This is a genomic window from Pusillimonas sp. (genome assembly GCF_044464525.1).
Classification (GTDB): Bacteria; Pseudomonadota; Gammaproteobacteria; order Burkholderiales; family Burkholderiaceae_B; genus Pusillimonas.
In genome coordinates, this window is sequence record NZ_JBIQLE010000002.1 from 56,506 (window position 1) to 113,685 (window position 57,180).

General features: G+C 59.5%; 49 protein-coding genes and 1 tRNA gene (2 of these 50 cut by a window edge). 25 read left to right on the forward strand and 25 right to left on the reverse strand.

All coding sequences use genetic code 11. From position 1 onward, the window contains the following. From ACIY1O_RS01500 to ACIY1O_RS01535, 8 genes are all read left to right on the forward strand, one after another. Positions 1 to 310, forward strand: partial view of an SUF system Fe-S cluster assembly regulator gene (locus tag ACIY1O_RS01500; RefSeq protein WP_397473300.1) — the 3' portion only. It extends 158 nt beyond the left edge of the window; only the last 310 of its 468 coding nucleotides appear in the window; its start codon lies off the left edge, out of view; it ends in the stop codon at positions 308 to 310. Positions 311 to 355: 45 nt separating this feature from the next. After that, complete coding sequence (sufB, locus tag ACIY1O_RS01505; RefSeq protein ID WP_397473301.1) at positions 356 to 1,804, forward strand: Fe-S cluster assembly protein SufB; 1,449 nt, start codon at positions 356 to 358, stop codon at positions 1,802 to 1,804. Between the two features lie 13 nt (positions 1,805 to 1,817). Then, a complete protein-coding gene (sufC, locus tag ACIY1O_RS01510; RefSeq protein ID WP_397473302.1) occupies positions 1,818 to 2,588 on the forward strand; it encodes a Fe-S cluster assembly ATPase SufC in 771 nt (256 codons plus the stop codon). Further along, positions 2,585 to 3,889: a Fe-S cluster assembly protein SufD gene (gene sufD / locus ACIY1O_RS01515; protein WP_397473303.1), complete on the forward strand. Its 1,305-nt coding sequence runs from the start codon at positions 2,585 to 2,587 to the stop codon at positions 3,887 to 3,889. The genes sufC and sufD overlap by 4 nt, the downstream gene beginning before the upstream one ends. After that, complete coding sequence (locus ACIY1O_RS01520) at positions 3,886 to 5,145, forward strand: cysteine desulfurase (RefSeq protein WP_397473304.1); 1,260 nt, start codon at positions 3,886 to 3,888, stop codon at positions 5,143 to 5,145. Before sufD ends, ACIY1O_RS01520 begins: the two co-directional genes overlap by 4 nt. After that, on the forward strand, positions 5,142 to 5,597 hold the full coding sequence (gene sufU, locus ACIY1O_RS01525; RefSeq protein WP_397473305.1) for a Fe-S cluster assembly sulfur transfer protein SufU: 456 nt from the start codon (positions 5,142 to 5,144) through the stop codon (positions 5,595 to 5,597). Before ACIY1O_RS01520 ends, sufU begins: the two co-directional genes overlap by 4 nt. Before the next feature lie 9 nt (positions 5,598 to 5,606). After that, positions 5,607 to 6,173 (forward strand): putative Fe-S cluster assembly protein SufT, encoded by a 567-nt coding sequence (gene sufT / locus ACIY1O_RS01530; RefSeq protein WP_397473306.1) that lies wholly within the window; start codon positions 5,607 to 5,609, stop codon positions 6,171 to 6,173. 138 nt (positions 6,174 to 6,311) lie between these two features. Continuing rightward, on the forward strand, positions 6,312 to 8,195 hold the full coding sequence (locus ACIY1O_RS01535; RefSeq protein WP_397473307.1) for an EAL domain-containing protein: 1,884 nt from the start codon (positions 6,312 to 6,314) through the stop codon (positions 8,193 to 8,195). Here the strand turns inward: ACIY1O_RS01535 and ACIY1O_RS01540 are convergent. From ACIY1O_RS01540 to pgaA, 10 genes are all read right to left on the reverse strand, one after another. Continuing rightward, on the reverse strand, positions 8,175 to 8,909 hold the full coding sequence (locus tag ACIY1O_RS01540; RefSeq protein ID WP_397473308.1) for a response regulator transcription factor: 735 nt from the start codon (positions 8,907 to 8,909) through the stop codon (positions 8,175 to 8,177). The genes ACIY1O_RS01535 and ACIY1O_RS01540 overlap by 21 nt on opposite strands. A gap of 279 nt (positions 8,910 to 9,188) precedes the next feature. Next, positions 9,189 to 9,515, reverse strand: coding sequence for a curli-like amyloid fiber formation chaperone CsgH (csgH, locus tag ACIY1O_RS01545; RefSeq protein WP_397473309.1), 327 nt, complete (start codon positions 9,513 to 9,515; stop codon positions 9,189 to 9,191). A gap of 133 nt (positions 9,516 to 9,648) precedes the next feature. Continuing rightward, entirely contained in the window at positions 9,649 to 10,284 is a 636-nt protein-coding gene (locus tag ACIY1O_RS01550) for a hypothetical protein (RefSeq protein WP_397473310.1), read from the reverse strand. Positions 10,285 to 10,376: 92 nt separating this feature from the next. Continuing rightward, positions 10,377 to 11,327: a CsgG/HfaB family protein gene (locus ACIY1O_RS01555; RefSeq protein ID WP_397473311.1), complete on the reverse strand. Its 951-nt coding sequence runs from the start codon at positions 11,325 to 11,327 to the stop codon at positions 10,377 to 10,379. Further along, complete coding sequence (locus tag ACIY1O_RS01560) at positions 11,324 to 11,776, reverse strand: curli assembly protein CsgF (RefSeq protein ID WP_397473312.1); 453 nt, start codon at positions 11,774 to 11,776, stop codon at positions 11,324 to 11,326. The genes ACIY1O_RS01555 and ACIY1O_RS01560 overlap by 4 nt, the downstream gene beginning before the upstream one ends. Then, on the reverse strand, positions 11,777 to 12,229 hold the full coding sequence (locus ACIY1O_RS01565) for a curli production assembly/transport protein CsgE (RefSeq protein WP_397473313.1): 453 nt from the start codon (positions 12,227 to 12,229) through the stop codon (positions 11,777 to 11,779). 155 nt (positions 12,230 to 12,384) lie between these two features. Then, on the reverse strand, positions 12,385 to 12,828 hold the full coding sequence (gene pgaD, locus ACIY1O_RS01570; RefSeq protein ID WP_397473314.1) for a poly-beta-1,6-N-acetyl-D-glucosamine biosynthesis protein PgaD: 444 nt from the start codon (positions 12,826 to 12,828) through the stop codon (positions 12,385 to 12,387). Further along, positions 12,825 to 14,156, reverse strand: coding sequence for a poly-beta-1,6-N-acetyl-D-glucosamine synthase (gene pgaC, locus ACIY1O_RS01575; RefSeq protein ID WP_397473315.1), 1,332 nt, complete (start codon positions 14,154 to 14,156; stop codon positions 12,825 to 12,827). The genes pgaD and pgaC overlap by 4 nt, the downstream gene beginning before the upstream one ends. Continuing rightward, positions 14,153 to 16,183: a poly-beta-1,6-N-acetyl-D-glucosamine N-deacetylase PgaB gene (gene pgaB / locus ACIY1O_RS01580; RefSeq protein ID WP_397473316.1), complete on the reverse strand. Its 2,031-nt coding sequence runs from the start codon at positions 16,181 to 16,183 to the stop codon at positions 14,153 to 14,155. The genes pgaC and pgaB overlap by 4 nt, the downstream gene beginning before the upstream one ends. 8 nt (positions 16,184 to 16,191) lie before the next feature. Continuing rightward, complete coding sequence (gene pgaA, locus ACIY1O_RS01585; RefSeq protein ID WP_397473317.1) at positions 16,192 to 18,738, reverse strand: poly-beta-1,6 N-acetyl-D-glucosamine export porin PgaA; 2,547 nt, start codon at positions 18,736 to 18,738, stop codon at positions 16,192 to 16,194. A gap of 181 nt (positions 18,739 to 18,919) precedes the next feature. Between pgaA and ACIY1O_RS01590 the strand changes: the two genes are divergently transcribed. Both ACIY1O_RS01590 and ACIY1O_RS01595 read left to right on the forward strand, forming a co-directional pair. Then, a tRNA-Pro gene (locus tag ACIY1O_RS01590) sits at positions 18,920 to 18,996 on the forward strand. Between the two features lie 316 nt (positions 18,997 to 19,312). After that, complete coding sequence (locus ACIY1O_RS01595) at positions 19,313 to 21,829, forward strand: mechanosensitive ion channel domain-containing protein (protein WP_397473318.1); 2,517 nt, start codon at positions 19,313 to 19,315, stop codon at positions 21,827 to 21,829. Positions 21,830 to 21,895: 66 nt separating this feature from the next. On the opposite strand, the gene ACIY1O_RS01600 is transcribed toward ACIY1O_RS01595, so the two are convergent. Both ACIY1O_RS01600 and ACIY1O_RS01605 read right to left on the reverse strand, forming a co-directional pair. Further along, a complete protein-coding gene (locus ACIY1O_RS01600; protein ID WP_397473319.1) occupies positions 21,896 to 23,263 on the reverse strand; it encodes a TrkH family potassium uptake protein in 1,368 nt (455 codons plus the stop codon). Between the two features lie 15 nt (positions 23,264 to 23,278). Beyond that, positions 23,279 to 23,932, reverse strand: a complete 654-nt coding sequence (locus ACIY1O_RS01605) for a potassium channel family protein (RefSeq protein WP_397473320.1) — start codon at positions 23,930 to 23,932, stop codon at positions 23,279 to 23,281. A gap of 94 nt (positions 23,933 to 24,026) precedes the next feature. On the opposite strand from ACIY1O_RS01605, the gene ACIY1O_RS01610 reads away from it, so the two are divergent. Beyond that, entirely contained in the window at positions 24,027 to 25,106 is a 1,080-nt protein-coding gene (locus ACIY1O_RS01610; protein ID WP_397473321.1) for an alkene reductase, read from the forward strand. A 141-nt stretch (positions 25,107 to 25,247) separates the two neighbouring features. After that, on the forward strand, positions 25,248 to 25,643 hold the full coding sequence (locus ACIY1O_RS01615; RefSeq protein WP_397473322.1) for a BPTD_2524 family lipoprotein: 396 nt from the start codon (positions 25,248 to 25,250) through the stop codon (positions 25,641 to 25,643). 87 nt (positions 25,644 to 25,730) lie between these two features. Here the strand turns inward: ACIY1O_RS01615 and ACIY1O_RS01620 are convergent, their stop codons facing one another. From ACIY1O_RS01620 to imuA, 5 genes are all read right to left on the reverse strand, one after another. Further along, positions 25,731 to 26,168 (reverse strand): PaaI family thioesterase, encoded by a 438-nt coding sequence (locus tag ACIY1O_RS01620; RefSeq protein ID WP_397473323.1) that lies wholly within the window; start codon positions 26,166 to 26,168, stop codon positions 25,731 to 25,733. Continuing rightward, positions 26,165 to 26,626 (reverse strand): GatB/YqeY domain-containing protein, encoded by a 462-nt coding sequence (locus ACIY1O_RS01625; RefSeq protein ID WP_397473324.1) that lies wholly within the window; start codon positions 26,624 to 26,626, stop codon positions 26,165 to 26,167. Before ACIY1O_RS01625 ends, ACIY1O_RS01620 begins: the two co-directional genes overlap by 4 nt. 218 nt (positions 26,627 to 26,844) lie before the next feature. Beyond that, positions 26,845 to 30,039, reverse strand: coding sequence for an error-prone DNA polymerase (locus ACIY1O_RS01630; protein WP_397473325.1), 3,195 nt, complete (start codon positions 30,037 to 30,039; stop codon positions 26,845 to 26,847). Between the two features lie 4 nt (positions 30,040 to 30,043). Continuing rightward, a complete protein-coding gene (locus tag ACIY1O_RS01635) occupies positions 30,044 to 31,525 on the reverse strand; it encodes a Y-family DNA polymerase (RefSeq protein ID WP_397473326.1) in 1,482 nt (493 codons plus the stop codon). Continuing rightward, a complete protein-coding gene (imuA, locus tag ACIY1O_RS01640) occupies positions 31,455 to 32,183 on the reverse strand; it encodes a translesion DNA synthesis-associated protein ImuA (protein ID WP_397473327.1) in 729 nt (242 codons plus the stop codon). Before imuA ends, ACIY1O_RS01635 begins: the two co-directional genes overlap by 71 nt. A gap of 138 nt (positions 32,184 to 32,321) precedes the next feature. On the opposite strand from imuA, the gene ypfH reads away from it, so the two are divergent. Beyond that, entirely contained in the window at positions 32,322 to 33,071 is a 750-nt protein-coding gene (gene ypfH / locus ACIY1O_RS01645) for an esterase (RefSeq protein ID WP_397473328.1), read from the forward strand. On the opposite strand, the gene ACIY1O_RS01650 is transcribed toward ypfH, so the two are convergent. Together ACIY1O_RS01650 and pbpG are read right to left on the reverse strand one after the other, a co-directional pair. Then, on the reverse strand, positions 33,052 to 33,828 hold the full coding sequence (locus tag ACIY1O_RS01650; RefSeq protein ID WP_397473329.1) for an NRDE family protein: 777 nt from the start codon (positions 33,826 to 33,828) through the stop codon (positions 33,052 to 33,054). The genes ypfH and ACIY1O_RS01650 overlap by 20 nt on opposite strands. An 84-nt stretch (positions 33,829 to 33,912) precedes the next feature. Further along, positions 33,913 to 34,944, reverse strand: coding sequence for a D-alanyl-D-alanine endopeptidase (gene pbpG / locus ACIY1O_RS01655; RefSeq protein WP_397473330.1), 1,032 nt, complete (start codon positions 34,942 to 34,944; stop codon positions 33,913 to 33,915). A gap of 254 nt (positions 34,945 to 35,198) precedes the next feature. Between pbpG and ACIY1O_RS01660 the strand changes: the two genes are divergently transcribed. Both ACIY1O_RS01660 and ACIY1O_RS01665 read left to right on the forward strand, forming a co-directional pair. Beyond that, the gene (locus ACIY1O_RS01660; protein ID WP_397473331.1) at positions 35,199 to 36,146 is read left to right on the forward strand and encodes a 5'-methylthioadenosine/S-adenosylhomocysteine nucleosidase; all 948 of its coding nucleotides are present in this window, start codon (positions 35,199 to 35,201) and stop codon (positions 36,144 to 36,146) included. Continuing rightward, entirely contained in the window at positions 36,137 to 36,730 is a 594-nt protein-coding gene (locus ACIY1O_RS01665) for a cupin domain-containing protein (protein ID WP_397473332.1), read from the forward strand. The genes ACIY1O_RS01660 and ACIY1O_RS01665 overlap by 10 nt, the downstream gene beginning before the upstream one ends. Here ACIY1O_RS01665 and ACIY1O_RS01670 read toward each other — a convergent pair. From ACIY1O_RS01670 to ACIY1O_RS01680, 3 genes are read right to left on the reverse strand one after another with little or no spacing between them, the layout of a single operon-like run. Continuing rightward, positions 36,717 to 39,068, reverse strand: a complete 2,352-nt coding sequence (locus tag ACIY1O_RS01670; RefSeq protein WP_397473333.1) for an ATP-dependent DNA helicase — start codon at positions 39,066 to 39,068, stop codon at positions 36,717 to 36,719. The genes ACIY1O_RS01665 and ACIY1O_RS01670 overlap by 14 nt on opposite strands. Beyond that, positions 39,065 to 40,792 carry a VRR-NUC domain-containing protein gene (locus ACIY1O_RS01675; protein ID WP_397473334.1) on the reverse strand — a complete coding sequence of 576 codons (1,728 nt, stop codon included), beginning with the start codon at positions 40,790 to 40,792 and terminating at the stop codon, positions 39,065 to 39,067. Before ACIY1O_RS01675 ends, ACIY1O_RS01670 begins: the two co-directional genes overlap by 4 nt. 45 nt (positions 40,793 to 40,837) lie before the next feature. Beyond that, positions 40,838 to 41,803, reverse strand: coding sequence for a YicC family protein (locus ACIY1O_RS01680; protein WP_397473335.1), 966 nt, complete (start codon positions 41,801 to 41,803; stop codon positions 40,838 to 40,840). 82 nt (positions 41,804 to 41,885) lie between these two features. On the opposite strand from ACIY1O_RS01680, the gene rph reads away from it, so the two are divergent. The 6 genes from rph to ntrC all read left to right on the forward strand — a co-directional run bounded on the left by rph (position 41,886) and on the right by ntrC (position 48,960). Continuing rightward, positions 41,886 to 42,626: a ribonuclease PH gene (gene rph / locus ACIY1O_RS01685; RefSeq protein WP_397473336.1), complete on the forward strand. Its 741-nt coding sequence runs from the start codon at positions 41,886 to 41,888 to the stop codon at positions 42,624 to 42,626. A gap of 124 nt (positions 42,627 to 42,750) precedes the next feature. Then, positions 42,751 to 43,398: an RdgB/HAM1 family non-canonical purine NTP pyrophosphatase gene (gene rdgB / locus ACIY1O_RS01690; protein WP_397473337.1), complete on the forward strand. Its 648-nt coding sequence runs from the start codon at positions 42,751 to 42,753 to the stop codon at positions 43,396 to 43,398. 21 nt (positions 43,399 to 43,419) lie between these two features. Then, a complete protein-coding gene (gene hemW, locus ACIY1O_RS01695) occupies positions 43,420 to 44,613 on the forward strand; it encodes a radical SAM family heme chaperone HemW (RefSeq protein ID WP_397473446.1) in 1,194 nt (397 codons plus the stop codon). Between the two features lie 252 nt (positions 44,614 to 44,865). Continuing rightward, a complete protein-coding gene (gene glnA / locus ACIY1O_RS01700; RefSeq protein ID WP_397473338.1) occupies positions 44,866 to 46,278 on the forward strand; it encodes a type I glutamate--ammonia ligase in 1,413 nt (470 codons plus the stop codon). A 29-nt stretch (positions 46,279 to 46,307) separates the two neighbouring features. Beyond that, positions 46,308 to 47,363, forward strand: coding sequence for a nitrogen regulation protein NR(II) (gene glnL, locus ACIY1O_RS01705; protein ID WP_397473339.1), 1,056 nt, complete (start codon positions 46,308 to 46,310; stop codon positions 47,361 to 47,363). Positions 47,364 to 47,427: 64 nt separating this feature from the next. Beyond that, positions 47,428 to 48,960, forward strand: a complete 1,533-nt coding sequence (gene ntrC / locus ACIY1O_RS01710) for a nitrogen regulation protein NR(I) (RefSeq protein ID WP_397473340.1) — start codon at positions 47,428 to 47,430, stop codon at positions 48,958 to 48,960. Here ntrC and ACIY1O_RS01715 read toward each other — a convergent pair. The 3 genes from ACIY1O_RS01715 to ACIY1O_RS01725 are packed head-to-tail and all read right to left on the reverse strand — an operon-like array spanning position 48,933 to position 52,521. Further along, complete coding sequence (locus ACIY1O_RS01715) at positions 48,933 to 49,718, reverse strand: ABC transporter ATP-binding protein (protein ID WP_397473341.1); 786 nt, start codon at positions 49,716 to 49,718, stop codon at positions 48,933 to 48,935. The genes ntrC and ACIY1O_RS01715 overlap by 28 nt on opposite strands. A 51-nt stretch (positions 49,719 to 49,769) precedes the next feature. After that, a complete protein-coding gene (locus ACIY1O_RS01720) occupies positions 49,770 to 51,425 on the reverse strand; it encodes an ABC transporter permease (protein ID WP_397473447.1) in 1,656 nt (551 codons plus the stop codon). 55 nt (positions 51,426 to 51,480) lie between these two features. Next, a complete protein-coding gene (locus ACIY1O_RS01725) occupies positions 51,481 to 52,521 on the reverse strand; it encodes a Fe(3+) ABC transporter substrate-binding protein (RefSeq protein WP_397473342.1) in 1,041 nt (346 codons plus the stop codon). A 347-nt stretch (positions 52,522 to 52,868) separates the two neighbouring features. Between ACIY1O_RS01725 and ACIY1O_RS01730 the strand changes: the two genes are divergently transcribed. The 4 genes from ACIY1O_RS01730 to ACIY1O_RS01745 all read left to right on the forward strand — a co-directional run. Next, a complete protein-coding gene (locus tag ACIY1O_RS01730; protein ID WP_397473343.1) occupies positions 52,869 to 53,645 on the forward strand; it encodes a ferredoxin--NADP reductase in 777 nt (258 codons plus the stop codon). A 91-nt stretch (positions 53,646 to 53,736) separates the two neighbouring features. Next, entirely contained in the window at positions 53,737 to 54,123 is a 387-nt protein-coding gene (locus ACIY1O_RS01735) for a Rid family detoxifying hydrolase (protein WP_397473344.1), read from the forward strand. Positions 54,124 to 54,245: 122 nt separating this feature from the next. Then, positions 54,246 to 56,231 (forward strand): ATP-dependent DNA helicase RecG, encoded by a 1,986-nt coding sequence (recG, locus tag ACIY1O_RS01740; RefSeq protein ID WP_397473448.1) that lies wholly within the window; start codon positions 54,246 to 54,248, stop codon positions 56,229 to 56,231. 45 nt (positions 56,232 to 56,276) lie between these two features. Then, positions 56,277 to 57,180 carry the 5' portion of a LysR substrate-binding domain-containing protein gene (locus ACIY1O_RS01745; protein WP_397473345.1) on the forward strand. Its footprint extends 44 nt past the window's final position, so only the first 904 of its 948 coding nucleotides appear in the window; its start codon is at positions 56,277 to 56,279; its stop codon lies beyond the right edge, outside the window.

Consider the following 57,180-nt stretch of genomic DNA (forward strand, 5'->3'; position numbering starts at 1 on the left):
TCTTGTGCGCAGCGTCCGTGGCGTACAAGGGGGCTACACGCTCGGAAGGCCGGCTGCCGAAATCTCGATCGCACAGGTCATCGACGCCCTCGACGAGCAGCCGTTTGGCCTGACCGAATGTACGTCCATGCCTGGAAGCTGCGATTTCGAAACCGGATGTACGCTGCGCGATAACTGGCAACGCATCAATGCGATTGTAAGACGCACGCTCGAGGACGTTTCCGTGGCAGACATGGCAAAGCCCCAGCCGGGGACGCTTGCCGCAACGATTGGAACTCAGGCGGTCGTGCGAAGACAGTCGCCGGCTTGACGAATACTGCGCGGTCCCCTGCGCTTTAGAAAGGAACTTTTATATATGGAAAATGCTTCCGCGGACATCAGCTCGTTTCTCGATCGCGAGTACGAAGCGGGCTTCGTGACTGACATCGAGAGCGATTCATTCCCAAAAGGCCTGTCCGAAGAGACGGTCAGGCAATTGTCGGCCAAGAAACGCGAACCCGAGTTCTTGCTCGAGTGGCGGCTTCAGGCGTACCGCCGCTGGCTCGAAATGACGCCTCCGGAATGGGCGGCGGTCAACTTTCCGCCCATCGATTTCCAGGACATCGTTTATTTTTCGGCGCCCAAAAGCAAGGCCGACGGCCCCAAAAGCCTGGACGAGGTCGATCCCGAGCTACTGCGTACCTACGAAAAGCTGGGGGTCCCCTTGCACGAGCGCGCTCGCTTGGCGGGCGTGGCGGTCGATGCGGTGTTTGACTCCGTTTCAGTAGCCACCACTTTCCGCAAGCAGCTGGCCGAAGTGGGCGTCATCTTCTGTTCCTTCTCCGAGGCTGTGCGAGAACACCCCGAGCTGGTGCGTCAGTACCTGGGTACGGTGGTGCCGCCCAACGACAACTACTATGCCGCGCTTAATTCGGCCGTGTTTTCCGACGGCTCCTTCGTGTTCATCCCCAAAGGGGTGCGATGTCCGATGGAGCTGTCCACTTACTTCCGCATCAATGCCCGTGACACCGGGCAATTTGAGCGCACACTGATCATCGCCGAAGAAGGCGCCAGCGTCAGTTACCTTGAGGGCTGTACGGCGCCCATGCGAGACGAGAACCAGCTGCATGCCGCGGTGGTGGAGCTGATAGCGCTCGACGATGCCAAGATTAAATATTCCACTGTCCAGAACTGGTATCCCGGCGACAAGGACGGCGTCGGCGGCATCTACAACTTCGTAACCAAGCGTGGCGATTGTCGAGGCGCGCGATCGCGTATTTCATGGACCCAGGTCGAGACCGGCTCGTCCATCACCTGGAAATACCCCAGCGTTGTGTTGCGCGGCGATGATTCCGTAGGCGAGTTTTACTCGGTGGCACTGAGCAACCATCGCCAGCAGGCCGACACCGGCACCAAGATGATCCACATGGGCCGCAACACGTCCAGCACGATCATCTCCAAAGGGATATCCGCCGGCCGTGGCAGCAATACCTATCGCGGGCTCGTGCGCATCACGCCCAAGGCCGAGAATGCTCGCAATTTCACCCAGTGCGACTCTCTGCTGATTGGCAAAGAATGTGCCGCGCACACGTTTCCGACAATCGAGGCGCAGAATCCCAGCGCCCATGTCGAGCACGAGGCAACCACCTCGCGAGTCGGTGAAGATCAGCTTTTCTATGCCATGCAGCGCGGCTTGTCGGCCGAGGATGCGGTCTCGATGATCGTGAACGGCTTCTGCAAAGAGGTCTTCAAAGAGCTGCCCATGGAATTCGCGGTAGAGGCACAAAATTTGTTGGGCGTCAGCCTTGAAGGCAGCGTCGGCTAAGGAGAAAACATATATGTTGGAAATTAAAGATCTGCACGTCAAGATCGGGCAAAAGGCAATATTGCGCGGGCTTGACCTTTCTGTGAAAGCCGGCGAAGTACACGCCATCATGGGGCCCAACGGCTCCGGTAAAAGTACGCTGGCCCAGGTGCTGGCCGGCCGGGAAAGCTTCCAGATTGAAAGCGGCTCCATAGAGTGGGATGGCCGAGATCTAACCGAAATGTCGATCGAAGACCGCGCCCGCGAAGGCCTGTTCATGGCTTTTCAGTATCCGATTGAAATTCCGGGCGTTTCGAATGCTTATTTTTTGCGGGCGGCCGTTAACGCAGTGCGTCGTCACCGTGGCGAGCCCGAGATGGATGCCATGGATTTCCTCACTCACGTGAAGGCCGAAATGAAGACGGTCGGCATGAAGGAAGAGTTCCTTTATCGCTCGGTCAACGAGGGCTTTTCGGGCGGCGAGAAAAAGCGCAACGAAGTGCTGCAAATGTCATTGTTGCAACCTCGGCTGGCTGTGCTTGACGAGACTGATTCCGGGCTTGACATCGACGCGCTGCGCGTCGTTGCCGAAGGGGTGAACCGTCTGCGCTCGCCTGATCGCGCGCTCATCGTCATCACTCATTATCAGCGTCTGCTCGAGTACATCATTCCTGACCACGTGCATGTGCTGTCCAGCGGCCGCATCGAACATTCCGGCGGCAGAGAACTGGCGCTTGAACTGGAAGAGCGGGGCTATGGCTGGGTCAAGCAAGAAGCCGAGCAGCGCAAGGAGGCCGGCGCATGAGTAATATGCTGCAACCCTGGAGCCAGCGAGCCAAGGCCGCAAGCCTGCCCGGTGCGAATATGCCCTGGCTGGCCGAGGCGCGTCGGCGCGCTCTGGACCGCTTCATGTCAGAAGGCTGGCCCACCACCAAGCACAAAGATTGGCGGCATACTTCTCTGGCATTCATGCAACAGCAGGCTTTCGACGGAAAACGGGGCACTTCCTCGGGCGTCGATATCGAGGCCTTGCGACAAGGCCAAAGCGGCCACTGGATGGTGTTCGTCGACGGACGTTTTGAGGCCGGGCTATCCCGCATCGGCGACCTGGCCGACGGCGTGCGTATCGCACCGCTAGCCCAGGTAATCACGGGCGGCGAATCACGTCTTGAGGCGGTGCTGGGCGATGCCGGCGAAGGCGGAAGCCCCGCCGCGCTGAACCTGGCCCTTGCGGCTGACGGCGCCTATGTCGAATTGCCGGCCCGAACTTCCTTGTCCGAACCCTTGCATTTGGTGTTTATCGCGGCGGGCAACGCAACCGCCAGTTTCCCGCGCAACATCGTGCTTCTGGGGCAGGGAGCCGAAGCTGCCATTGTCGAGCACTACATCGGCTATGCCGAGCAAGCCACGCTGACCAATACGGTCATGCAAGGCCGGCTCGAACGCGAAGCGCGGCTCACCCACGTCAAGGTGCAGCAAGAGCAGGCAGAGGCCTTTCACCTGGCTGCGATAGACATCCAGCAGGACGAAGGCTCAACCTATGAGTCACACTCGATTTCCTTCGGGGCCAGATTGGCGCGCAACGACATCGCCACGCGCTTCAATGGCGAGCGCTGCCATACCTTGCTCAATGGCTTGTTTTACGCCGATGGCCGGCGTCATGTCGATCATCACACCCGTATCGATCACGCACAGCCCAATAGCACCAGCCACGAATTCTACCGGGGTATTCTGGATAATTCGGCTCAGGGGGTTTTCACCGGCCGCATCCAGGTTCGAGATGGCGCCGACGGCACCGACGCGGTGCAGCGTTCCGACAATTTACTCTTGTCGCGCATGGCTCGGGTGACCACGCAGCCCGAACTTGAAATCTACGCCGACGACGTAAAGTGTGCGCACGGCGCCACGGTGGGCCAAATCGACGAAGAAAGCCTGTTCTATCTACGCTCGCGCGGGCTTTCCCAAGCGCACGCGCATGGTGTGATGACATACGCCTTCGCCGCGCAAGCCCTGAAGCGCATCGCCCTCGAGCCCATGCGCCGCCGCATCGCCTCGACCGTGCGCAACTTGCTTCCCGGAGGCAAGCTGCTTGGAGACATCTCATGAGCGCCAGCGTCGTAAAGCCCGCACCCGAAGCTGTTCTTGACCTGGCTCACGACTTTCCCATATTGGCGCGTCCGGTACGGGGCAAGCCCTTGGTCTATCTAGATAATGGCGCCACGACGCAAAAGCCGCGACAAGTCATCGAGGCCGAAAGCCGATTCTATGAAGAATCGAACGCCAATATTCATCGCGGCGTACACTGGCTTTCCCAACACGCCACCGACCTCTACGAGGCAGGCCGCAACACCGTACGCCGTTTCCTGAACGCGCAACGAGACGAAGAAATCGTCTTTACGCGGGGCACCACCGAGTCCATCAACCTGGTGGCCCAAAGCTGGGGAAGGGCGAACCTCAAGGCGGGCGACGAGGTGCTGCTTACTGCCATGGAGCACCATTCCAACATCGTTCCCTGGCAATTGCTTTGCGGGCAGGTGGGAGCCGTGCTGAAGGTGGCGCCCATCGACAGCAGCGGCGAGCTGTTGATGGACGAATTCGACAAGCTGCTGGGCCCCAACACCCGCCTGGTGTGCGTCGCCCATGTGTCGAACGCCCTGGGAACGGTCAATCCGGTCGAGGAAATTGTGCGCAGATCGCACGCGGTTGGCGCGCTCGTGCTCGTCGACGGCGCCCAAGCCGTTGCGCATCAAGCGGTGGACGTGCAAGAGCTGGGCTGCGATTTCTACGCGTTCTCGGCGCATAAACTGTATGGCCCGACCGGCATCGGGGTGCTTTACGGACGGCACGAGCTGCTTCAGGCCATGCCGCCGTGGCAGGGCGGCGGCGACATGATCTACACGGTCAGCTTCGAAGGCTCAACCTACGCCGACGCTCCGCAGCGCTTCGAGGCCGGCACCCCGAATATTGCAGGTGTAGTAGGCATGGCCGCGGGCATCGACTATGTGCAGTCGGTGGGGCTCGAGCGTATTGCCGCCCATGAGCAAGCGCTTCTTGAGTCGGCGACCCAACAGATAGCGGCGCTGCCGGGGGTCAAGCTTATTGGCACGGCGCGGCATAAAGCAGGCATTTTGTCCTTTGTGATCGATGGCATACATCCACATGATCTGGGTACGATACTCGACTCGGAAGGCGTGGCCATACGCGCCGGCCATCATTGCGCCATGCCCATCATGACGCAGTTCGGCATTCCCGGCACGGCCAGGGCTTCATTTGCCCTGTACAACAAACCTGAAGACATTACCGCCCTGGTCGGGGCGGTGCGCAAGGCGCAGGCCTTGTTCGGCATCACGGAGACGCCATGAGCGACATGCAGCCCGATCTACGCGAGCTTTACCAGGAAGTCATCTTCGACCACAACCGCAGCCCACGCAATTACCATGGCATGGAGCGCCCCAGCCACGTTGCACAAGGCCACAATCCGTTGTGCGGAGACGAGCTTACCGTGTACGTGCGCGTACAAGACGGCGTGGTGGACGAGGCCAGTTTCGTGGGGCAAGGGTGTGCCATTTCCACAGCGTCGGCATCGCTGATGACCGAAGCCGTGCGGGGCAAGCCCGTCGACGAGGTCGAGAGCCTGTTCCAGGATTTTCATGCCATGCTGACAGACAGCAACCCCGTAAATCGCGATTTTGGCAAGCTCAAGGTGCTTGCCGGTGTCAAGGAATTCCCCGTGCGGGTCAAGTGCGCCACGCTGGCATGGCATACATTGCACAACGCGCTTCAGGGCGTGCAAGAGCCCGCCAAGACCGAGTAAGGTATTGTCATGAGTTATCACAGAAAACCCAACGAAGTTGTCGTCAGCCGCGACCTGCCGGCGGTATCAGTACCATTTGGCGAGCCCGTCACCATCCAAGAGGGCTGCACGGCCCAGATAACCCAGCAACTTGGCGGCAGCTATACCGTCTACGTCGAAGGCAACCTCTATCGCATCGAAGGACGAGACGCCGATGCATTAGGCCTCGAGCCCGTCGACACGCCCGTCATCCAGGCTTCAGACGGGCCGGCCACGATGGAATCCGTCGAAGCTGCCGCTCTCGAGCTGTTGAAGACCTGCTACGATCCGGAAATTCCTGTGGATATCGTCAATTTAGGGCTGGTTTACCGCTGTGAAGTCCTTCCGGCGGCGCAAGAGGGCGCCTTCCGTATCGAAGTCGACATGACTCTTACCGCACCCGGCTGCGGCATGGGCACCTTCATCGCCGACGAGGCACGCTCCAAGCTGTTGTCCATCGAAGGTGTAGACGCCGTCGATGTCGACCTGGTCTGGGACCCTCCATGGAGCCGCGAGATGATCAGCGAGCACGCCAGGCTCCAGCTCGGCCTGATGTAGCCCCAAGCCCAAAGGTACGCCTGCTGCATCTGTTCCATATGTCCCATTAAATTTTTCAGTTGTTCATCCGTTATTCATGTGCGGCACCTATAGTGCGGGTTGCTATTGGTTAAAGCATTAGAGTTCGGAGGCGGGCATATGTCGTTGTATGAAGTCGCGAAGGAACCAGCGCTTTCACACGACGGCGGCGGCGCGGGTTTGCGCGTTCACCTCGACGACATACTTCGAAACCGGCGTTTAATGCCGGTCTTTCAACCCGTCGTCGACATACAACTGGGCGCCATTATTGGTTACGAGGGCCTGATACGCGGCCCTGCCGACGGGCCGCTGCATTCACCGCTGGAAATGTTCCGGGTCGCTCGCGAGCAGGGCTTGACGTCCAAGCTGGAAATTCTGTGCTGCCACATCTTGCTGGGGCAATTCATCGAATTGGGTCTGCCGGGGCGCCTGTTCCTCAACATCAGCCCAGCAGTCTTGCCCGAGATGGCCTCCAGTGCCGCGACTCTGGCAAATGATTTTGAGCAAAGGGGTTTGCCCCCGAGCCGGATCGTATTCGAGCTTACCGAGCATTTCACCCAAGAATGGCAGGAACTGGCTCGCCTTGTTGCCGAGTACCGCGATGCCGGCTTTCAACTGGCCTTGGACGACCTGGGCGAAGGCTATTCCAGTTTGCGGCGCTGGTCCGAATTCAAGCCCGAGTACGTCAAGGTCGACATGCACTTCGTACAAGGCATTCACGGCGATGGGCTCAAGCAGCAATTTCTGCGTTCAATAAGGGATATTGCGCAAGAATCGGGCGCTCTCGTAGTGGCGGAAGGTATCGAGCAACAGGAAGAACTCAAGTGCCTCGTGGATATCGGCATTCGAAGCGGGCAGGGCTTTTATATCGCCAGGCCGGTACCCACGCCCTTGATCGAATTGCCCAGCGCTTTTTTATCCGACTTGCGCCAAAATCAGATCACCCGTCCTTCTTTTAAGCCGCCGCAGTCAAGGCCCATGGCCAACGCAGGCACGCTTTTACGAACCGTGCCTTGCGCATCGCCAATGATGACCAACGATGCCGTGTGCGACTTATTCGCCAGCCGCGCTGATCTGCAATCGATACCGGTGGTTGAAGATGGCGTGCCACTGGGCTTGATCCTTCGCGACGACCTGATCGGCCGCTTTGCGCGGCCGTATCAGCGCGAGCTTTACGGTCGCCGAAGCTGCACGATCTTCATGGACCAAGCGCCGCCCATGGCGGACCAATCTTCCAGCTTGCACGAACTTAGCCAAATCCTGATCGAGGCTGATCGCTCCCGACTCATCAGCGACTTCATTATCACCGGTACGGCCGGCAGCTATCTGGGAATCGGTACCAGCCATGACCTACTGCGTGAATTGACCGAAGTCCAAATCACGGCAGCGCGGCACGCGAATCCTCTTACGCAGCTGCCGGGCAACGTGCCGGTCAATCTTCATATTGAATTCCTGCTTGCAAGCGAAGTCTCTTTTTGCGCTTGCTATGCCGACCTCGACAACTTCAAGCCCTTCAATGACGTGTTCGGCTACGTGCATGGCGACGAAATCATACAATTGACTGGTCAACTGCTATGCGCCCACGCAAGCAGCGGTGATTTTGTGGGACATATCGGCGGCGACGATTTTCTGGTGCTGTGGCGCAGCGCCGACTGGGACGCCAGGTGCCATGCTTTGCTGGAAGCATTCGGCTTGTCAGTGCAAAGCTATCTCAAGAAAAGCGGCTTGCGCAAGAATGGCTCCGAAAAGGGCTACTTTGCCCATGATAGGGCGGGAAATCGGCGCTATTTTTCGTGGCCGAGCATTTCACTGGGCATCGTCGAGGTTCAACCCTCGCAGTACGAGAACTACCACCAGATCGCGTCAGCCGCCGCCGAAGCCAAGGCGCTTGCCAAGAAAGCAAGCGGCAACAGCATACATGTCGAACGCCGCCGAAAGCGGGCTCCAAACCACGACTCTGTTCAAGCCGCCGACCTTGGCCGATTATCGTCCAGAGCCGTCTGATTGGCCGCCGATGCAGGTCCAGCCTAACTTGGCCCCGCGTGACACGGCCGCATAAACGGCTGCGTTCCGATTATGCACGTCTAACCGCTGATAGAGCGTTTCGGTGTGCGCCTTGGCCGTGGCCACGGAAATGTTCAGGTATCTGCCAACCGTCTTCATGGGATAGCCGCGCGACAACAACACCAGCACCTCGTACTGGCGCGGTGTCAAGCCCAGAAGCTCGGACTCTGCATGCGCTTGCAACGAAAGCTTGGTGGCGGGCTCGCCATGATTGATGGAGCTGGTGCTTGAGGTTCGGGCAGGAGGTTTATCCTTCTCGGTCGACATCAATGGCTTGCGCAAAGGGAAGCAGGTGCCGCCGGCAAGAACCAGTCGGATGGAAGCCTGCAGAACCTCGGGCGCGGCATTCTTGGGCACATGGCCGCAAACAACCGCGGGAAGCGTAATTGAGCTTGGCAAGTGGTTTTGCTCTGACAAGAGCAAGATGAAACGTGGAGCGTAGGAAGTGAGAGCGGCATCAATCAATTGATTGGCGTCTTCGGCCGGCGAAATGGACAGCAGGACGAGATCGATGTCGCGGCATTCACCAGTGGGATCGCGCAAGCCGGCGTAGTCGGCTCCTTCGATGGTGACATCGGGTATGACGTTCGCAATGAGTTGCAGCAGTCCTAACCGGATTAACGCATGTGGCTCCACTACTTTGATAATGGTCATGCTTATATTCCTACGTGCGACGTAGCATGAAAGAGGACGGGAGCTGGCTTCTGTCCGGACTCGGCATGTAGATCTTGCGATGTACGTACCGCGCACTTTATGCGCACGTGGAACACTGGCCCGGAACCCCTGCGGCTCGTTTCCCCTCTTGTTTTGAATCGTGAATTTACAATTTACGACTGTTTATGCGACGTCAATAATTTAATTGAATTATGTGGTGCAAGTAAATGATTGCATTATAAATTAACTGAAACAAATTGAATCAGTGTGTATAAATCATCAGTGTTTTGCAACCGGCCGAGCCTCTTCGCAATCAAATTCGTAACGGGTTTCCCCCCCTGATGTTTCTGTCAGCACCAGTTCGATATGGCATTCCCCGTCAGGCTGTGTGACTGCAAGCCGAGGCAGCGCCACAGCTGTATGAGCAGGCACGCTCAACACGCCTCCCTGGCTGATCCGGCTATTGCCCCCTTGATGAGAGACAGTGGTGCGTAAAAGGTAGCGCAGGCTGGTGGCATGGCTGCTTTGCACATAAGGAACAATGACTTCCGGGCGTGTGGCGCTTTGGGTTTCAAGCCATGCTTGCAAATCAATATCGGCGTTCATTTTCGTTTAACCTCGATGCATTCGGCGCAGGTGCGCAATTTTTCGTGATGGCCGGCGGGTTGCGGCCGCGAAGTTTGGTGTCGCAGTCGAGAACCTCGCTTCGCGGCGCGGCCCGTCTTCTTACGTGTTGTGTTTAGTGCTGTTTGATGACCCCCGTATTGAAAGCGCCTACTTGGGTCAACGTGGCGGTATGCCCCGAGTTTCGTTGCAGGATCACGGCATCGTTTCGATAGCCGGTCTGGTTGATGGTCGCGTTCAAGCCGCTGCCTTTTTGGTCGATGTAGCCATCGTTGCCTTGGCCGGTCTGATTGATCCGAGCCACAACCCAGCCGCCCTGACCTTGCTGGGTGATGCCGGCCAGGTTGTCGAAGCCGCCTTGCGTGATGGCCGCATCGGTGTTGTTGCCGCGTTGCGTGGTCCAGGCTGTATTTCCCCAGCCCCATGTTTGGCTGATGGACGCGTATTGATTGTTGCCCGGTACCGTCCAGTGCCAGTAATCAGAGCCGCTTTGGTCGATGGTTGCATCGCCCGCGCTGGCGGTCTGGGTGATGGTCGCATTGGCGTTGTTCACATCCTGTTGTACGACGACGGCGTCGTTTCGGAAGCCGTCGACCGTAATGGTGGCTGTGGCGCCGTTGTTGTCATATTGCTCGATCGTAGAGTCGTTCCATGAACCCATTTGATCAATGGTGGCCGTGTCGGCAAGGGCGTTGCCGGCGCCGAACATGACACCGATTCCCAGAGCGACGGCCGATAGTTTGAAAGACATTGTGTTTCTCCTCGTGATGAAGACCGGGGACGCTGCACCGAACCCGGCGGTCTCCAAAACCGGGCCCGATTAGAAATCGGTATATCGACAGCTCATTGCAAGGGATCAACCACTGTGGAAGCCGCCACGGCGGGAGATCCCGCCTCTGTTTCAACGAGGGCCTGGACGTAGTTCGTTTCGGCCTGCAGGTAGCGCTGGACAATTGGCGTATTCCAGTCTTCGGGGTTTTTCAACGCCCAGTTGTTGTCCTTGAGCCCCTGCACGGTCAAATGGACTACAGCGGCTTCGATGGCTTCCTTCACGCACAATTGGGCAGGCTCGTTTTGCGTGAGGCCTCCTTCTATCTCCAGGAGATCCTTGAAATTGACGAACTTGAATACGCTGGGTCGAATTTCATAAGAGAAGATCGTCTTGGTGGTGGAAACCGTTTGCAGGACGCGGCCGCTACGGATATCCACACTGCGCAGCCCCACCGTCACTTGGTCCATGCGGTACTGGGTCGAAAGGCCTATGCCAAGGAACCTTGCCCCCAAGCCGCCTGTGCGGATGTTGCTTTCGTAAGAGATAATGCCGCCGTCAACCAGGACCGAAGCTGGAAGCAGGGCGGGGATGCTGATCTGGGGCGCGTCTTTATCCTGAGATCCATCCAGCGCCCGCACGATGCGGCGTTCCGTAAGCAGCTCTTGAAGGCTTTCCCGTTCGACCGGGGTGAACCAGCCGGAGTCCTGGAGGGCCTTTACCAGCATGGATGCCGCGCCTTGCGTTACCGATGTAGAGAACGAGCTGTCAGGCGCTGGCTTGTATTGGCCGGTCTGGTCGCGAAAGCCGTATACGGCCACCACTATCTTGCCCTTGGGTTCGGGCAGGCGCAGCAGGTCGTGGGTGGATGGCGTTGCGGGTGTCAGCTGCGCCGGCGTGCCGACATCAACCGGCTCCCGGTAGGTGGCGCAAGCGCTGAGGGCGGCGCAGGCCGCGATCAGCATGCCGGCTCGGAGCAGGCTGCGTGGACGTGCAGCGCTCGTGCAAAGGGCGACGGTTTTCATTGACCCACCTGAAATGTAGTCGAGCCGCCGGTCACTTTATCTACCGTCGTGATGGACAGAAGCCCGCCGCCCACGTCGACGATGTTGATATTGAAGTTCTCGGTCTCGAGCGAGCCCGGAATAAGTTTTCCGTCTTCGCCCACGATGCGCGATGTGGCCGTTGCGGCCAATCGGCCCAGAATGGCTCGTTCGAGAGTTTCCTGGAACGTTTCGAGCGGGGATTTCTGGCTTGCGCCAAAAATATCGGCGCCCGCGTCCGGATCCGTGTGTTTATTGGTTGCCAGTGCCGAGTTCAATAGCACTGGACCATTCAGCGGGCTGCCGCCAAACGAAGGATTAAGCGGAAAGTAGACCAGTTCTGTGGCGGTGGCCGGTTGGCTTGCCAGTGCTGTGGCCAGCGCAGCCAAACAGCAGAACGTGACGCCGCGCGATGATGTTATGTGTTTCATTTAGAGCTCCTCTTCTCCAAGGTCCTGGCTTTGAACCAGCATCCGCTGGATGTCGCTGTTGACTACGTTCTCGTAAACGATTCTTGCAGCCTGCTGGCTGACGTCCTTGGCTGCTTGGCGCGCGGGCGAAAGAAACATGTGGAACACCTGCTGCTGGCGATACTGCACCCAGATCTCGCTGCCCCAGCGTGCGGACGGCCTTTCGTGAACGGAGAGGGAATAGCGGTGATCACCATCCTTCTCGCGCCACGCGCGTGCGAAGTATTGATAGAAGTCGTTGCCCAGAACGGTGACTGTGCGGTTGACCACAATGCCGCTCAAGGGATCGTCGAGCAGGCTTTTCTCAGGTTGGGTTTTCAGCAAGTCCTCATCCAAGGTGGCGGTTGCCGCATAGGCGGCGACCAAAACCAAGGTGAACAATGCAGCCTGACAATGCTTGATGCAACGAGTCATGCTTCCCCCTGTTACGGTTACATCAGAAAGGTGTTATTACTTGTGGAAACCGTGTGTTCATATTAAAGAGGTCGTGCCCCTATCAACATGAGATATACGTACTAGAAGAGGTCAGCTATATGGCGTAACGCGTTCGGAGCAAACTGGCCGGCGTATTACGCTGAAAGACGTATTGAGGTTGTATCCGCGGATTCCCAACGGCTTATTTCTCCGTCATCGGCATGATGAATAACCACCATCCTGCTTAGCCTGATGTCTTCCAGCTGGGGCCCCGACAATGCGAAGCTCTCGGCCAGCAAGGCGTCGTTGGGCGTATTGATCCTGTGCGGCGCAGTCCGCGTGAGCCGCTTTCGATAAGTGCCCCACAGCATCAGCAGCAAGGCGCTTATGGCGCAGATGGTCAGATACAGCATCAATGCCGCAGTGGTTGATACGGTCCCGCCCATCAAAGAGAACTCCATGCTTCTATCTACGCCGTTGAATACCGCAATCAGGCCCGCTGTCATGAAATAGCTGAACACCAGCCATCCCAAGGCAGTCAATCCCACGTCAAGAATGCGATTGGAGATGGAGCGGGGGGTACGGACAAGCAGGTTCATGTCAACTCCTTGATGCCGCGGTCCGGACTGGACCACCGGGCGCGCCGGCGGCGAATGCGCAGCATGACTTTTGGGAAACTGAACAACGTCGTGCATAGGTTGATAAGCCAGTACACGAATGGATACCAGACGATCCAAAAAAGAGAACGGACAATGTCGGGTTCGTAACGGCGCTCTATGAGGACGCTTACACTGAACTGAAGCAGGCATGACAGGACCAACACCATTCCTGTGAAAGAGGGAGGCCACACGCGGGAAACACGCAGTGCGGAGTCCAGCTCCAGGAACATTCCCAGCACCCACAGGCATACCGTCAACGCCATGGCGAACGCCCAGATGGTTGACAGCATGAAGTCGAGCAGCAACGGCCACAGGCGGCGCTGTTCCCAGCTCCAAAGCACTGAAATGTTCTTCAGGAATACTTCCGCACCGCCCTGGGCCCAGCGTTGGCGCTGCTTCCACAAGCCACGCAGTGTTTCGGGCATCAATATCCAACACAGCGCGCGCGGCTCGAAAAACACCAGCCACTGATTGCGTTGCAGCTTCCATGTGATGTCGATGTCTTCGGTGACCATGTCCAGGCTCCAATAGCCGACATCATCCAGTGCCTGCCGTCGAAATGCCGCAACCACTCCCGAGATGCTGAATAGCTGTCCATACACACGTTGAGTGCGCTTGATCAAGCCAATAATGGAAGAGAATTCGCCTACCTGTATGCGGCCCACGAGCGTTGAGCGGGTACGGATTCTGGGGTTGCCCGTGACCGCGCCCACCCGTGGGCGCCCCAGCATGGGGGTGATCAAGTAGGCGGCGGCGTCCGGTTCGAGCATGGCGTCGCCGTCGATGCAGACGATATACTCGCCGCGGGCGGCCATGGCCCCCATGCGAAGCGCCATCGCCTTGCCTTGGTTGCGCGCCAGATGGATGACGCGCAGGGCTGGATGCGTATTGGCCAACTCGTCGAACATTGCGCCCGTGGCATCCGTTGATCCGTCGTTTACGGCTATCACTTCGATGTTGGTGTAATTTTGGCCTAACGCCGCCAGTACGGCTTCCGCCCCATGCGCCGCTTCGTTATGGCAAGGAATGACAATCGTGATCAAGGGGTTGCCCGGCAGCATCGTCAGGATTTTCCCAGGCGCCCATGGCCAGCGCCGCTCCCACACAAGCCAGTAGTAAATGCCTCCGGCCATCCAGATTCCCGACATGAAAAGCGGATAAAAAAACACGAAGCCAAGCAATGCGCCGCTCGCCGGCAACGCAGCCAGGCCCAAGGGAGCGCCGACGGCGATACAAAGCAGCAGCAGGGCTAAGAGTCGGACTTTCATCGGAATGGGTACCAAGTGTTGGACAGCACGGGACGAATGATCTCTAGGCGAGGTTCGTCCTGAATGAAGTCATCGGGGTAATAGCCCAGGTTTCGGGCTCCATGCAATTGCAGCCACCGCATCCAGTCCGCCAAGAGGACAGAGTCGACGTGACCGCCGTCTGAACCATCGGGATTCTCTCGCCAGTCGCGGGCCTGAAGCTCGAAGATGGTGCGATCAAGCGCGCCGGGCCGGGTCGCGACTTCATCGACCATCTGCTTGAGCCAGGCCTTGCTGTCCCGGTCGGCTACGCCTTCCATCCAGGGCATGGCCATGGGGGCGGTCCAGTCATAAGCGGCCAGAAAATCGTCGAGGTTCTGGGCGAACCAGGCTTCGCTTTCGGGCTCGACAACGGGCGAAGCGAACATGTTTCGGGCGGTGCGTATTTGCGGCCCGCGCAGGGCCTTTACGTGCTGCGCCAGGGTCTGGGTGAAATCAACCAGGTAGCGGCTCTTGAAACGAGTCCAGCGCTGCATAGTCGCCGGGTCGGATCGCAACTGCTCGATCGACTCACCAAGACCGGCGGCGCGATAGGCGGCCATGGCGGCGGGACCGGCATCTTCGAAATCAGACAACATGGCATCGTCGTGGAAGAGGATTCCGGCAAAGATGGCGTTGCGCGAAAGGTCTTCGTACAGCTCGGTGATCTGCTTCCTGGCGCGTGGATCGAACGGCGACAGCCTTTCGTACTGTGTCGGATCGATACGGGCTTGCCCGTCTTCCGGATACCAGCGTTGTACTCGTTCCAGGCTTGGGTCGAGCTGAAAACTCAATACCGGCATCCATGCATAGACCTGGACGAAGGCCCGGCTGCGCAATTGCCACGCAGCTCGGTTGAACAGATCGGCCCGCATTGGCAGGTGACGATTGGGAAAATACAGCTCGCGGGCCAGGCCATCGCCATTTGGATCGGCAAACGCCTGCAGGAAGACGACGTTGACCCCCATATTGGCCACCCGTTGCACGAGCTTGCCGAGATTGCGTTCCATTTGCTCGGGGTCGCTGTCGTATACATAGTCCAGATCGACGTGAGCCACCCTTATTTCAATCGAATCCTCCATGTTGACGACCGCCTGGATAAACTCTTGCAAAGGCGGGTCGTTGGCCACCAGCAAGCGTGGCATACGGAACAGGTCGTCGGTCGAGGCAAGGGTGTTGTCCAGGTTCAGGGCCATCTGATAGCCATGCTCCTGGACAATTCGCAGGGCCGGGCCGCTGGCTTCGCCATAAGGCCATACCCATACCCGCGGCGACTTGCCCGACACGCGGCGAATTTTCTCTGTGATGCGTTCAACATCGAGGCGTATGCGCTCCTCGTAGGCGGCATCGCTTTCGTAGCTGCCCGTGGCAGCGTCATAAGCATGTGCCGCGGCGGCCGGTTGCTCGTTACCTTGGGGGTTGGCAACAACGCCGTAGTGCAGGGCGTCGGTGTGCGCGCCGATCTCCACCAGCCCCGACCGTGCTATCTCTGCCACCTGGTCCCAAGTAAGGAAGCGTTCCCGCTCCACCAGCTTTCCGCCGAAATCGACTTTACTGCCGGGGGGAGTATCGACCCACGTGCCTACGGGAGCCAGGACGGCGGGCCATTGGAACGCCTTCAATAGGGGCAGCACCCGGGTGTAGAAGCTGCGGTAGCCGTCGTCGAACGTCAATAGCACTGCCTGCTCGGGCAAGGGCGGGCCGCCGTCGCGCGCGGCAAGGACCTGATCGACCGTGATCGGTTGATAGCCATTGTCGCGGAGCCATGAGAACTGCTCTATGAGATGATCTGTGCGTACAGAGACAAAGGTTTGGTCGGGGTCTTCGTCCTCGACGTCGTGATAGGCCAGAACCAGGAAACGATTTGATGGCCAGGGCTTTTCCGAATTTTCCAGCGGGCGTTGATCGGGCGGGACGAAGGTCGGGCGCTGGTTCGCGCAGCCCGCCACGGCAAGCAGCGCGCAAAACACGAAGACGAGGCACGGCAGACGGGAGGAATAGGCTGTCATCTCGTATCTCAAAATCTAAGTTGAAGATCAAACATGATGCGGGCTTCGCGTTCGCGAACGCCATCGTACGGACGGCTGACTCCCACAATGCTGATGCCTGCGTCCAATTTCTCATCCAGGCGCATTCTCAGCCCATATCCCACCGTGGCGATGGCGCCGGAGCCATACCCTCGTTGTGCGTAAACGCCCGCGCCGAGCATGAAGCGTTGCTCGAACACGGTGTCGTAGCGCCGATACAAGGTGTGAGTCAGCGACAATGAGGGCAGAACCGACAGGTCGGCGCGAGGATTGAAATAGGGCGCTTCTTGCAAAGTGTTGTGCGAGGCCGATACGTCAAGCTGCGCGTCGAGCTTGAGGTGGGGCGCGGTGTAGAGGCGTTCTCGACCCGCCACCGCCGCTTCAATGCGGCGATTGCCATCGCTGAATCGCGAGGGTGAAAGCGATAGCCGCCATTCCCGGCGTTCGCTGGCCCGCCAGTTCACATAGGCGTCCAGCCGGTTTGAAGTGATGTTGTTGGCCAGCGCCTTTACAGGTGTTTCGCGTGAGCGGAACGCCGCCTGGCCGCCAATTCGCCACTGGTCATTCAGATCGTAGTCGGCTTGCAGGCGCGCACCCATCTTGGCGCCTTGGCCGTAGTGGTGCGAAGATGCTTCCGCTTCAGCAGTCAGGCTCCGGCTGCGCCATTGCGCGCCGGCCCGGAACCAGTGATAGTCGGCGTCAAAGTCGTCGAATTCGGCTTTGGCCAGCCCTGCCCCCGCGAAGCCCCGCCAGTTGTAGCCAATTGGCGCTGAGTAAATGACCGTATCCACCCCCATGGCCCGATCACCGACAACGGGACTATCCGAAGCTAGTCCGCGATTCGCCGTTATGCGCAGTTCGCGCTTGTTGTGGAGTTCCCAGTCTTTCACCAGCCGCTGGACATGGGAGTTTTCTGGTTCGCGTGCCGCAGCGTCCGCAATCAGCAGCTCGGCCTGCCTCCATTCCTGCAAAGCCATCGCCGTCTTGGCTTGCTCTGTAATCACGATCAGGGCGCGTGGCGTATGCGTCTCGGCAAGCTTCAACTCTTGTTCGGCACGCCGTGGCCAGCCCCGCGCCAAATACACCTGGGCGAGCGTGCTGCGCAAGCCGGAATGGCCGGGCGCTTGCGTCACAAGCTCTTCCAGGCTTTCCTGTGCTTGCACGGTGTCGTCGGCGTAATGGTGGCCCAAGGCGGAGTATTGGCTGGCCGCGAGGTTAAGGTTGTTGGGCTGTGGCAAGGGCGTGCCTTTCTGCCTGCGCCAGGCGGGCTGCTCGAGCAAGGCTTCCGACATCACCTCCTGCGCGGCATCGAACTGTTCCGACTCTATGTATGAATAAAAAAGCCCTGATTGCCGGCTGAGTCGTACCGCCGGGTCCTTCTGCGCGCGCTCCGTATCCAGTATTTGTAAATATAGTTGCGCCGCCTTTTCCGGTTGGCGTCCGTCCAGGTAGGCGTCTGCGACATGTCCCAGAGCGTAGGGCGGCACCTCAACGTCCTGTGCCCGCAAGCTTTCATATTCCTCAACCACTTCGGCCATGCGGCCCCGCGAGTGCAAAGCCAGGAGGCGATCGATGCGCAGGCGTTGCATTTGAGGTTGAGTCCGGACTTGGGACCGGTCAGAGACGAGACCGCCTTGCGGCGTTGAAACACCGTTTGTGGAAAGGTCGTCGTAGGCTTGCAGCGCCCGGTCCGCCATGTCGTGGCGATTCGCCTCCTGGCGCGAAGGGTGCGAAGCCAGTCGCGTCAGTTCTGCAGCTCGATCGACTTCCAATGAATACAAGCGCAGCGCGGGGAACCGGCTTGAATGCTCGCGCGCAGTGCGCAATGCGGCTTCCGACAGTCCCGCCGCCGTCAGGGCACTGATATATTCCTCGACCACGCTGGCGTTGTCCGGCGCCAATGAATACGCTTTGGAGGCGGCCTGCAAGGCGGCGTAGGGTTGACCGTTCAGCCTGCGGGCGTAGCTCAGTACGAGAAGGCGGGATGGATCACGCGGGGCTTTTTCCACCAATTCACTCGCCATATCAAGCGCCGCAACGGCGTTTCCAGAGTCTGTCAGCACCAACGTTTCGCCCAGGCGAAAATCAGGGTCTTCCGGAAAACGGCGCATCCCTTCGCGGTACAGTGCCAGGGCCGTTGTCCATTGACGTTCGTCCCGGTAGGCGCGGGCAACGGCCGCCAACGCGCCGCGCGGCAGAGGCAAAGCTTTTTGTGGCAAGGTCTGATAGAGGCGTATGATTTCGTCCGGCTGTCCCGCCCAGCCCGCGACGATCAACTGGTCGTGCCGGATACGTGCATTGTCCGGATACAGCGCAGCTTGTTCAGCCAGCTTTTGCAGCGCCCAATCATGGCGGCCGGCACGCGCCGCCTCAATGACCATGCGGTAATCATCGCTGGAGAATGTCGTTTGAGCCAAGGTCGTGGCCGGGGCCGCAAGCACAAGCAGAACCGCCGCGCAGCCCTGCATGGCGGTGCGCCATGCCGGTGGCCGTGCCGCCATCAGCGAGTTCTCGTTTTTATGAACGGCACGGCGCATTGGTCTATTCCCCTCATGTTCAAACCCCTGTGGAAAATGTTAGACAAATTGCTACAGCCAGACATGAGCCAGATGGCTACTTCGTGGAAGACGGACGGCGTAAGCTCAGGTGGGATGATCGACGGGGGTCAAAGGTGTGCTAACACCGCCTAGAAATATGTGCTAGAATCTTTTTCTTTCTCGGGGCGTAGCGCAGCCTGGTAGCGCACTTGCATGGGGTGCAAGGGGTCGAGTGTTCGAATCACTCCGTCCCGACCAAAAATTCCCTAAAAAGGGGCTTGCAGATTTTGTCTGCAAGCCCCTTTTTTCATGTGCGCCCGGTATGAGCTGCCTCTGCCCGAATCAAGGCAGTGCCGCGCGCCTGTCTTGGGCGCAGAAGCTCAGGACCCGCCAGCCGGATTTCTTCGCTTTAGCGCGTGGTTGAGGCAACTTGGCCTGAGCGCATAGCCGTCCTACGGTGAGCATGCCGGAGGGCAAGGGTTTTGCCCAACAATGGGGCGATGTTACCCTTTAAGGGCAACTGCGATGGCGCGGCCGTTGCAGCCGTTCGGACAAAAAAACCAGGAGATCAAAATTGAACTGTCACAACGGTGAGGGCTCTCTCGTCGCCCATGTGCGGGCTTTGTTTCTTTGTATGCTGTTTCTTTCTGTCTTCGCGCTGGCCCCCGTTGCAACCGCGCAGCCGTCGGCGTCCACCGCCGAAGCGGCCGAAGCAGCGCCTTCCCAAACTGCGCCACAGGCTGACACGCCTACCGGCCCCGGTGCGAGCACGCCTTCATATGCCGCGCTGGCCGATCTGCTCGAGAACGAACGCTCTCGAAGCGCATTGATAGATGAGCTTCGACATTTGGCGGGCCAGGAGACGGCGGCGCCGCCCGCCGAAGGCCTGGCCCAAGCGGACGCAGCGCAGCAGGATGCAAGCCAGGCGGGCGAAGCCGAAACGAAGGGCGCCCACCTGGGCGGCGTGGCGGGCGCCCTTCAAGCCTTTGCCGCGGGCGTGGCCCAGGATTTCTCGCAGACCGCAACCATGCTGCGCGGGCTGTTCGCCGGCGAAGGCATACACGGCATGACAACCGAGCAGTGGCGGTCTCGCCTATTGAACCTCGCGCTGGTCGTTATCGCCACGCTGGTCGCTTTTGCCGTCTTCCGACTCATTGCCATGTGGTTTTTCCGACGCCTTGATGCCTGGGTGCGTACCAGCCATGAAGTCGCCTCCGCCGGCACGGCTCAGGCCACTCGTACGGCTCATCCCCGGCGAGCTCACTCTGTACGCCTGACACCGCGCGTGGGCGCCATTGCAGGTGCGCTGGCGATCGACGCGGGCGCCATCCTGCTGGCTGCACTGGCCGGCTATGTGTTGGCCCTGTTCATACAAGAGCAGTGGCGCACGTCCATCGTTCTGGCCCTGATTTTTGTCAGCTCCTTCGTGGCCATAGAGCTTGCGCGCTCGATTTGTCGCGCCGTATTTTCCGAACGCCATCCCCACTTGCGTCTCTGGCGCATGGAAGACGACCGCGCCACATACTGGAGCGCCTGGCTGCAACGCATTATCGGCATCACGGGTTACGGCATGCTTGTGGCGGTACCGGTCATCTATCAGATGCTCACACCATCCGTGGGCCAGCTTGTCGGCTTGTTCATCATGCTGGGGGTTTATGTCTACGCGGTAAGGGTGATCTGGAAAAACCGGAACGACGTGCGCGGTCGACTCGAGCAGCGCGCCGAAACCGCAGCCAATGCCTTTTTTTCAACCCTATACCGCATCGCCGGCCGACTGTGGCATTGGGTTGGGCTGGCTTACTTCACCGCCTTGCTGATCGCCACGCAGCTTGATCAGCAGGAGGCGCTGCCTTTCATGGCCGAGGCGACGCTTCGCACCCTCATCGTTGCGGGTATTGCAACCCTGCTGGCTGCGGCGCTTTCCTCAATGATGACGCGCCGGATCACGCTGTCCGCCGACTTGAGCCAACGGCTCCCACTGCTTGAGCGCCGTCTTAACTCTTATGTGCCCGGAACCATACGCCTGTTGCGCGGCATCATTTTGGTGGTTGCATTGCTGCTCATTCTGGACGCTTGGCGTGCGTTCAACCTGAGTAGCTGGCTGTATTCCCCCGAGGGGCGCGCGCTCGTCGCCACCCTGGTTCGTGTTGCAGTGATATTGCTGTTTGCCATGGGCGTCTGGACGATTGTGGCGAGCATCATCGAAAGTCGACTAAACGACGATTCAACAGGGCGAACGACCGAAAGGCAGAAGACCCTGCTGTCTCTGTTTCGCAGCGCCGCGCTAGTGGTCATCGTTACAATGACCGTTCTGGTCATGCTGTCGCAGATCGGCGTGGATATCGGGCCGCTTATCGCCGGGGCGGGGGTGGTGGGCCTGGCCATAGGCTTCGGCGCACAAAAACTGGTGCAGGACGTGATTACCGGAGTGTTCATCCAGCTTGAAAACGGCATGAACCACAACGATGTCGTCGAGGTGGCCGGAATATTCGGCACGGTCGAGAAAATAACCATACGGACGGTCAGCATACGCACTTTGGACGGCGGCTTTCACCTGATCCCATTTTCGGCCATAGACAAAGTGTCAAATCACATGCGTGATTTTGGTTATCACTATGGCGAATACGCCATTGCCTACGGCGCCGACGTGGACGAAGCCATCCGCCATCTGCACGAGGCGTTTGCCGAATTCATGCAAGATCCTGAGCTTGCCGGCATGGTCTTGGGTGATATCGAAATTCCCGGCGTAACGTCATTGCACGAGCGCGGATACAACATTCGGGTGCTCATCAAGACGATTCCCGGCATGCAGTGGGCGGTACAGCGCGGCTTCAACCGCTTGGTGCGCAAGCGCTTTGCCGAAGCCGGCATCGATCTGCCGTATCCGCAGACCGTGCTGCATTTTGCCAAGCCCCAGCCGGGCGACGCCGATGGGCTGGCATTATTGGAACCAGAACAAGGCGGGCCCGAGCCGGATCCGAATGGCTCTTCCACGCAGGGCAGGGCATCCGCCGAGACGCCTAAACAAACCTCCAGCTCCAACCCTGAAACCCGGGGCCCGGCTCCCTCAGGCCCCGATTCAGGCCGATAGCTTGCATCGATATACGGGGGCAAGCATTGCCTGCCCCCGCATGCTCATCTCTTTGGCCTTGCCCATTCAGCCTACCTGGAAATGCGCTTCGGGATGGCGCACGCGGCTGGCGCCCCGTGTGCTTAGACTGTAGATCAAGGTCAGGGGGCCCAATCTGCCAACGAACATCAGTACGATCAGCAGCACGTGGCTTGGCATGGAAAGGGTCGGAGTCAGGTCGCGTGTCGCCCCGGTTGTGCTCAAGGCGGACACGACTTCGAACAGCACATCGAGAAAACGCGCATCCTCGATGGCGCACATCACGAAGGTGGCAATGAACGCCAGCGCGCCGGTGACCAATAGCAGGGCAAGCGATTTTTGCACCACATCGGGCGAGACCGTGCGCCGTAGCAACACAATCTCTCGGCGCCCGCGTATGTATGACCACGCCGCCGCCAGCAGGACCACGAAAGTACCCACCTTGATACCACTGGCGGTGCTGAGCGAGCCCCCACCGATGAACATCAGCAGCATGAGAATCAAAGTGGTCTCGTCGCGCAGATAAACCAGGTCGAGGCTGTGGAAGCCCGCCGTGCGCGAGGCCACGCTCTGCAGCCAGGCGGTAAGCGCCTGTGCGTGCAGGGGCAAACTTCCAAGCGTGTCCGGGTTATTGGATTCCATCAGCCAAATCAGAAGAAAGCCAAACACATTGAGCAGCAGCGTGGCGATTAAAATGACGCGGGTATAGGAGGTGAGCAGGCCCCATTTACGCTTGCGTCTGACGTCGTTCAGCACCGAAAAGCCGATTCCCCCCATGATAATCAAGGCTGTCGTGGTCAAAACGGTAATGGGATCGCCCAGATGGCGGCTCATGTCGGTGGCCGGCAATGCCATGCCGCCGTTGTTGAACGCCATGACGGTATGAAAGACAGCTTCTACCAGTGCAGGGAAAAACCCGGAAACCGGCACCCACCAAGCCGTCAGGATGAGAATTCCCATTAACTCGATGGCCGCGCTGAGCTTGAAGACGGCAAAAGCGGTCGCCCGAATTTTGGACACACTCGTCTGGTCGAAGGCTTCAAGCGCCACGGCCTGATATTGCAAGGCCACCTTCTTGCCCAGCGACATGGCGGTCACCACGGCCAGGGTGACAAAGCCAAGCCCGCCTATCTGCACCAGGCCAGCCACCACAGTGTAGCCAAAGGGGCGTAAATGAATGTCCGGCCCCAATATGCTCATGCCGGTTACCGTCACTGCCGATGTCGCGGTAAACAGCGCGGTAAAGAAGCCCAAGGGCTTGTCTGCCGCGAAAGGCAGGCAGAGCAGGCCTGCGCCGAGCAGGATCAGTACGATGAAACCGCCGGCCAGCACCATGGGCGGGCTGGCGCTGAATACGCCGCGACGGCGAATCCGCTTGAAGGACTCCACCCCAGACCAAAGCTTGAGAAGACGCATGCGAAGACCTTTGGCCTATGCGAGCTTGGGGGCTATGGCTTTGAGCGCATGCAACTGGCCCAGAAGAACCAGCACGTCGTTGCCATGAACCTCGAACTCCATTGTTGGATGCACCGTAAGGTCGGCACGCCTCTTGACCAGCAAGACATGAATGGGAGAGGGGGTGTTATGGAGCAGGCTGCTGATGCTCATGCCGTCGAGCTGTTCACTGACGTGGATTTCGACGATGAATTCGCCATTGCCCAGCGAAATGTAGTCTTCCACCATGGGGTAGCTAAGCGCTTGGGCAATTCGTATGCCCATTTCTTCTTCGGGGTGGATGATGCGTTCGACACCCAGCTTGCTCAGTATCAGATGGTGGGCGTGCGAGGACGCCTTGACCCAGATCGACTTGACGCCCAGGCTTTTGAGCTGGACCACGCAAAGCAGGCTGGTTTGTATATCGGTGCCCACGGCAACAAGGACCACGTCGTAGGTGTCGACCCCCAGTTCGTCCAGCGCTTGCTTGTCGGTGACGTCGGCAATGACGGCGCGGGTGAGGTCGTCGGCGTATTTGGCCACCAGTTTGTTGTCGGCGTCGACGCCCAATACCGAGTGCCCAAGCTTGATAAGCTCTTGTGAAGCGGCCGAGCCGAAGCGGCCCAGGCCCAATACGGCGAATTGCGCCATGTTTTTGCTGCCCAAAATTAGATTGAACGAGTATATCCGGGCGATCTATGTTAATTTTATACGTACTAGGGTTTTCCTTAATATAACGTTGAACATGACCAGTCTTTTCGAGCCCGTTCGCCTGGGCGCAGTAGATTTGAAAAACCGCATCGTTATGGCGCCCCTGACGCGTACTCGAGCCGCGCCTGGGCGCATTCCCAACGAATTGATGCGTCAATACTACTGCCAACGCGCAAGCGCGGGCCTGATCCTGTCCGAAGCCACGTCGATTTCGCCCCAGGGCGTGGGTTATCCGAACACCCCCGGCATCTGGTGCCATGCCCACGTCGAAGGCTGGAAGAAAATCGCCCAGGCTGTCCACGACAAGGGCGGCAAGATATTTCTGCAACTTTGGCATGTGGGCCGTGTTTCCGACCCCGAGCACTTGAACGGCGAAATTCCCGTGGCTCCCAGTGCGATTCGTTGCGACGGACACGTCAGCCTGTTGCGCCCAAAGCGCGATTACGTCGTGCCGCGTGCTCTACAACCAGACGAAATCCGCAGCATTATTGCCGACTTTGCCCAGGCGGCCCGCAACGCCAAAGAAGCGGGGTTCGATGGGGTCGAGATACATGCAGCCAACGGCTATCTTATTGATCAGTTTTTGCATGACGGCTCGAACCAGCGCACTGACGAATACGGCGGTTCGATCTCCAACCGTGCAAGGTTCTTGCTTGAGGTCGTCGATGCCTGCGTGGGCATATGGTGTGCCGACAGGGTAGGGGTGCATTTGTCGCCACGCGGCGCTGCACACTCCATGAGCGACTCAAATCCCGAAGCCCTTTTCAGCCATGTGGCCGAGCAGCTTGGCCAACGCAAGCTTGCCTTTCTTTTTGTGCGTGAACCGACGGGTTCCGATCACCTGCTTAGCACGATAAAACGGCTATTTGGCGGCTCGGTCATTGCTAATGACGGACACGACCAACACAGTGCGCAAACCGTGCTTGACGAGGGCCGGGCTGACGCTGTGGCGTTCGGCAGGGCCTTTATTGCCAACCCCGATCTGGTGCGTCGCCTGCGCGAAGACCAACCCCTCAATGCCTGGGACCCGTCCACATTCTATGGCGACGGGCCAAAAGGCTATACCGACTACCCCTGTCTTTCCGTCTGTACCCCGTCCGCAGTATCCGCCTAAAACGTAGCGCGGCCCTTGAAACACGCTGAATAAGGCGCATTTCAATAGCTGGACCGCCAGACGGCTCGAGCGGGAGGTTCTTGGCGCGCTAACGGCTCGCAGCGTATCATTAAACCTGATTACATTCAGGCGGAGAAACTCATGAGAGCATGGACTGTGGTGCTGGCAACAAGCTTGCTTGCCGGATGCGCGTTGGGCATAAAAGAGGACAGCTCGCCCAGCGTATCGTATACAGTGCCGCACAATTACCAGACCGTCTACATGCGGGCTGAAAATCAAGGCAGAGAGTGCCAGCGGGGCGAAAGCACCACCAAAGTGCGCAGCCAGATCGATCCGGCCATGCGTTCCGGGGTCGTGTCGGTGGTCGATCCCATCCTCGGCACCGAGGTTGCGCGCACCGCTCTCAAGGCGATCGACGCCAAACACACCGAAGTAGTGCAAACGGTCTCGGGCCGGGGCTCCTGGAACCAGGATGCACTCAACGCCATGGAACAATCGATTCGCATGGACGCTTCTGTCTGCCACGTCTACAAATAATCAATCAGACGGTGCGCCCTGAGCGCGCATGAATTGCTGCGCCGCCGGTGTCTTTGAATGCTGGCACTCTGCCTGGCGCAGCACGGTTCAGTCAGACCCGGGCTTGTTTCGCACAATCTTGAATGTAGCGCTTGCGGTGGCGAGCAGCTTGCCTTCTTCGTCGCGGGCCTGGCCTTCGCAAAAAGCCAACGAGCCGCCAATGCGCAGGCAGCGCGCTTCGAAAATTACTGTGCCTCGGGCGGGCGCCATGAAATGAGTAGTCATGTCGATGGTCGCCATGCCCGTATTGGCTTCGTGGGCGCGGGCAGCCGCGCTCAGGGTGAAATCAAGTGCACTCATCAGTGCTCCGCCATGCACGTCGCCCCGGCTGTTGACCAAGTCGGGGCGGTGGGGCATGCGGGTGCGGGCAAGCTCGGTGGACAGATGCTCGGGAACCAAGCCGATGGAGGCCATGAATGGGATGTCGAGCCCGAAGTAATCGGGCTGGCCGCCGGGCGTCTGGTCTTGGGTTGTTGGGCGGCTCATGGGTTGAGGCGCGCCTTGACCTTGGCGGACACAGCGGACATGTCGGCTTTGCCCGCCAGCGCGGCCTTGAGCAGGCCCATGACCTTGCCCATGGCGGCCGGGCCGCTGGCGCCTTCGGCTGTAACTTGGGCGACAGCCTGCTCGATGGCGGCGTCGACCTGTTCGGTGCTGGCCTGCTCGGGCAAGAACTCTTGCAATACCAGCAGTTCGGCTTTTTCTTGTTCGGCGGTTTCGCTGCGGCCGGCCTGCTCGAAAGCGGCGATGGATTCGCGTCGCTGCTTGATTTGCCTTTCGACAATAGCGGTAATTTCGGCGTCGTCGAGCTCGCGCCGATCGTCGACCTCTTTTTGCTTGATGGCGGCTTGCAAGAAGCGCAAGGTGGTCAGTCGGGCGCTTTGTTTGGCGCGCATGGCCGCTTTGACTTCATCGCTTAGCTGGGTCTTGAGCGTATTGCTCATGGTGGTTCCTGGTGTGGTCGAAGGCGCTTGCGCGCCGCATTGAACGAATGCTGCAAGCCGCGTGTTGCATGGAGCAATGTGCGGACAGTGATTGAGTCATTTTAACGCAGAGCCGGCGAGGCATTGCCAACCGGCAAGGACAGCTTCAAATGAATGGGGCGATCTTGCCAAACATTGCGGTTTCGGCGGTAGTACCGTGGTTTCGATAAATTACTGTCTTAATGAAAGTTTCGGCTGTGAACGGGCAAGGCGCCCAGCAGATGGCTCAGGTCGATGAGTCGGCCGGCCATTAAATGGCAGACGCCCTCGTGCCGTTGCCAGACACCGTGAACCCCCATCAGGCGCGATTGCAGCAAGGGCGCGCGCTGGCGCTCGGCCACTTGCGGTCGAACGATGACATTGACGATGCCGGTTTCGTCTTCGAGGCTGACAAAAATAACACCTTTGGCCGTTTGCGGACGCTGGCGCATGGTGACCAGCCCGCAGGCCCTGGCCAGGCGGCCGTCGGCATGACGAGCAAGCTGCTGCGCGCTGGCAAAGGGTTGAAGTTCGGGTTGCTTGCGCAGCAGGGCAAGCGGATGGCTTCGCAACGACAAGCGTAGCGCGCTGTAATCGGCCAAAACCTCGCTGCCTTCGGATGCGGGCTCAAGAAAAGGCGCTTCGTCCTCGTGGATGGGGGCTTCGCGCAGCAGGCCCTTCAAGGGCGGGCTGGCGGCCTGCCAGCGTGCCTGACGTCTATGGCCGCTAAGCGTCAGCAAGGCATCGGCGCCCGCCAAGCGTTCGAGATCGGCGCGTTCAAGCCCTGCGCGCAGGGCCAGATCATGCAGATCGCAAAAGGAACGTTGCTTGCGTGCGGCCTCGATGCGCAGGCCGGCCTCTTTGGAAAAACCCTTGATCTGGTTGAAGCCAAGCCGCACGGCCGGACGCGGCGCCTTTTTGGGCGGGTTCGTGTCTTCGTGTGGATGTTCATTATCAGGCAAGTTATCGATAGCCAATGGGGCCAGACTGGTTTCCCAAAAGCTGGACACGACATCCACCGGCAAGACCTTGACCCCATGCCGCCGAGCATCCTGCACCAGTTGGCTGGGCGAATAAAAGCCCATGGGCTGGGAATTGAGCAGGCCGGCCAGAAAGATTTCGGGTTCGTGGCATTTGAACCAGGCGCTGAAATAGGCCAGTTTGGCGAAGCTGGCCGAGTGGCTTTCGGGAAACCCGTATTCGCCAAAGCCTTCGAGCTGCCTGAAGATGGCTTCGGCGTAATCTTGTTTGTAGCCGTTTTTCTTCATGCCGCTGATCAGCTTGGCTTGAAAAGGCCCGATGCCGCCCTTGCGCCGCCAGGCCGCCATCGAGCGGCGCAGTTCGTCGGCCTCGCCGGGCGTGAAGCCGCCGGCGGTAATGGCGATTTGCATGGCTTGCTCCTGGAAGATGGGCACGCCCAGGGTGCGTTTGAGTATTTTTTCAATGTCAGGGTGCGGATAGGTGTATTTTTCTCCGTTGCGTCGGCGCAGATAAGGATGCACCATGCCGCCTTGTATTGGCCCCGGCCGCACGATGGCGACCTGTACGACCAAATCGTAGAATTCTTTGGGTTTCAGGCGCGGCAACATGCTCATTTGCGCGCGCGACTCGATCTGGAAAACGCCTATGGTGTCGGCTTGACGGATCATCTCGAAAGTGGGCTCGTCGTGGCCTTTAAGGTCGTGAAGGGTAAAGCGCCGTCCACGCCGCCGAGAGAACAAGCTCAGCATGCGATTCAAGGCCGACAGCATGCCCAAGGCCAATACGTCTACTTTCATGATGCCCAGTGCATCCAGGTCGTCTTTGTCCCATTGGACGACACTGCGTTCAGGCATGGCGGCATTCTCGATGGGCGCCAGGCGAGCCAGGTTCTTGTCGGCCAGCACGAAGCCGCCGGGATGTTGCGAGAGATGGCGGGGAAAGCCGCGCAGGGTTTGAGCCAGCTCGGCCCACTGCCGGGCCAGGCGCGAACCCGGGTCCAGGCCCTGTTCGGTCATTTTCTGGATGAGCTCGCTTTTGTTGTCCCAGTGGCTGCATGATTTAGCCACTTTGTCGACCAGGTCGGGCTCCACGCCCAGCGCCTTGCCGGTATCGCGCAATACGCTGCGGGTACGATAAGTGATGACCACGGCGGCCAGTGCGGCCCGCTTGCGTCCATATTGCCGGTAAATGTACTGGATGACTTCTTCGCGCCGCTGGTGCTCGAAATCAACGTCGATGTCGGGTGGCTCGTTGCGTTCGATGCTGATGAAGCGAGCGAACAGGCTATTGCCGTTTTCAGGGTCGACCTCGGTGATGCGCAGGCAATAGCAAACCGCCGAATTGGCGGCCGAACCCCGACCCTGGCAAAGAATGTTCCGGCTGCGCGCAAAACGCACAATATCGTAGACCGTAAGGAAATAGGCCTCATAGTGCAACGTGGCGATGATGCCCAGCTCGGTCTCGAGCTGGGCCTGGACTTTTGCCGGCACGCCCCGGGGATAACGCTCGCGCGCGCCGGCAAAGGTTTCCTGGCGCAGGTATTGTTCAGCACTCATGCCCTTAGGGACGGCTTCGCGCGGATACTGATATTTGATTTCATCCAGGCTGAAGCGGCAAAGCCGGCCAATGGCCAGGGTTTCCTGCAAGGCGGCCTGGGGGTAAAGCTGGGACAAACGCAGGCGGCTGCGTAAATGAGGCTCGGCGTTTGAAGCCAGCGCATAGCCGCATTGGGCTATAGGGGCGCCCAGGCGGATGGCTGTAAGCGTGTCGTGCAGGGGCTGCCGCGAGCGAACGTGCATATGAACATCGCCTGTGGCCACGACGCGCAGGTTCTGTTCTTGCGCAGCTTCATGCAAGATGCCGGCATGCCGGGCATCATCGTCGTGATGATGCAAAGAAAGACCCAGCCAGAGGCTTTGCCCAAAGACATGGCGCAGGGTATGCAATTGCTTGCGCAGCGTGCCGGGTTCCATGCAATAGGCAGGCTTGAAGATGATGACGCAGCCGGGCAGGCCGCGCAGATGCTCCAGGTTCTGGGGCGGGTTCAGGATGTCTTGCAGGCTTAACGCATATTGCCCTTTTGCAGCCTGACGCGTGCGCGCCAGGGTGATGAGCTCGGCCAGGTTTGCATAACCTTCGGCGTCACGCACCAGGGCAATGATGTGAAGCTCGTCGGGCGTGTTGGCATCCAGCCGGAAACGGCTGCCGATAATAAGTTGAATCTGGTGTTCGAGCATTTCGACGTGTGCCCGCACCACGCCTGCCAGCGAACATTCGTCGGCCAGCGCTATGGCGCTGTAGCCAAGCTTGGCGGCCTGCCGTACCAGTTCGTGAGGATGCGAGGCGCCGCTTAGAAAGCTGAAATTGGAAATGCAGTCGAGTTCGGCATAACCGGGCAGGTGGTCTGCTTGCATGGGACTACCCGAACAAACCGTGCAAAAACCAGCCGGAGCTTACGGAAGCACGTTGGCGATAGACCCAGTAGCGCGCGTACTGGGCGTCTTGGGCGATGAAGTAATCGCGTTGCTGATGCCCCTGGTCGCTCCACCAGCCGCTTTCGATGCGTTCGGGGCCTTGAATCAGGCGCAGTCGGCGGCCCTGATAGATAGGGCTGTCTTGCCGGATGTCCAGGGCCAGAGGAGGATCAAGAAGCCAAAAAGGACGGGCCTGGCCTTGCGCCGGGCTTACTGGGTTAAAGGCTTGCCGGCGCTTAGCGCCTACAGCCGGCGCCCAAAGATTGGCGACTTCGGGCAAATGACTGGCAAGGGGCTGCGGTTGCAAGACGCGGTCTTCGCCCAGCCGGGCTCGTAGAAGATCAAGCAGACGGCTTTCTTGACGGGCCCATTGAGCGGGCTCTGGAAACAAACCCGGGTTATGAGGCGTGCGCTCTTGGGTTTTCTCAACAAGCAGTTCAACGGCGATGACATGACCGGACAGTATCAGGCGGTTGAATTGTTCAGCAAGGGAAGGCAGGAAGTCGTCCGGGCGCCATCCAGCCTGTGACAAGGAAAGCTCCAGTCGGGTGGGCGGCCGGGCATGGCGGCCTTTTTCGTGATGCAGTAAAAAGACCAGGCAAGCCGTGGCGTGATGGCCGGCCTGAAGCCAGCCGCAAAGCTGCTCGACCAGTATGTGGGCCACGCCCAATACGGCGTGGACATGCTCCAGACGCTGCTCGGTATCGTAGCGGCGTTGAAAGGTTTCGGGCGGCGATGCCCAGTTATAGAGCGGCGTGTCCAGCCCGTAGGCCGCATCGATGGCTTGCATGGCCTCGGGCCCGGTACGTTGCTGTAGGCCTTTGCGAGGCAAACGGCGCAACTGCCCCAGGGTGAAGCATCCCAGGCCGTTCATCCAGTCGAGCCAGGGCGACAATGCGGGCAAGCAGCCTGGGGACAAGGCATCGAGCCGCCGCGCCAAAGTGGTTAATTTAAGGACGCGTCGTTGCGGGCTTTGAGCTTGCAGAGCCAGCGCCCAAGCCCCTTGGGCGCTGGGCGCCATGGCCAGCCGGGTATTGAGCCCGAGGCCCTGCAGGGCGCGCCGAGCCTTGTGCCATAAAGCGCGGGGGCCGCCAAATAGATCGAGGCTGGCGCTGACATCCATGGCCAGCGAGTGCGGATCAAGAACGGTGATGTCGGGGGTGTACTGCAACAGGCAAAGCAGGGCCTGGCGCAACCCTTCAGCCTCGGCCTGGAGATCGCGCCGACGCAGTACAGCCTGTGGCGCGCGAGCCTGTGCAGTGCCGCGGCGCATGCCGGGCAAAACGCCTGCTTCGCGGGCGGCCGGCGTCAGGGCGCAGACCTGATCGTGATCCAGAACGGCCGCAGCGAGCTTTTTAGTGTTCCATTGAGGAAAAGCGGCGTCGAGGCTGTGAAAGGGCAGATAAAGACTGATCCAAAGAGACATGGTTGACACCAGCGCCGGAATGGGCGCGTTCGGGATGCAGGACGATGGGGATGGCGTGCTCGCAAACGGGCCCGCATCGTTTGACGACGGCGACGTGCAAGCCATGAAAGGCGGGGCTTAGGCCAAGCCTTAACGGAGCAGCGCAAGGCTGGCGGCTTTCGGCCGATGAACGCAGCATGATGAGCAGGGTGTCGCTTTGCCGGGCGGCCACGTGCAAGCGCCGCAGATCTTGAGGCTGGGCGCCGGACGCCCAGCAAAGCAGGGCGGCGCAGGCATTGTGGCGAAGGGCCTGCTCGCAGGCCCAAAGCGTATCGTGGAGGGAATTGCTTTGGACCCAGAAGACATTGTGGTGGCGCAAGCCCCAATTGGCCCAGCACTGGGCATGCACCGCATAGGGCGGCCGGATGAACATAATGCTTCGCTCGCCGCCTAATTGGGCCAGGGCCGGACGCAGCAAGGCGATTTCACCGATGCCCGGACGCTCGAGGGTGAGTTCGACCAAAGACCCTATGGGCCAGCCTTGGCCCGGCAGCTCGGTATCAAGCTGGGCAAAACCAGTGGAAAGCGCGGGGCGCTGCGCCCTGGCAAGCTGGGAGCCTTTCCAGAGACCGGGATGAATGCGCTCGGGGTGGCGAAGCAGTGAAGAAGATGGCTTCATAGGTGGCTTCAATACTGTATTTATATACAGTATATCTTACCGGGTGAAGGCTTTTCCGACCTGATCCTGGGTTTGTCACAAAAGATTTAACTGCTAACCTACACCTATGTTCCAAGCATACGGCGTATAACGATTTTCATGACTACATCTTCAGGCTCCAAAGAGCCGCCTCCGATGCCCCTGATCTACGTGCCCGCACAAGGCGCTCCCAAACAGCTTTTCGTTCTCCTTCACGATGATGCTTCCTCACCGGGGCAGTTAAGCCATCTGGCTCAATCCATCAAACAGGCGTTTCCTCAAAGCATGGTCGTATTGCCCTATGCACCATTGCAAACGACCGAAGATGTTCGCCACTGGTTCGACCAAAACGGCCTGACTGAAGAAAATTATGTGGAGCGGGTTCGGGCGGCTTTGCCGGGGCTGGTCTCACTTATACAGCGCCTTCAAAGGCAATACCAATTCGAAGGAGAGCACACCGCCCTGGCAGGCTTTGGCCAAGGCGCCACCATTGCGCTCGAGGCTGTCCATGCACAGCTCGACCTGGCCGGGCGGGTACTGGCATTTTCGGGCAGCTACGCAAAACTGCCCGACATGGCTCCGCCGGCCACCACACTGCATTTTCTGCACGGCGAAGAAGACCCCATCGTGCCTGTCGATTTCATGCATGAAACCCACAAACATATGGCCGAAATTCAAGGCGACGCCACCCTGGACATTGCTTCGCGAATAGGCCACGAACTGCACGACGCCCTGGTCAGGCAGGCCATCTACAGATTGCAAACCTGTGTTCCGCTACGAAGCTGGAAAAGCGCCCTGGGTGAGTTGCGTAACGAGCCTGAAGGGATCGATCTTCAAGACCTTGATCCGCCTAACCCGACACTGCATTGAACGGCCAGTCGTGGCGTTCGGCGGCCGTGCCTTGGCGATCGTAGGTAATTTCGCTGAAAAAACCGCGGCCTGCCGCGTCGATGGCCACCACAGTGGAGCAGCGCGTGCCGTACTCAGGGCTGATGATGAAAGGGCTGCTGAGCAAACGTTCGCGCTCCAGAGTCAAGCCGGTGCTGGGCAGCGCATCGTCCTGGGCAACGGTCTGGTCCTTCAGGATGTCAAAAATCGGGGTCAACGTTATTGGAATGTTTTCCAGGGGGTAGTTGTCCAACCGTTCTTTCAGGCGCTGCGTCTTGGGCCAGGCTGTGTTCAATAAATGGTTCGACAGCACATGACGTCCGGGCCCCAGTTTCATGGCTTGACCGCCCTCGTGCCGATTGCCGATGTAAAAGGCCTGCTTCAGGTCGCCCACGATAAGGTTGAAACCGTTGTAGCGATCGCCTTGCAGGGCAACTGATTCGGCGTAAACGCTGGGTTTTTCCTTGCCTTGCAGGAAATCGGCGACCAGTGCTCCGCGCGAGGCGGCCTGGGGATCGTAGGCCATGTCTCGGTAATTGGTCAGCAGCGCGAATCGGCCTTGCCGGGTGACGCCCAGCCAAGTGCCTCCGGCGATATTGTCGATGCCGGCCAGCAGGTGGGGATGAGTCGGCCAAGGGGCCGCAGCAGTGGCGGGACGGGCGTGGAACTCGTCGCGGTTGGCTGCAATGAACAAAGGCCAGTCGGGATGAGCGCCGATAGCCAGATAGGCGATGCACATGAAAAATCGACGAACAAAAAATATGCCTTGTAGCTTAACGCATTTGGACGGGCGGGGCGGCCACGTGCCGCCGGCTACGCGACGCTACAGCATGGCCAGGTTGGTTTCGTTCTCGACGAAATTGCGCAAGCGGACCGCATCGCCTATGCGTGAATAACTTCCGCTTGCATTAAGCAGCACGATGGCCAGATCGCGGCCGCCGATGCGGGCGACCATGACCAGGCATTGCCCGGCCTCGTTGATGAAGCCGGTCTTGGAAAGCTGGATGTTCCAATTGTCGTTTTTGACCAGTCGATTAGTATTGTTGTATTTGAGCGTGTGCCCTTTGTTGATGGTGACCTGATAGCTTTCATCGGTAGAGTAGCGCTGGATGAGCGGTTCTTGTGCAGTTGCCCGCAACAGCTTGACCAGATCGCGCGGGGTCGAAACATTAAGCTCGGACAAGCCGGTTGGCTCGACAAAGTGCGTGTTGCGCATGCCCAGCGCACGCGCCTTGTCGTTCATGGCGCGCACAAACGCAGGCATCCCGCCGGGGTAGTGGCGGCCCAATGCGTTGGCGGCCCGGTTTTCGGAGGACATCAACGCAAGGTGCAACATGTCGGCGCGGCTAAGCTTGCTGCCGACACGAAGACGCGAGCGTGAATGGCGCATGCGATCGACGTCGGCATCGATGATGGTAAGCGTTTCGTCCATGGGCAAGCCGGCCTCGGCCACCACCAATGCCGTCATGAGCTTGGATATGGAAGCGATGGGACGGGCCTGGTCGCTATTCTGGTCATACAGCACGGTCGAGCTGGACAGGTCTTGCACGAAAGCCACTTCAGAGTGCAACTGGGCAAGCCGTACGCCGGCCGATGATGGCGGCGCGTGCCGAGGCGCTGCGGGTGCGGTTTCTAGCCGACTTTGACGTAAAGCCACCTGAATGACGCCGCCTTGGGCTGAGCCGGCCAGCGCATGGTTTTTTCGTGGGGCAAGGGTTGTCGCCTGCGAACTGGAAACAGCTTGCATTTGAACCGAACCGGCCTGTTGAGCCCAAGCCCCGTTCGAAGCGAATACGCCGGCAAATAGCAGGGCGGCCAGGGAGCAAAACAAGGGTTGGCGAAGGGCGATGGGCATGGCGATCCAGTCTGGGGAAAACTGAAATCGATATTATCAGAAAACTTGGAAATTACCAATATATTTATAGAGTTACATTCATAAGTTAAAGCGGTTTTGTATGTTGCCCATGTATCAGGGTCATGACGTCCATCCCCAGCTTGTCGCCAAGCATGAAAGAAACGTAATTGTGCAACTGTTCGTGCTGTGAACCAGGGGTTCCGCGGCACTTCACCCGTACAATATCGCCCACACTGTTTACTTTTGGACACCATATGACGGACTGGCCATTCCTTTACGCCCGCCGCATCGGCGCCATCGGGGCGCTGGCCCTTATCATGATGGCGGCGTGGTGGGGCTCCGGGGCGCAAGCCTCCGTACGCATCGATGAAACCACCCGCGTCGCGATCATCTCGGCCTTCGAACCCGAGCTGCTTGTATTACGAGGCTCGCTTCAAGATGCGGAAAGCCATTCGATCAACGGCGTGGAATTCCTGACCGGCGCATTGCAGGACAAGCCAGTGGTGCTTTTTCTAAGCGGGGTCAGCATGACCAATGCCGCCATGAACACTCAATTGGCGCTGGATCGTTTCAAGATCAGCCACATCATATTCAGCGGCGTTGCGGGCGGCGTAAACCCCGAACTGCATATCGGCGACGTCACTGTGGTGGAACGCTGGGGGCAGTACCTGGAAACTGTGGCGGTACTCGAGGTTGAGCCGGGACGATACGACGCGATGGGCGTGGGCGGTGAAGTGGATGCGCCGGGTTTCGGCATGTTCTTCACGCGGCCCGTCATGGTTAGAAGCGCTGCTCAACCCGCGCTGCACGAAAAGTTCTGGTTCGACAGCGACCCGGGCCTGCTTGATGTGGCGCGGCGTATTCAAAGTGTCGAGCTGACAAATTGCGACGCCAAGGGGCAATGCCTTTCGCATCGGCCTTCGCTTGTCATCGGCGGCAATGGTGTGTCGGGACCGGTATTCGTCGACAATGCGCAACTGCGCGAGCATCTGCACAGTGCTTTCCAGGCCAATGTCGTTGACATGGAAAGCGCCGCCTGCGCCATGGTGGCTTACAGCAATGGCGTTCCGTTTATCGCTTTTCGCTCGCTCAGCGACCTGGCCGGCGGCGGCGACGGCGCCGAAGAAGTCCACACCTTTTTGAACCTGGCGGCCGAGAACTCCACCCGCGTATTGATGGCTTTTTTGAAAGCATGGCAATAAGGCAGACTGTGAACCCAGACGAAACCTCGGCGCAACGCCTGATCAAGCAATTCAACCTGCAAGCCCACCCCGAGGGCGGCTATTACCGCGAAACCTATCGCAGCCCCTTGGGCGTGATGGCGGATGCAGGCCGGCGCAGCGCCTCCACCGCCATTTACTACATGCTCGAGTCTGGCGACCATTCCGCTTGGCACCGCATTGCTTCCGACGAGCTGTGGCATTTTTATACGGGGTCTGCCTTGAACGTTTACGTTCTGGACGATGAAAAGGGGTTGGTCACGCACCGCCTGGGCGACCCTCTGCGCGACCCTGCCTGCACATTCCAGGCGGTTGTGCCGGCGGGTTGCTGGTTTGCGGCCCAGTTGGCATCAAACGCATGCCGACCCGCCGCAGCGCGTTTGAAAACCAAGGGCTCAGGCCCGTCTGCCGCCGATGCGCAGAGCAGCAGCTTTGCTTTGGTGGGCTGTACGGTGGCGCCCGGATTCGAATTCAGCGAGTTCGAAATGGCCGACACGTGCGTCTTGATCGAGCAGTATCCCGCTCATGCCGGCCTGATAGCGCGACTGGCTCCTATTCAACGCTGAGCATTGCAGGAAAAGCACGCGTCGGCCCTTCATTTGTGCGCAAAGAAGCGGCTGCCTCTTCGGCCTTCACATGCTCGATACACCACCACGACGGCAACAGCCGGCGTACCACCGGCCGCTTGTAGCGATCGTCCATCAAATACACCACGCCCTCGTCTTGCGGGGTGCGTATGATGCGTCCCGCGGCTTGCACCACCTTGCGCAGGCCCGGATACAGGTAGGTGTAATCTTGGCCGCGTCCCGCAAAGCAGGTGTTCAGACATTGCTTTAAAGCTTCGTTGACGGGGTTGACCTGGGGCAGCCCCAGAGTGGCAATGAAGGCGCCGATCAGACGCTCGCCGGGCAGGTCTATCCCCTCGGCAAAGACGCCGCCCAGCACGGCAAAGCCGATGCCTCGGCCGGAACTGTCGAAACGCGCAAGAAAACCCGCTCTGGCGGCGGGGCTCATATCGCGGGACTGAGTCCACGTGGGTATGTCGGGATGATTGGCGTCAAGGGTGGCGGCCAGACGGTGCAAATAATCAAAGCTGCCGGCAAACACCAAATAGTTGCCGGGCTTGCGTGCATATTGGGCGGCGATGATCCGTGTCATGGGTTCAAGGGAAGCGTCCCGGTCGGCCCAACGCGTGGAGATGTCACCAATGATGCGTACTTGAAGCTGTTCGGAGCTGAATGGGGTGTCTACCTCGACCCAGGCCGTCGAATCGGGCAGGCCGAGCACGTCTGCATAGAACTCCCAAGGTTGGAGGGTGGCCGAGAACAGCACACAAGCGTGCGAGGTTTCAAAGCGCGGCTTCAAGTAGGGCGCGGGCATGACATTGCGAATGACGCATTCCGAAGATGGCGCCTTGGCTTCACTGCCCTTGGAAATCGAGGTTTCGAATACAGAGTGCGGCCCAAAGCTTTCTGCCATGCGTAAAAAATGCAGCACGCCGAAGTAAAAGCGCAACGCCTCGTCATGCGCTGATTCCTCGAGCTTTTCAAGTTGCTCGGAAAGCGCGCCTGCCACCTGTTTCAGCGCTTGGAGAAAGGGTTGCGCCGGTGTGTTGTGGTGCCGGTAGGGTTCGGCTTGACCATCAAGCAACACCGTCCAGGCATCTTCAAGTTCGTCCAGCATGCCATGCAGGCCGGCCGTGGCGCGCGAAAGGCTTTTAAGGTCATTCAGCCGCAACGCAGCGGTGTACATGGCGCGTGCGCGCTCGACGAGATTATGGGCTTCGTCGACCAATACAGCAATGCGCCATTGCTGGGTTTCGGCCTGAGCGTGCAAGGTGGCGCCCACATCAAAGTAATAGTTGTAGTCGCCTATGACAACGTCGCACCATGGCACAAGCTCCATCGCCAGGTGATAGGGGCAAACCAGGTGCTCGAGAGCGATACGCCGCAGCGCCGCGCGGTCAAGCAGGCCGGCTTGCACCGCGGACGCCCGCGCTGCGCCCAAACGATCATAAAAGCCCTTGGCCAGCGGGCAACTCTGGCCGTGGCAATGCTTGTCGGGGTGCTCACAAGCCTGTTCGCGGGAGGCCAGCTCAATGACGCGCAAAGACTTGGTTCCCGTCTTCCGGATCACTCGAGCGGCATGCAGCGCAACCTCGCGCCCCGGGGTCTTGGCAGTGAGGAAGAAGAGCTTGTCCAGGCCCTTTCCCGGGTCCTTGGGCGGCATGGCTTTAAGAGCCGGGAACAGTGTGCCCATGGTCTTGCCGATGCCGGTGGGAGCCTGTATTGCTTGATGGGCGCCGTCGCGCAAGCCGCGGTATACCGCTTTGGCCAGGGTGCGCTGGCCATCACGAAAACCTTCGAAAGGCAGGCGAAGCGCCAGCAAGGCCTCATCGCGCGCTTCGCGGTGACGCAGTTCCTGCTCGGCCCAGGCCACGAAGTTGTCGCACAGCGCACTGAAATGCTGCTCGAGTTCGAGGGCGCTGCGGGATTCGCTGCGCACGGTCTCTCGCCCGGAGGTGATGTTGAAATACACCAGGGCCAGGTCGATGGTGTCGAGCCCCAGTTTCCGGCACATGAGGTGGCCATAGACGCGCACTTGCGCCCAGTGCAGCCCGCTTTGGCTTGCCGGCATGTCGCGTAAGCGGCCTCGATAGGTTTTTATTTCTTCGAGCCGACGGGCGTCAGGATCGAAGCCGTCGGCGCGCCCGCGCACCGAAAGCGGCCCCAGGTGCCCCTGAAGCGTGACTTCCTTTTGGTAATTGGCGGCACGGTGGCTCATGACGATGCGGTGGCCTGCCACCCCTTCCTGACCGCTGGGCGCCAGATGAAAGCGTAAATCGAGATCGCCGCGGCGTGCTGCGAACTCGCACAAGGTTCTTACAGAGACGGCGTAATTCATGGCGATTCCGTCCAGCGCACGAAACAGACGGCGACGGGCATGCCGTGCTGGGCAAAGTAAGCCAGCCAGCGTCGTTGATTGTCTTGCAGCCGGTCACCAGGGCCCTTTACTTCGATCATTCGATAGTTTTTTGTGGCAGGCTGGAACTGGATCAGGTCGGGCAAGCCTGAACGGTTGCCGGGAATATCGACCAGCAAACGCTCGCACCATTTTTTGAGATGCGTGGGCGGTATGCAGTGCAACGCCTGTTGCAGCACCGCATCGTTCAACAAGGGCCAGTGCACGAATGAACATTGCCTGCCGTATTTGGCCGCGAAGTTCTCCTGGATGGTGTGCCGGTATTGATCTGATTCCAGTTGCGACAAGCAAGTCTTGAGCAGGTCTTTACGCCTCAAGCTGAAACCTGGGTCGTGAAGATCTGCCGGCCCCCGCTGAAAAGGGTGGAAGAACGCGCCCGGCAGCGGCGCAAAGATGGCATCCCAGCAAAGAAGGCCGAACAAACTGTTGATGAGCGTGTTTTCCACGTAGTGCACAGGTGCGTCGTCGCGATGCAAGTATTCGCGAGCCACCTCTTCGACGCGCTGCGCCGCTGCATGGGGCACGTCGATTTGAAACGTTTGCGGTGGCGGTAGTGCGGATTCGACCTGGACTGGGAGGCCCAGCTTGCGCCTCAGGCGCGGTTGCATGCGTGCAAGCAGTTGCGCCTCGGCATCGCCGGCGGGGCTCTTTAGCGCCTCTTCGGCGCAGAGCAAGGCTGATTCGTGTTGCAAGGTGCGTTCCAGCACGCGCACCCGCCGCACCCTGGCTTCGCCATGGCTGCTTGCGCCATAGGCTTGCAGCGCGTCTTCCCACTTCTGTGCCCGTTCGCACGCTTGGCCGATGCGAAACAGCAGTTTGGCGCGGCGGCGTTCTATCCAATGGTTGGCGTAAGGTTGTGCGGGAATGCACGCCATGATGGCCTGGAGGTCGTCGTTGGCACGCAGGCGTTCTGCGCATTCATGCAAATGCAGATAGTCGTCGACATCTTGCCGAGTGTCCATCGCCCGGCATGAGTCGGAGAAGGCCACCGTCTCGTACTGATACAGCCCCAGGTCGGCCAAGACGAATTCGCTCCAGTCTTGACGCATATTGCCAAAAAACATCAGCCTGAAACGCTCGCACATGGGCATGATGAGCAATTCGCAGACCTCATCGTCGGCATCGGGCCACCACTGGCGCAGCGGTAACGCACAATCGCGGATAGTTGCGGGCGGCTCGGTGTTTATGGACGAATGATGCTCATGGGAATCTTGTTCATGGTGTCGGAAGGCGCTTGGAGCCGCTTGGGCGGACAAATGCTCGAACATGGCCTTTTTGGAAAGCGCCGGCGCCAGACCATGGCCGGCGAATGCAAGCAGAAGTTCGGGCTTGGTGAAAAGACCGAACGCCTGTTCGAGATTGAGCAGGGGGTTGAGGTTGACCCACCCGCCCTGAGCCAGCGGCGCAAGCGCTTCTTGAACGCAGCCGATTTCGGTGTAGTGCAGCCTGCCATGACGAAACAGGGCGCCACGGCGCATGACCATGCGCGCCAACAGAGCGCGTGACGCCTGCGGCAGGCCCCGATATTGCTGTATGAAGCCCAGTTCGTCGTGATCAAGCACGTCGGCGTAGCGCTGCCCGACCCAGGTTAATACGAACTCGAAGTTTTCGAGGTAGTAGAAAGGATTGTCGAGCTGTCGCGCCATGATCTGCATTGCTGTTTATTTAAACAGTATAGCAGGGCCGGATTCTCATTCGATGTTTTGCGCCTGCTCCCGCATCTGCTCGATCAATAGTTTGAGGTCGATCGCCGCGCGGGTAACCGCAATTCCACTTGCTTTGGAACCCAGCGTATTGGCCTCGCGATTCATTTCCTGGAACAGAAAATCAAGCCGTTTTCCGAGGCTCGCGCCTGCTTTGTCGGCCTTCTTGGTCTTGGGGGCTTGGGCGCTGCCAGGCTCGGTTGCCGGCGCGCTCTGGTTGCCGGACAAAATGTGCTGAAGCTCACTGAGGTGTGATCGAAGCCGGGCGAGCTCTTCGGCCACGTCGATGCGAAGCGAAAACAAAGAGGTTTCCTGCGCGATGCGGGCAGAGAGCTCTTCGCCGCTGATCTGCGACAGGCCAGAGGGGCTGGCCGCCTCGAGCGTGTCACGCAGCTTGGCCGCCAGCTTCTGGCGATGTTCATCCAAAAGACGAGGCACTTCAGCCTGAACGGCCTCGACGATATCGGCAATGCCGTCGGCGCACTCCAGCATCATTTGGGCCAGGCGCGCGCCTTCGCGCCCGCGGTTGGCCTGAAGTTCGGCCAGGGCCTGGGCGGCGGCCTGGGTGCACAATGCGTTCCAGGCCTTTGGGTCGGGCGCGGTGTCTGACGCGTTGGCCCCCTTGATCAACTCGAACAGGGTCGGCGCCGGTGTGTCGGGTACAAGCGCCCGGGCTTGCTCCAATTGCCGGGTAATGTGGCGCAGGTAGTCATCACTTAAAACCTGTTCCGAGTCGGCGCCGGCACGCGCGAAAGCGACCCTGACATCGACTTTTCCGCGTCGCAAGTAAAGACCGACCTGTTCACGCAACGGTGCTTCGGCCAAACGCAACTCGTCGGGCAAACGTAAATTGACATCGAGATAGCGACTGTTGACGGTGCGAACTTCAACGGTGACGCTGCCCATGTCGGATTCGGCGCCGGCGGCTCCAAAGGCGGTCATGCTGCGTATCATGTAGAGGTATCCTGCATAATGAAGGGTGTTTTCTATTATTGCCCATGGCGGCGCGTTATTTCATCAGACCCAGGAGTTTTTCTTGTCTTCCATCGCTTCTTCCAGGCCTTCCGGCCGCCTGTTCGACCAATTGCGCAGCGTTTCCCTTGAAATCGGCTATACGCGCCATGCCGAAGGGTCGGTACTGATCAAGATGGGCGATACCCACGTATTGTGCAACGCCAGCGTGCTCGATAAGGTTCCGCCTTTTCTCAAGGGAAAGGGACAGGGCTGGGTCACAGCCGAATACGGCATGTTGCCTCGCTCCACTCATACACGATCCGACCGTGAAGCCGCCCGGGGAAAGCAAAGCGGCCGCACGCAGGAAATCCAGCGCCTCATCGGGCGCAGTCTGCGCGCCGTGTTCGATCTTGAAGCGCTGGGCGAGCGTACCCTGCACTTGGATTGCGATGTGTTGCAGGCGGACGGCGGCACGCGCTGCGCCGCCATCACTGGTGCATGGTTGGCGGCGGCGCTGGCAGTGCGCGGGCTATCCGCAAAGGGCGAATTGGCCGGTGAACCATTGCTTGACCACGTGGCCGCGGTGTCGGTGGGCCTGGTGGGCGGCCAACCGGTACTCGATCTGGATTACCCTGAAGATTCGGGCTGCGGCGCCGACATGAACATAGTCATGACCGGCGCGGGCGGCTTCGTCGAAGTGCAGGGCACCGCCGAGGGCCAAACCTTTGACCGCGAAGCGCTTGACACCTTGCTTGACTTGGCGGCGGGCGGCATTGCGAATTTGATCGAACTGCAAAAACAGGCACTGTCGCAAGCCTCCTGACAGTGATTGATTGCAATAGGCCTGCCCTGGCGCCGTCGGTTAAACTGGCGCTGTCATGGTCGGCGGCGAGCTCGCCGGCCGCTGTTCGCGCTAACCGCAATCTCATTTTCTCTTCCGATCGCTCATGCCCAACCCAGCAGTTCCAACCGTTCGTGCCGACGAGTCAAGCCAATACAAGGTCGTCCTTGCTTCAAATAACCCCGGCAAGTTAAAAGAGTTCTCGGCTATTTTGTCGGGCGTTGGCATACAGATGGTTCCGCAGGGCCTATTGGGTGTCTCCGAAACCGACGAGCCCTACACTACCTTCATTGAAAATGCGCTGGAGAAGGCTCGTCATGCCAGCCGGCATACGGGCTTGCCTGCTTTGGCCGACGATTCGGGGCTTTGCGTCGATTGCCTTGGGGGAGCCCCGGGCGTGTACTCGGCCCGCTATGCCAGTTTGCAAGGCGGCCAAAAGTCGGACGCCGCCAATAACCAGCATTTGCTGCATGTACTCGAAGGGGAAACCGATCGCGCCGCGTCGTATGTGGCCGTGCTTGTGTATGTGCGCAGCGCCGACGACCCCCGGCCCATCGTCGCCGAAGGCGTCTGGCGCGGCAGCATTGCAAAAGAGCCGGCCGGCGAAAATGGTTTTGGCTACGACCCGTATTTCTTTCTGCCCGATCTGGGCATGACCGCAGCCGAATTGCCCGCTGAAGAAAAGAACCGGCACAGCCATCGCGCTCGGGCCCTGAGCAAGCTATTGAAGGCTTTGGCCAACGACGAGGGCTAGGTGCAGAAAGTCATTCGCATCATGCCTCAGGGCCGAATGGCCGCGCAACAGCCCGGCGGGACCAGGCTTGCGAGCCTTCCGCCTTTATCGCTGTATGTACATGTGCCGTGGTGCGTGCGCAAATGCCCGTATTGCGATTTCAATTCGCATGAGCTTCAAAGCGAACTGCCCGAGCAAGAGTATCTGGCTGCCTTGCGCGCCGATCTGGAACAGGCGCTTCCGTTGATCTGGGGCCGGCAGGTGTACACGGTCTTCATTGGCGGAGGCACGCCCAGCCTGTTATCAGCCGCCGCCGTGGATGAAATGCTGGCCATGTTCCGCGCCTGTCTGAATTTGTGGCCCGACGCCGAAATCACCATGGAGGCCAACCCAGGCACGGTCGAAGCGCAACGCTTTCAGGATTACGCCCGAAGCGGCGTCAATCGTATCTCTTTGGGAATACAAAGCTTTGACGATGCGGCGCTGAAAGCCCTGGGCCGCATTCACGATTCGGGCCAGGCGCGGCGCGCCATCGACGCCGCGCAAAATGCGTTCAATCGGGTCAACCTCGACCTGATGTTCGCCTTGCCCGGCCAGACGCTGGATGCCTGCCAAGCCGACCTGGCCACAGCCATGGCTTTTGGTACAGAGCACCTATCACTCTACAACCTGACGCTGGAACCCAACACTGTCTTTGCCAAGTATCCGCCCTCCGGGCTTCCCGACGACGACACCGCCGCCGCCATGCAGGATCGCGTGGCCGAACTGGCGGAAGAAGGGGGCTGGCAGCGCTACGAGGTTTCGGCTTATGCGCGGGAAGGCGGACGCAGCCGTCACAACGTCAATTATTGGGAGTTTGGCGACTACCTGGGCATCGGGCCAGGCGCTCATGGGAAGCTGTCTTTTCCCGACCGGATCATCCGTCAATCGCGGCTGCGTCAACCCGCTTCGTGGATGGAAAAAGCGCAAGTGCGCGATGGTGGCCACATTGCCGAAGAGGTAGAGGTCTCTGCGCAAGACCTGCCTTTCGAGTTCATGCTCAATGCATTGCGCCTGCGACACGGAGTTGAAGCGGCCGGCTTCGAAGAACGCACCGGCCTTAACCTGGCCGCCATCCTTCCGGTCTTGAATCGCGCGGTCGACAAAGGCTTGCTCGAAGCAAACCCTTCGCGGATACAAGCCACTGCGCTGGGATGGCGCTTTCTGAATGATCTTCAAAGCATGTTCCTGGCTTGAAAACAGCCCCGAATTCCGTCGACGGTTTTACAGTTCGTATCTGTTTTCCCCGTATTGGCGCGCTGGCTTTGCACTACAATTTGACCCAACATGGGGCGGCGCACCAAAATGGAGCATGCTCCCGTTGAAAAACGCGGTGTTTCCCGGCGAAAAGGTCGAAACCGCCCTGTTCGAAGTACCTAAAACTGGCACGGTTGTTGCGTTAAGCATATCGACGTCCTTATTTTGACCATTATCTAGCTTGGAGCCTTTATGTCCACCGCAGAAGAAATTGTGAAGCTGATCGCCGAACGTGAAGTCGCTTTTGTAGATTTTCGTTTTACCGACACGCTCGGTCGCGAGCATCACATGACCGTGCCCGGCCATACCGTTGATGAAGAAAAGCTCGAGTCCGGGCAGGCGTTCGACGGTTCGTCGATCGCCGGCTGGAAGGGCATCGAAGCCTCCGACATGTTGTTGATGGCCGACCCGACGTCGGCTCGCCTGGATCCCTTCCGTGAGGAAAGCACGCTTATTCTCACCTGCGACGTGCTCGAGCCATCAGACCTGAAAGGATATAACCGCGATCCACGTTCATTGGCCCGCCGCGCCGAGGCCTACCTGAAATCCAGCGGGCTGGGCGATACGGCCTATTTCGGCCCCGAACCCGAATTCTTTGTATTCGATGGCATCACCTGGAATGACGACGCCTCGGGGTGTTTCGTCAAGATCAAGTCTGAAGAAGGGTCATGGTCGCGTGGGCTGGAGCTTGATGGCGGCAACATGGGGCACAGGCCTTCGGTCAAGGGCGGCTATGTGCCGGTTCCGCCTGTGGATTCCTTCCACGACATCCGTTCCGAAATGTGCTTGCTGCTTGAGCAGCAGGGCGTACCCGTCGAGGTGCATCACCACGAAGTGGCCGGCCCCGGCCAAATGGAGATCGGCACTCAGTTCTCCACCCTGGTGCGCCGGGCCGACTGGAACCAGATTCTCAAATACACGGTCCATAACGTGGCTCATGTCTATGGCAAGACAGCCACATTCATGCCCAAGCCCGTGGTAGGCGACAATGGTTCGGGCATGCACGTTCACCAGTCCATCTGGAAAGACGGGCAGAACCTGTTCGCGGGCAATGGCTACGCGGGCTTATCCGAATTCGCATTGTTCTACATCGGCGGCATCATCAAACATGCGCGCGCCCTGAATGCCCTGACCAATCCTTCCACCAACTCGTACAAGCGGCTGGTGCCGCACTTCGAGGCGCCGGTCAAATTGGCTTACTCGGCGCGCAACCGCTCGGCGTCGATCCGCATTCCTTACGTCAGCAGCCCCAAAGCGCGCAGGGTCGAGGCGCGTTTCCCTGATCCGCTGGCCAATCCATACCTGGCCTTTTCGGCCATGATGATGGCCGGCCTGGATGGCGTCCAGAACAAGATCCACCCGGGTGACCCGGCCGACAAGAACCTGTACGACCTGCCGCCCGAAGAAGACGCCAAGATCCCCACGGTGTGTGCTTCGCTTGAAGAGGCCGTGCAGGCGCTGGACACCGACCGCGAGTTCCTGACCCGCGGAGGAGTCTTCAGCAACGACATGATCGACGCCTACCTCGAACTCAAGATGGCCGAGATCACGCGCCTGCGCATGACGACTCATCCGATCGAGTTCGACATGTACTACAGCCTGTAGGCGGCTTAAGGCGGGCGGAGCGTATGGTGATGCATTCCATCGACCACTACGATCTGCTTGCCACGGCGATATTGGCGCTGGATGAAGCTGGCAAAGTGCTTGGCGCCAACGTCGCCGCCCAGGAACTGTTTGGTCTTTCTCAGCGCCAACTTGCAGGCCATGAGGCCTTGGCGATGTTCGAAGCCGAGACAGCGCTGGAAAGTCGATTCGGCGACGCCGTGCGAGGCCTGTACGGTGTCTTCAGCCTGTCCACCCTGGCACGGACTCAATCCGGTGCACTACCGGTAAGCGTCACGATAACCCCAGTCGGCCACCTCACCTGGAGCGCCTTGCTCGAGGTGCGCAGTCTTGAACATCAAGGCGCACCCGACCGCACTCAGCAATTAAGCAAAGAGCTTCAAGTCCAGCGCGAATCTTTGCGTAATCTGGCCCACGAGATAAAGAACCCCTTGGGAGGCATACGCGGCGCCGCCCAGTTGCTCGAGGCCGAGCTGGCACAGAGTCCTCTGCGGGAATATACCGGCGTTATCGTGAACGAGGTCGATCGGCTCAAGGGCTTGGTGGATCGGCTCATCGCACCCCAGGGCGACACCCTTCGAATGGCGCGCTTCAACATTCACGAAATCTGCGAGCGCGTCTTTACTTTGCTGCGGGCGGAGTTTTCTCCGGCCATAGAGGTTAGGCGTGACTATGACGCCTCGGTTCCCGAGTTGACGGGAGACCGCGAGCGCCTCGTCCAGGCCTTGCTGAACATCGCGCGCAACGGGGCGCAGTCATTGGTTGAGGGCCACTGCACCATCGCACCGACCCTAACCTTGCGCACACGCATCGGACGGCATCTTGCGCCGGCCGGCCGCCCGGTACGCATGGGAGTCATCGTTTCCGTGATCGACAATGGGCCGGGTGTTCCCGATGAGTTGCGCGACAAAATATTTCATCCACTGGTAACCGGTCGGGCCAGCGGAACAGGGCTTGGCTTGAGTCTTGCTCAGGAGTTCGCGCAACAGCACGGCGGAATCGTCGAGTTTGACTCCCGTGCGGGCCGCACCGAGTTTCGCCTGATATTGCCATTGGAATCGCCCTGAAGCTGGTCCACAAGGAAAATGGGCGCCTGCGCCGTTGCTTTTCAGAAGTTATTTTGGAGCTGTCATGAAAGCCGTCTGGATAGTCGATGATGATCAAAGCATACGCTGGGTGCTTGAGAAAGCCCTGCAGCGAGCCCAGCTTCCCACGCGCAGCTTCGTGTCGGCCCACGACATGCTTGAAGCCCTGGAGACGGACGTTCCCGATGTATTGATTACGGACATACGCATGCCCGGCAAGGATGGCCTCGCCTTGCTTCACGAGATCAAGCAGCGCCTTCCAGAACTGGCCGTCATCGTCATGACGGCCTATACAGACCTGAGCAGCACGGTGGCTGCCTTCCAGAAGGGAGCTTTCGATTACCTGGCCAAGCCGTTCGACATCAATGAGGCGGTGGCGCTGATTCAGCGAGCTGCCGACACTTCGGCAAAGCGCAGCCAAAACGCGCCGCCGGCCGATTCTTCCGATGTTGGCGAAGCACCGGCCGCAAGCAGCAATCCGGAAGTCGCCGTGGCGAAAAAGGGCGACCGCTTGATGATGAGATCGGCATCCGCGGCCATGCAAGAGGTGTTCCGGGCCATTGGGCGCCTTGCCGTCTCATCGGCGACCGTGTTGATTACCGGTGAATCGGGCACTGGGAAGGAACTGATCGCCCGTGCCCTGCATACTCACAGCACGAGGGCTGCAAACCCCTTCGTCGCTCTGAATGCGGCGGCCATTCCCCGCGATCTTCTCGAAGCTGAACTGTTCGGTCATGAGCGCGGCGCATTCACGGGCGCCACGACGATGCGTCGGGGCCGCTTCGAAGAAGCTGACGGGGGCACATTATTCCTTGACGAGATTGGCGACATGCCTTTCGAGTTGCAAACCCGGCTGCTGCGTGTGCTGGCCGAAGGCAGCTTCTACCGCGTTGGCGGATCGCAGGCTGTGCGGGTGGACGTACGCATTGTGGCGGCCACCCACCAGCCGCTGGAGCAACGAGTGGCGCAAGGGCAGTTTCGAGAAGATCTGTTCCATCGCCTCAATGTGATCCGCCTGCGACTGCCGCCGTTACGCGAACGCAAAGAAGATATTCCCGCATTGGCAGACTTGTTCCTGCAGGAAAGCGCCGAAAAACTGGGTGTGCCGACCCGAAAACTCACACCCGAGGCTCAGGCGGCCCTTGTGCGATTCGAGTATCCGGGCAATATCCGTCAGTTGGAAAATTTCTGCCACTGGGTGACGGTGATGGCCTCGGGACAATGGGTGGACGTCGGCGACCTGCCTCCAGAACTTAACTCTGGCGGCGGATTACTCTGGGCGCAGTCCAGTGTTCCCGTCGACGGGGGCCTCGAGCGCACTGCAAAGCAGGAAGATTTGGGTATGCCGGTATGGGCGAATTTACTGGCCGACGACGTAAGCCGGCGGCTGGAGCGCAATGAGCCCGCCATCATGGCCACCTTGCTGCGCGAGTTTGAAGCGACTTTGATCCGCACTGCTTTAGGACATTCTCGCGATCGGCGAGCCGAAGCTGCGCAGCGGCTTGGAATAGGGCGCAACACGCTCACTCGAAAATGCCAGGAGCTGAACCTTTATCCTGCTTCTTCGCCCCGCAGGTAAGCCTGCGCCCGCTGCGCCATCAATGCCTCGCGACGAATGAAATCGGCAACAAAGGGGCTGGCCGGCGCATGATGCAACCCGTAAGGCGTGTCCCACTGCACGATCACGCCTTGTTGCATGACGCCGATGCGATCCGCGATGGCAAAGGCCTCGGCCTGGTTGTGCGTGACCAGCAGGGCCGTGTGGCCGGTGGCCTTGAGGATGTCGCGCACTTCAAAAGCCAGTCGTTCGCGCGTGTCAATGTCGAGGTTGGAAAAAGGCTCGTCAAGCAACAGCAGGCTGGGTTCGGGCGCCAAAGCACGCGCCAGGGCTACCCGTTGCTGCTGGCCGCCGGACAGCTCGTGCGGGTAGCGGCGGCCCGATCCTTCCAGCCCCACCAAATGAAGCAGGTCGTTTACGCGTCGGTCGCGTTCGGCCTTGTCCAGCCGGCGCAGGCCGAAGCCTATGTTTTTTTCCACTGTCAGATGCGGGAACAGGGCGTAATCCTGAAACATCATGCCCACGCCGCGATGTTCGGGTTCAAGCTGGAAGCCGGCGCTTGACAGCTCTTTGCCGTCCAGCACGATACGTCCGGCGCGCAGGGGCTCGAAGCCCGCGATGGCGCGCAGCACCGTGGTCTTGCCGCAGCCTGATGCACCCAACAAGCATCCGATATGCCCCTGTTCCAGGATCAGTGAAAAATCCTCGACCACGGCTTGACGGCCCTGGGGAGTGTCGTAAGCCAGCGAGATGGCTTCCAATTGCAATATTTCAGCCATGTCGCAATGGCCTGTGGTCGATGAGGGCGTGCATTGAATCTTGTATGAAACTCAGTGTCCCGATTTTAGCTGGTGGCGTGCCAGCAGTATGACGGGTAAAAGACCGGCGACGACAATGGCCAGCGCGGCGATGGCGCCTTCTTCGTACGTGCCGCGGGCGGCTTCCGCGTAAAGCCAGGTGGCCAAGGTCTCGAAGTTGACGGGGCGCAGCAACAAGGTGGCCGGCAGCTCTTTCATGGCGTCCACGAAAATGAGCAGGGCGGCCGCGCCAATGGCAGGCCGCAGCAAAGGCAAGTGAACCCGTCGCAAGGTGCCCGCGGGGTTTTCACCCAGCAGACGAGACGCTTGTTCGAGCGAAGGCGGGATACGGGCCAGGCCCGATTCCAGGCTGCCCACCGAAATGGCCAGGAAGCGAATGACATAGGCGCATACCAGCGCCGTGCTGGAACCCATCAGCAACAGGCCGGGCGAAACACCGCCAAACAGCTCGACGAACCACCCGATCACCCCGTCGATGGCGATCAGGGGCAGAAGCAGGCCGATGGCCAGGACAGTGCCCGGCAACGCATAACCCACCGTGGAAACACGCGAGCACAGTTTCATGAGCCGTGTCTTGGCGGTATGGGCGCTGCGCGCCGCCCAGGTTACTACGATGGCGCCCGCGACAGTGACCACGGTGGCCATAAGCGCCACGCTTACCGTGTTGTAGCCGCTTTGCAGCAATTGGGCCGAAACACCGCCGGCGGTATCAAAATGCTTGATGGTTTCATTGAGCAGGTAGACGGCCGGAGCGACAAAACCGATAAGTATGGGCAACCATCCCAAAACCACGGCAAGGGCGGCCCGAGAGCCGCGCAGGCGCTCGGGCTGCACGGGCCTCATGCGCTGCGTGCTGGAATAGCGTTGATGCCTGCGCCCGTGCCGCTCGAGCAGAATCAGCAACACGACTATGGCCAGCATCGACAGCGCGATCTGCGCCGCGCCGGCCAGATCAGAACGGGTTATCCATGTGGTGTAAACCGATACGGTAAGCGTCTGTACCCCCAGAAATTCTGACGCGCCGATATCGTTAAGGGTTTCGAGCAGGGCAAGGCTGACGCCCACGGCGATGGCCGGCCGGGCCAGCGGCAGCGCCACGCGAAAGAACACGCCTCGACGTGACTGCCCCAATATGCGGCCGGCCTCCATCAAGCTGTTGGCCTGCGTCGAGAACATGACCCGCGTGCTTAGATAGACGTAGGGGTAAAGCACGAAGCCCAGCAGCACGATAGCGCCGGGCAGGGCGCGTAAATCGGGCAAGCGGAACTGTCTGGGGCTGTCGTAGCCAAGAATGTCCCGCAACAAGCCTTGCACGGGCCCAAGGGGGTGCAAGATGTCGAGATAGGCGAAGGCTACGATATAGGTGGGTACCGCCAGGGGAAGCAATAGCGCCCACAACAATATGCGTCGGGATGGAAAATCGTAGGCCGTTACCAGCCAGGCGCTGCCGGTGCCCAGGCATGCCACCAGAATACCGACACCAAGCAGAAGCAATACCGTGTTACGCAGGGCTGCCGGCAATACGTGCTGTGCGAGGTGGCTCCAATGATCGAGCGAGCCGTCCAGCGCCATCCAGACAAGTGCAACAACAGGCGCCGCAACGAGGACGGCTATCAGCGTGGCGCCAAGGCGCCAGGGCCAGCCTGCCGAAGGAAGCAAGCCCCGCATCAAACCCGTCGAGGCGCCGGCCGGCGCTGATGCGGGAGTGCCGCTGGGTAAGGACTTAGTTGTCGAAGCCAACTTTATCCACCAGCTCGCTGGCCTGCTTGCGATGTTTTGCAATTTCGGACAAAGGCAGGGGATCGACCACCAGCTTTCCAAAGCTTGCCACCACAGGGTCCAGGGCTACGCCTGCACGCACGGGGTATTCGTAGTTGGCGTTGGCATAAAGATGTTGCGCCTGCTCGGAAACCAGGTATTCAAGCAACTTGACGGCGTCGTCCTTGTTGGGCGAATGGCGGGCGACCGCAGCGCCGGAAATATTCACGTGCGTTCCCTGGCTGGCCTCATTGGCGAAAGTGGGGCGCACGACGTGAATGGCGTCGCCCCATTTACGAGCGTCCGAGCCCGGCTCTGAGTTTTTCATGCGTCCGACATAATAGGCATTGGCGACGCCCACGTCGCAGATTCCGCCCAGAATGTCGCGGGCGACATCACGATCGCCGCCGGTGGGCTTGCGTGCAAGGTTGGCCTTCAGGCCGCGCAGCCACTCTTCGGCCGCTTCAACGCCATTGTGGGCGATGAAGGCGGCGATCAGGCCGGTGTTGTATGGGTGCTGCCCCGACCGGGTGCAAAACTTGCCCTTCCATTTGGGGTCGGCCAGCGATTCGTAGGTAAGCTCATTTACGTCAACTTCGTTCGAAACATAGGCGACGCGGTCGCGCATCGACAAGGTATACCAATGGCCGTCTTCGCCGCGAAGGTTACCTGGAATGACGTCGTTCAACACTTTCGAGTCAATGGCTTGGGTAACGCCGCCCTGTACCAGGTCGATAAGGTTGCCGATGTCAACTGTCATCAATACGTCGGCGGGCGATTTGTCGCCTTCGGCCTTCACGCGCTCGAGCAGGCCGTCTTTAACAAAGACTGTATTGGCCTTAATGCCCGTGTCTTTTGTAAACTGCTCAAGAATCGGCTGGATCAGGCCCGGCTCGCGAGTGGTGTAAAGAGTAACGTCTGCGAGCGCGGTGGTGGCGCAAGCCGCCAGGCAGGCGGCGGCCACGGAACGGGCCAAAGGTGCAAGAAAAGGGCGTGACGATCGCATGTATGGGCTTCCTGTTAATGCAAATGATTATCAGCTAGATGTCTACTGCAGAAGCTAACAGTTTAAAGGAAAGCCCGCAACTTCGCCGCGTGATGCGCCGTATTCCAGCTTATATGTGGTGTACGTTTGATTTTTCTCAACAACAGGGTGCTGTGCAGCCCCGAAAAAACCGGCGACACATTCCCTGGATTTGAGCTAAATACCACATTTCAATAGAAAATTAACTTAGTGAACACTAAATAGTGTAGAATTTAATCGTACTGGTTAATGACGACAACCTAGCCTTGGGCTATAGAAGCCAGCGTATACGCTTCTTCTGGCCGATGGCATTTTTTATGAACAAGACTATGGCAGCTTTTAACTCAGAGCAGGTACTTAGCGTACGACACTGGAACGACACTTTGTTTTCCTTTACCACCACGCGCGATACTGCGCTGCGTTTCCATAATGGGCATTTCGTCATGCTTGGCCTCGAGGTCGAGGGCAAGCCACTGATGCGGGCTTACAGCATTGCCAGCGCCAATTACGAAGAAAACCTCGAGTTCCTCAGCATCAAGGTGCCCGACGGCCCGCTTACTTCGCGGCTGCAGCATCTAAAGGTGGGCGACTCTGTGCTTATCAGCAGGAAGCCGGTGGGAACCTTGGTCGTCGATGACCTCAAACCTGGCAAGAACCTGTATCTTTTTGGTACTGGAACCGGCCTGGCTCCCTTCATGAGCATCATCAAAGACCCCGACGTCTACGAGCGCTTCGAAAAAGTGGTGCTGATGCACGGTGTTCGCTATACAAGCGAACTGGCTTATGCCGACTTCATCGAAAACGAACTGCCGAACAACGAGTATTTCGGCGACGTCGTGCGAGAAAAACTCGTCTATTATCCAACCGTTACACGTGAGTCTTTCCGCAATAGCGGGCGCCTGACCACGCTTATCGAATCCGGCAAGCTCTTCGAAGATATCGGCCTGCCCGCGCTCAACCCCGAAACCGATCGCGCCATGCTCTGCGGCAGCCCCGCCATGCTGGCCGACGTCAGCAACATTTTGAACGAACGTGGTTTTGTCGTGTCGGCGGGTGTCGGCGAGCCCGGCGATTACGTTATCGAACGCGCATTTGTCGAAAAATAGCGCAACCGGCCGGCGCCACAGGGCTTGTTAATCCAGGCTATAGCTGTTTACACTCTGATAGTGGTTTTATTCTTACTTGACAGAGATCTACATGGCTAAGCAAATTATTCATACCGACGCGGCGCCCGCCGCAGTGGGGCCCTACTCACAAGCTGTGGCGGCGCCCAGCGGCAAGACTGTCTACCTTTCGGGACAGATCGGGCTCGAACCCAGCACCGGCGAACTGGTCTCCGAAAACTTCGAGGGCCAGGTCCGGCAGTCTTTCGCCAATATGCAAGCCGTCATCGAGGCCGCCGGGGGTTCGCTCGAAAGCATCGTAAAGCTTACGCTCTACCTTACCGATCTTGGCAAGTTCGCCAGCGCCAACGCCATCATGGGAGACATCATCCCCCAGCCGTTCCCGGCGCGCTCGACGATCGGCGTGGCAAGCCTGCCCAAAGGCGCGCAATTCGAGGTCGAGGCCATCATCGTCGTTTAGGCGGTCTGTCGTCTTTAGCCGTGTCTACGTCCGCGACCAGGCCAACGTCCCGAAATGCCGGCCAGTCCGGTCCGGCGCCAGACGCACTTAGCGCCTCGCAGCGGCGCTTTCTACGGCTGGGGCTGCACAACGAGCAGGATTTCATCGTCCATTTACCGCTGCGCTACGAGGATGAAACTCGTATCCAGCCCATTGGATCGCTGCGGCCGGGGCAGCCCGGGCAGGTTGAAGGCCAGATCGTGCACAGCGAGGTGCAATTTCGGCCGCGTCGCCAACTGGTGGCCATGATCGAAGACGGCTCCGGGCGCCTGGCCTTGCGCTGGCTTAATTTTTATCCGAGCCAGCAAAAGCAGGTCGAGCGGGGCAAAAGGGTAAGAGTGCGCGGCGAGCCGCGTGGCGGCTTTGCGGGGCTCGAGATGGTGCATCCGCGCGTCACAACCGCCGGCGGCGAACTGCCCGACTCTCTTACGCCGGTCTATCCGACCACCGACGGCCTTTCCCAGCCGATATTACGACGCGCCATCGATCAAGCCCTGAAACGGGCCGACCTCAGCGACACGCTGCCCGATGACATTCGCATTCGCTACCGCCTGATGCCGTTCGGCGAGGCGATTCGCACCTTGCATCATCCTTCGCCCAGTATTTCGTATCACGACCTGGTCGAGCGTGAACATCCGGCATGGCGTCGCATCAAGTTCGACGAATTGCTGGCGCAGCAGCTGTCGCTTGCCATGGCCCGCGCGGCAAGGCTGGCCCAGCGCAGCCGGGCTTATGCGGGCAAAGAGCGAAGGCTGGTTGACGCATTGCTGCAAAGCCTGCCTTTCAGATTGACCCATGCCCAGCAGCGCGTCGTTACCGAAATTGGCGCCGACCTGGCGCGTAAGCATCCCATGCACCGTCTGCTGCAGGGCGATGTGGGCAGCGGTAAAACGGTGGTGGCGGCCCTGGCCGCGGCACAGGTCATCGCCAATGGCGGCCAGGTCGCCATGATGGCGCCCACAGAAATCCTCGCCGAACAGCATCATCGCAAGCTGGCGGGCTGGCTTCAGCCTCTTGGCGTGCGGATCGCGTGGCTGACCGGCAGCCTCGGCGCCAAGGCCAGGCGCGAAGCCATCGCGGATATCGAGTCCGGTCAAGCCCAACTGGTGGTAGGCACGCAGGCGCTTATCCAGGACAAGGTCGTTTTCGCCGACCTGGGTCTGGCCATACTCGACGAACAGCATCGATTCGGGGTGGGGCAGCGCCTGGAACTCAGCCGCAAGGGCGAGGCGGCAAACGGAGCCCTTATTCCGCATCAATTGAACATGAGTGCGACACCCATTCCGCGCACCCTGGCAATGACGCACTTCGCCGACCTGGAGGTTTCCGTCATCGACGAGTTGCCGCCCGGACGCACGCCGGTCATCACCAAGTTGGCCTCCGAAGAGCGGCGGGAAGAAATCCTTGCCCTGGTTGCACAAGAAGTTCGCTCGGGCAGGCAGGCATATTGGGTTTGCCCGCTGGTGGAGGAAAGCGAAGCCCTGCAGCTGCAGACAGCCGTGGACACCCACCAACGCTTGGTGCAGGCGCTGCCCGACCTGCGCATCAGCTTGATACACGGCAAGCTCAAGCCTGCTGAAAAGGCCCGGGTGATGGAGGAGTTTCACGCAGGCAAGGTCGATCTGCTGGTAGCCACCACGGTCATAGAGGTGGGCGTCGACGTTCCCAACGCGTCGCTGATGATCATCGAGCACGCAGAGCGCTTCGGGCTGGCCCAGTTGCATCAACTAAGAGGCCGGGTAGGGCGGGGCGCCGTCCAGTCCGTCTGTTTGCTGCTGTATCAAGCGCCTTTGTCGCAGATAGCGCGCGAACGATTGCGCGCCATGTATGAAACCAACGACGGATTCGAAATCGCCCGACGTGATCTTGAACAACGCGGTCCAGGCGAATTTCTGGGGGTGCGTCAATCAGGAGCGGCTCTTTTGCGCTTCGCCGATATTCAAACCGACGGCGAGCTCGCCTTGCAGGCCCAGCAACTTGCCCGGCACTGGCTTGAACACGAGCCCGACAAGGCCGGCGCTCATATGCATCGCTGGATGCGCGGCAAACAAGATTATTTGCGAAGCTGACGCACCCCAGCTTCGCGCCAACCCATTTAACACTAGCGAGTAGCCATGACACTGACGGAATTGAAATACATCGTCGCGGTAGCGCGCGAAAGGCATTTTGGTCGGGCTGCCGACGCCTGTTTCGTCAGCCAGCCGACTTTATCCGTCGCCATCCGCAAGCTCGAGGATGAACTGGGCGTCGTCCTGTTCGAGCGCGGCGGCGCCGAGGTGGGGGTCACGCCCATCGGCCTGAAGGTCGTGACCCAGGCCCAGCGCGTGCTCGAAGAGGCGACCAACCTCAAGGAAATTGCGCGGCAGGGCCATGACCCGCTTGAGGGCCCCTTGAGGGTAGGGGTGATCTACACCATTGGCCCCTACCTGCTTCCAAAGTTGGTGCCGGCCCAGATTGAAGTCACTCCGCAAATGCCGCTGGTGCTGCAGGAAAATTTCACCACGCGCTTGCTCGAGCTTCTGCGGCAAGGTGAAATTGATTGCGCCATCGTCGCGCTTCCCATTCCGGATGCGGGGCTTATGGTGCAGCCTCTTTACGACGAACCTTTTTTGGTGGCGGTGCCCAAAGGCCATCCCTGGGCGCGCGTGGAACAGGTCAGCTCCGCCGCGCTGAAGGAGGAAACCATGCTGTTGCTTGGAGCCGGCCATTGTTTCCGTGACCAGGTGCTTGAGGTATGCCCCGAGCTGTCGCGGTTCTCGGCCTCCAGCGAAGGGATACAGCGCACTTTCGAAGGCTCGTCGCTTGAAACGATACGCCATATGGTGGCGGCCGGGGTGGGCATTACCGTATTGCCGGCCAGCGCGATCGGCGCCGGCGTTCCCAAGCACGACCTGCTGGCCTATATACCTTTCAAAAAGCCCGTGCCAGACCGTCGCGTGGTGCTGGTATGGCGCAAAAGCTTCCCACGGCCAACAGCGATTCAAGCATTGATCAAGGCAATTCAGCGCACCGAATTAG

Excerpts from the sequence above, each read along its gene's own strand:
- sufD (WP_397473303.1), top strand. The coding sequence starts at position 2,585 with ATGAGTAATATGCTGCAACCCTGGAGCCAGCGAGCCAAGGCCGCAAGC.
- ACIY1O_RS01535 (WP_397473307.1), top strand. The coding sequence starts at position 6,312 with ATGTCGTTGTATGAAGTCGCGAAGGAACCAGCGCTTTCACACGACGGC.
- pgaB (WP_397473316.1), bottom strand. The coding sequence starts at position 16,183 with ATGACAGCCTATTCCTCCCGTCTGCCGTGCCTCGTCTTCGTGTTTTGC.
- ACIY1O_RS01670 (WP_397473333.1), bottom strand. The coding sequence starts at position 39,068 with ATGAATTACGCCGTCTCTGTAAGAACCTTGTGCGAGTTCGCAGCACGC.
- ACIY1O_RS01630 (WP_397473325.1), bottom strand. The coding sequence starts at position 30,039 with ATGCAAGCAGACCACCTGCCCGGTTATGCCGAACTCGACTGCATTTCC.
- ACIY1O_RS01650 (WP_397473329.1), bottom strand. The coding sequence starts at position 33,828 with ATGTGCATCGCCTATCTGGCTATCGGCGCTCATCCCGACTGGCCTTTG.
- ACIY1O_RS01550 (WP_397473310.1), bottom strand. The coding sequence starts at position 10,284 with ATGTCTTTCAAACTATCGGCCGTCGCTCTGGGAATCGGTGTCATGTTC.
- glnA (WP_397473338.1), top strand. The coding sequence starts at position 44,866 with ATGTCCACCGCAGAAGAAATTGTGAAGCTGATCGCCGAACGTGAAGTC.
- ACIY1O_RS01555 (WP_397473311.1), bottom strand. The coding sequence starts at position 11,327 with ATGAAAACCGTCGCCCTTTGCACGAGCGCTGCACGTCCACGCAGCCTG.
- ACIY1O_RS01680 (WP_397473335.1), bottom strand. The coding sequence starts at position 41,803 with ATGATACGCAGCATGACCGCCTTTGGAGCCGCCGGCGCCGAATCCGAC.
- ACIY1O_RS01540 (WP_397473308.1), bottom strand. The coding sequence starts at position 8,909 with ATGACCATTATCAAAGTAGTGGAGCCACATGCGTTAATCCGGTTAGGA.
- sufC (WP_397473302.1), top strand. The coding sequence starts at position 1,818 with ATGTTGGAAATTAAAGATCTGCACGTCAAGATCGGGCAAAAGGCAATA.
- hemW (WP_397473446.1), top strand. The coding sequence starts at position 43,420 with ATGCCTCAGGGCCGAATGGCCGCGCAACAGCCCGGCGGGACCAGGCTT.
- ACIY1O_RS01615 (WP_397473322.1), top strand. The coding sequence starts at position 25,248 with ATGAGAGCATGGACTGTGGTGCTGGCAACAAGCTTGCTTGCCGGATGC.
- ACIY1O_RS01730 (WP_397473343.1), top strand. The coding sequence starts at position 52,869 with ATGGCAGCTTTTAACTCAGAGCAGGTACTTAGCGTACGACACTGGAAC.
- ypfH (WP_397473328.1), top strand. The coding sequence starts at position 32,322 with ATGACTACATCTTCAGGCTCCAAAGAGCCGCCTCCGATGCCCCTGATC.
- ACIY1O_RS01560 (WP_397473312.1), bottom strand. The coding sequence starts at position 11,776 with ATGAAACACATAACATCATCGCGCGGCGTCACGTTCTGCTGTTTGGCT.
- sufT (WP_397473306.1), top strand. The coding sequence starts at position 5,607 with ATGAGTTATCACAGAAAACCCAACGAAGTTGTCGTCAGCCGCGACCTG.
- glnL (WP_397473339.1), top strand. The coding sequence starts at position 46,308 with ATGCATTCCATCGACCACTACGATCTGCTTGCCACGGCGATATTGGCG.
- csgH (WP_397473309.1), bottom strand. The coding sequence starts at position 9,515 with ATGAACGCCGATATTGATTTGCAAGCATGGCTTGAAACCCAAAGCGCC.
- imuA (WP_397473327.1), bottom strand. The coding sequence starts at position 32,183 with ATGAAGCCATCTTCTTCACTGCTTCGCCACCCCGAGCGCATTCATCCC.
- pbpG (WP_397473330.1), bottom strand. The coding sequence starts at position 34,944 with ATGCCCATCGCCCTTCGCCAACCCTTGTTTTGCTCCCTGGCCGCCCTG.
- ACIY1O_RS01715 (WP_397473341.1), bottom strand. The coding sequence starts at position 49,718 with ATGGCTGAAATATTGCAATTGGAAGCCATCTCGCTGGCTTACGACACT.
- rdgB (WP_397473337.1), top strand. The coding sequence starts at position 42,751 with ATGCCCAACCCAGCAGTTCCAACCGTTCGTGCCGACGAGTCAAGCCAA.
- ACIY1O_RS01605 (WP_397473320.1), bottom strand. The coding sequence starts at position 23,932 with ATGGCGCAATTCGCCGTATTGGGCCTGGGCCGCTTCGGCTCGGCCGCT.
- ACIY1O_RS01625 (WP_397473324.1), bottom strand. The coding sequence starts at position 26,626 with ATGAGCAATACGCTCAAGACCCAGCTAAGCGATGAAGTCAAAGCGGCC.
- pgaC (WP_397473315.1), bottom strand. The coding sequence starts at position 14,156 with ATGAAAGTCCGACTCTTAGCCCTGCTGCTGCTTTGTATCGCCGTCGGC.
- ACIY1O_RS01610 (WP_397473321.1), top strand. The coding sequence starts at position 24,027 with ATGACCAGTCTTTTCGAGCCCGTTCGCCTGGGCGCAGTAGATTTGAAA.
- pgaA (WP_397473317.1), bottom strand. The coding sequence starts at position 18,738 with ATGCGCCGTGCCGTTCATAAAAACGAGAACTCGCTGATGGCGGCACGG.
- ACIY1O_RS01520 (WP_397473304.1), top strand. The coding sequence starts at position 3,886 with ATGAGCGCCAGCGTCGTAAAGCCCGCACCCGAAGCTGTTCTTGACCTG.
- sufU (WP_397473305.1), top strand. The coding sequence starts at position 5,142 with ATGAGCGACATGCAGCCCGATCTACGCGAGCTTTACCAGGAAGTCATC.
- ACIY1O_RS01600 (WP_397473319.1), bottom strand. The coding sequence starts at position 23,263 with ATGCGTCTTCTCAAGCTTTGGTCTGGGGTGGAGTCCTTCAAGCGGATT.
- ACIY1O_RS01665 (WP_397473332.1), top strand. The coding sequence starts at position 36,137 with ATGGCAATAAGGCAGACTGTGAACCCAGACGAAACCTCGGCGCAACGC.
- ntrC (WP_397473340.1), top strand. The coding sequence starts at position 47,428 with ATGAAAGCCGTCTGGATAGTCGATGATGATCAAAGCATACGCTGGGTG.
- ACIY1O_RS01635 (WP_397473326.1), bottom strand. The coding sequence starts at position 31,525 with ATGTCTCTTTGGATCAGTCTTTATCTGCCCTTTCACAGCCTCGACGCC.
- ACIY1O_RS01725 (WP_397473342.1), bottom strand. The coding sequence starts at position 52,521 with ATGCGATCGTCACGCCCTTTTCTTGCACCTTTGGCCCGTTCCGTGGCC.
- ACIY1O_RS01720 (WP_397473447.1), bottom strand. The coding sequence starts at position 51,425 with ATGCGGGGCTTGCTTCCTTCGGCAGGCTGGCCCTGGCGCCTTGGCGCC.
- ACIY1O_RS01660 (WP_397473331.1), top strand. The coding sequence starts at position 35,199 with ATGACGGACTGGCCATTCCTTTACGCCCGCCGCATCGGCGCCATCGGG.
- ACIY1O_RS01620 (WP_397473323.1), bottom strand. The coding sequence starts at position 26,168 with ATGAGCCGCCCAACAACCCAAGACCAGACGCCCGGCGGCCAGCCCGAT.
- pgaD (WP_397473314.1), bottom strand. The coding sequence starts at position 12,828 with ATGAACCTGCTTGTCCGTACCCCCCGCTCCATCTCCAATCGCATTCTT.
- ACIY1O_RS01735 (WP_397473344.1), top strand. The coding sequence starts at position 53,737 with ATGGCTAAGCAAATTATTCATACCGACGCGGCGCCCGCCGCAGTGGGG.
- ACIY1O_RS01565 (WP_397473313.1), bottom strand. The coding sequence starts at position 12,229 with ATGACTCGTTGCATCAAGCATTGTCAGGCTGCATTGTTCACCTTGGTT.
- sufB (WP_397473301.1), top strand. The coding sequence starts at position 356 with ATGGAAAATGCTTCCGCGGACATCAGCTCGTTTCTCGATCGCGAGTAC.
- ACIY1O_RS01675 (WP_397473334.1), bottom strand. The coding sequence starts at position 40,792 with ATGGCGCGACAGCTCGACAATCCTTTCTACTACCTCGAAAACTTCGAG.